Origin of the sequence: Achromobacter sp. NPDC008082 (assembly GCF_042957345.1) — a bacterium.
Taxonomy (GTDB): Bacteria; Pseudomonadota; Gammaproteobacteria; order Burkholderiales; family Burkholderiaceae_B; genus Achromobacter; species Achromobacter kerstersii_A.
In genome coordinates this window covers 745,881-800,910 of record NZ_JBIBIB010000004.1, presented here as the reverse complement: position 1 = coordinate 800,910, position 55,030 = coordinate 745,881, and the positions used below count along the sequence as shown (strand labels likewise).

At 63.9% G+C, this 55,030-nt stretch carries 58 protein-coding genes and 1 tRNA gene (1 of these 59 running past the window's edge); 34 read left to right on the top strand and 25 right to left on the bottom strand.

The features are described 5' to 3' along the window. Positions 1 to 56: 56 nt before the first annotated feature. A complete protein-coding gene (locus ACFZAI_RS19735; protein WP_391568516.1) occupies positions 57 to 1,001 on the top strand; it encodes a LysR family transcriptional regulator in 945 nt (314 codons plus the stop codon). Here the strand turns inward: ACFZAI_RS19735 and ACFZAI_RS19730 are convergent. The 6 genes from ACFZAI_RS19730 to ACFZAI_RS19705 form a co-directional block, all read right to left on the bottom strand. Next, positions 995 to 1,924 carry a 2-hydroxyacid dehydrogenase gene (locus tag ACFZAI_RS19730; RefSeq protein WP_391568543.1) on the bottom strand — a complete coding sequence of 310 codons (930 nt, stop codon included), beginning with the start codon at positions 1,922 to 1,924 and terminating at the stop codon, positions 995 to 997. The genes ACFZAI_RS19735 and ACFZAI_RS19730 overlap by 7 nt on opposite strands. 136 nt (positions 1,925 to 2,060) lie before the next feature. Continuing rightward, the gene (locus tag ACFZAI_RS19725; protein ID WP_391568515.1) at positions 2,061 to 3,590 is read right to left on the bottom strand and encodes a tripartite tricarboxylate transporter permease; all 1,530 of its coding nucleotides are present in this window, start codon (positions 3,588 to 3,590) and stop codon (positions 2,061 to 2,063) included. 6 nt (positions 3,591 to 3,596) lie between these two features. Further along, the gene (locus ACFZAI_RS19720; protein ID WP_391568514.1) at positions 3,597 to 4,076 is read right to left on the bottom strand and encodes a tripartite tricarboxylate transporter TctB family protein; all 480 of its coding nucleotides are present in this window, start codon (positions 4,074 to 4,076) and stop codon (positions 3,597 to 3,599) included. A gap of 356 nt (positions 4,077 to 4,432) precedes the next feature. Next, on the bottom strand, positions 4,433 to 5,965 hold the full coding sequence (locus ACFZAI_RS19715) for a sensor histidine kinase (protein WP_391568513.1): 1,533 nt from the start codon (positions 5,963 to 5,965) through the stop codon (positions 4,433 to 4,435). Next, positions 5,966 to 6,658, bottom strand: coding sequence for a response regulator (locus ACFZAI_RS19710; RefSeq protein WP_054427356.1), 693 nt, complete (start codon positions 6,656 to 6,658; stop codon positions 5,966 to 5,968). It lies immediately after the preceding gene. Continuing rightward, positions 6,639 to 7,211, bottom strand: a complete 573-nt coding sequence (locus ACFZAI_RS19705) for an RNA pyrophosphohydrolase (RefSeq protein ID WP_006217428.1) — start codon at positions 7,209 to 7,211, stop codon at positions 6,639 to 6,641. The genes ACFZAI_RS19710 and ACFZAI_RS19705 overlap by 20 nt, the downstream gene beginning before the upstream one ends. A 65-nt stretch (positions 7,212 to 7,276) precedes the next feature. On the opposite strand from ACFZAI_RS19705, the gene ACFZAI_RS19700 reads away from it, so the two are divergent. The 10 genes from ACFZAI_RS19700 (at position 7,277) to ACFZAI_RS19655 (ending at position 16,287) form a co-directional block, all read left to right on the top strand. After that, positions 7,277 to 9,007: a proline--tRNA ligase gene (locus tag ACFZAI_RS19700; RefSeq protein ID WP_391568512.1), complete on the top strand. Its 1,731-nt coding sequence runs from the start codon at positions 7,277 to 7,279 to the stop codon at positions 9,005 to 9,007. A 59-nt stretch (positions 9,008 to 9,066) separates the two neighbouring features. Continuing rightward, a complete protein-coding gene (gene ybgC / locus ACFZAI_RS19695) occupies positions 9,067 to 9,489 on the top strand; it encodes a tol-pal system-associated acyl-CoA thioesterase (protein WP_054427354.1) in 423 nt (140 codons plus the stop codon). A gap of 2 nt (positions 9,490 to 9,491) precedes the next feature. Then, the gene (gene tolQ / locus ACFZAI_RS19690) at positions 9,492 to 10,172 is read left to right on the top strand and encodes a protein TolQ (protein WP_046807611.1); all 681 of its coding nucleotides are present in this window, start codon (positions 9,492 to 9,494) and stop codon (positions 10,170 to 10,172) included. Next, positions 10,172 to 10,633 carry an ExbD/TolR family protein gene (locus ACFZAI_RS19685; protein ID WP_391568511.1) on the top strand — a complete coding sequence of 154 codons (462 nt, stop codon included), beginning with the start codon at positions 10,172 to 10,174 and terminating at the stop codon, positions 10,631 to 10,633. Before tolQ ends, ACFZAI_RS19685 begins: the two co-directional genes overlap by 1 nt. 39 nt (positions 10,634 to 10,672) lie before the next feature. Further along, a complete protein-coding gene (gene tolA / locus ACFZAI_RS19680; protein WP_391568510.1) occupies positions 10,673 to 11,809 on the top strand; it encodes a cell envelope integrity protein TolA in 1,137 nt (378 codons plus the stop codon). A gap of 16 nt (positions 11,810 to 11,825) precedes the next feature. Next, positions 11,826 to 13,145 (top strand): Tol-Pal system beta propeller repeat protein TolB, encoded by a 1,320-nt coding sequence (gene tolB, locus ACFZAI_RS19675; protein ID WP_391568542.1) that lies wholly within the window; start codon positions 11,826 to 11,828, stop codon positions 13,143 to 13,145. Positions 13,146 to 13,176: 31 nt separating this feature from the next. Next, positions 13,177 to 13,677, top strand: a complete 501-nt coding sequence (gene pal, locus ACFZAI_RS19670; protein ID WP_006217420.1) for a peptidoglycan-associated lipoprotein Pal — start codon at positions 13,177 to 13,179, stop codon at positions 13,675 to 13,677. 86 nt (positions 13,678 to 13,763) lie between these two features. Continuing rightward, positions 13,764 to 14,450 (top strand): tol-pal system protein YbgF, encoded by a 687-nt coding sequence (gene ybgF / locus ACFZAI_RS19665; protein WP_054427350.1) that lies wholly within the window; start codon positions 13,764 to 13,766, stop codon positions 14,448 to 14,450. Further along, positions 14,450 to 15,493, top strand: a complete 1,044-nt coding sequence (locus tag ACFZAI_RS19660; protein WP_391568509.1) for a FecCD family ABC transporter permease — start codon at positions 14,450 to 14,452, stop codon at positions 15,491 to 15,493. Before ybgF ends, ACFZAI_RS19660 begins: the two co-directional genes overlap by 1 nt. Beyond that, the gene (locus ACFZAI_RS19655) at positions 15,490 to 16,287 is read left to right on the top strand and encodes an ABC transporter ATP-binding protein (RefSeq protein ID WP_391568508.1); all 798 of its coding nucleotides are present in this window, start codon (positions 15,490 to 15,492) and stop codon (positions 16,285 to 16,287) included. The genes ACFZAI_RS19660 and ACFZAI_RS19655 overlap by 4 nt, the downstream gene beginning before the upstream one ends. 93 nt (positions 16,288 to 16,380) lie before the next feature. On the opposite strand, the gene ACFZAI_RS19650 is transcribed toward ACFZAI_RS19655, so the two are convergent. Then, entirely contained in the window at positions 16,381 to 16,878 is a 498-nt protein-coding gene (locus tag ACFZAI_RS19650; RefSeq protein ID WP_054427380.1) for a YbaK/EbsC family protein, read from the bottom strand. 110 nt (positions 16,879 to 16,988) lie between these two features. On the opposite strand from ACFZAI_RS19650, the gene ACFZAI_RS19645 reads away from it, so the two are divergent. Beyond that, positions 16,989 to 17,798 carry an alpha/beta fold hydrolase gene (locus ACFZAI_RS19645; protein WP_054427347.1) on the top strand — a complete coding sequence of 270 codons (810 nt, stop codon included), beginning with the start codon at positions 16,989 to 16,991 and terminating at the stop codon, positions 17,796 to 17,798. Between the two features lie 12 nt (positions 17,799 to 17,810). Here ACFZAI_RS19645 and ACFZAI_RS19640 read toward each other — a convergent pair whose 3' ends face one another. Further along, on the bottom strand, positions 17,811 to 18,281 hold the full coding sequence (locus tag ACFZAI_RS19640; protein WP_175171626.1) for an Lrp/AsnC family transcriptional regulator: 471 nt from the start codon (positions 18,279 to 18,281) through the stop codon (positions 17,811 to 17,813). Between the two features lie 302 nt (positions 18,282 to 18,583). Between ACFZAI_RS19640 and ACFZAI_RS19635 the strand changes: the two genes are divergently transcribed. Continuing rightward, positions 18,584 to 19,513, top strand: a complete 930-nt coding sequence (locus tag ACFZAI_RS19635; protein WP_391568507.1) for a DMT family transporter — start codon at positions 18,584 to 18,586, stop codon at positions 19,511 to 19,513. 10 nt (positions 19,514 to 19,523) lie between these two features. Here the strand turns inward: ACFZAI_RS19635 and fusA are convergent, their stop codons facing one another. The 4 genes from fusA to ACFZAI_RS19615 form a co-directional block, all read right to left on the bottom strand. Continuing rightward, positions 19,524 to 21,635, bottom strand: coding sequence for an elongation factor G (gene fusA, locus ACFZAI_RS19630; protein ID WP_391568506.1), 2,112 nt, complete (start codon positions 21,633 to 21,635; stop codon positions 19,524 to 19,526). Between the two features lie 289 nt (positions 21,636 to 21,924). Then, positions 21,925 to 22,389: a universal stress protein gene (locus tag ACFZAI_RS19625; RefSeq protein WP_054427343.1), complete on the bottom strand. Its 465-nt coding sequence runs from the start codon at positions 22,387 to 22,389 to the stop codon at positions 21,925 to 21,927. A gap of 99 nt (positions 22,390 to 22,488) precedes the next feature. Beyond that, positions 22,489 to 22,833 carry a TIGR01244 family sulfur transferase gene (locus tag ACFZAI_RS19620; RefSeq protein WP_054427342.1) on the bottom strand — a complete coding sequence of 115 codons (345 nt, stop codon included), beginning with the start codon at positions 22,831 to 22,833 and terminating at the stop codon, positions 22,489 to 22,491. 29 nt (positions 22,834 to 22,862) lie between these two features. Further along, positions 22,863 to 24,278, bottom strand: a complete 1,416-nt coding sequence (locus ACFZAI_RS19615) for a PLP-dependent aminotransferase family protein (RefSeq protein WP_391568541.1) — start codon at positions 24,276 to 24,278, stop codon at positions 22,863 to 22,865. A gap of 249 nt (positions 24,279 to 24,527) precedes the next feature. Here ACFZAI_RS19615 and ACFZAI_RS19610 point away from each other — a divergent pair, with 249 nt between their 5' ends. Beyond that, positions 24,528 to 25,448, top strand: coding sequence for a DMT family transporter (locus ACFZAI_RS19610; RefSeq protein ID WP_391568505.1), 921 nt, complete (start codon positions 24,528 to 24,530; stop codon positions 25,446 to 25,448). Further along, positions 25,445 to 26,089, top strand: a complete 645-nt coding sequence (locus ACFZAI_RS19605; protein ID WP_391568504.1) for a LysE family translocator — start codon at positions 25,445 to 25,447, stop codon at positions 26,087 to 26,089. Before ACFZAI_RS19610 ends, ACFZAI_RS19605 begins: the two co-directional genes overlap by 4 nt. Positions 26,090 to 26,110: 21 nt before the next feature. On the opposite strand, the gene ACFZAI_RS19600 is transcribed toward ACFZAI_RS19605, so the two are convergent. Both ACFZAI_RS19600 and ACFZAI_RS19595 read right to left on the bottom strand, forming a co-directional pair. Next, complete coding sequence (locus ACFZAI_RS19600) at positions 26,111 to 26,803, bottom strand: LrgB family protein (RefSeq protein WP_391568503.1); 693 nt, start codon at positions 26,801 to 26,803, stop codon at positions 26,111 to 26,113. Beyond that, positions 26,793 to 27,206, bottom strand: coding sequence for a CidA/LrgA family protein (locus ACFZAI_RS19595; RefSeq protein ID WP_391568502.1), 414 nt, complete (start codon positions 27,204 to 27,206; stop codon positions 26,793 to 26,795). Before ACFZAI_RS19595 ends, ACFZAI_RS19600 begins: the two co-directional genes overlap by 11 nt. Before the next feature lie 101 nt (positions 27,207 to 27,307). Here ACFZAI_RS19595 and ACFZAI_RS19590 point away from each other — a divergent pair, with 101 nt between their 5' ends. The 9 genes from ACFZAI_RS19590 to ACFZAI_RS19550 all read left to right on the top strand — a co-directional run bounded on the left by ACFZAI_RS19590 (position 27,308) and on the right by ACFZAI_RS19550 (position 35,604). After that, the gene (locus tag ACFZAI_RS19590; protein WP_391568501.1) at positions 27,308 to 28,195 is read left to right on the top strand and encodes a LysR family transcriptional regulator; all 888 of its coding nucleotides are present in this window, start codon (positions 27,308 to 27,310) and stop codon (positions 28,193 to 28,195) included. Positions 28,196 to 28,232: 37 nt separating this feature from the next. After that, on the top strand, positions 28,233 to 29,150 hold the full coding sequence (locus ACFZAI_RS19585; RefSeq protein WP_391568500.1) for an alpha/beta hydrolase: 918 nt from the start codon (positions 28,233 to 28,235) through the stop codon (positions 29,148 to 29,150). A 163-nt stretch (positions 29,151 to 29,313) separates the two neighbouring features. Further along, positions 29,314 to 30,225, top strand: a complete 912-nt coding sequence (locus ACFZAI_RS19580; protein WP_054427334.1) for a dihydrodipicolinate synthase family protein — start codon at positions 29,314 to 29,316, stop codon at positions 30,223 to 30,225. Between the two features lie 99 nt (positions 30,226 to 30,324). Further along, positions 30,325 to 31,080, top strand: a complete 756-nt coding sequence (locus ACFZAI_RS19575; protein ID WP_391568499.1) for an ABC transporter ATP-binding protein — start codon at positions 30,325 to 30,327, stop codon at positions 31,078 to 31,080. Next, complete coding sequence (locus tag ACFZAI_RS19570) at positions 31,073 to 31,798, top strand: ABC transporter ATP-binding protein (protein WP_391568498.1); 726 nt, start codon at positions 31,073 to 31,075, stop codon at positions 31,796 to 31,798. Before ACFZAI_RS19575 ends, ACFZAI_RS19570 begins: the two co-directional genes overlap by 8 nt. 58 nt (positions 31,799 to 31,856) lie before the next feature. Next, positions 31,857 to 33,077, top strand: a complete 1,221-nt coding sequence (locus ACFZAI_RS19565; RefSeq protein ID WP_391568497.1) for an ABC transporter substrate-binding protein — start codon at positions 31,857 to 31,859, stop codon at positions 33,075 to 33,077. A gap of 7 nt (positions 33,078 to 33,084) precedes the next feature. After that, positions 33,085 to 33,987 (top strand): branched-chain amino acid ABC transporter permease, encoded by a 903-nt coding sequence (locus ACFZAI_RS19560; RefSeq protein ID WP_054427331.1) that lies wholly within the window; start codon positions 33,085 to 33,087, stop codon positions 33,985 to 33,987. 1 nt (position 33,988) lies between these two features. After that, positions 33,989 to 34,954 (top strand): branched-chain amino acid ABC transporter permease, encoded by a 966-nt coding sequence (locus tag ACFZAI_RS19555; RefSeq protein WP_391568496.1) that lies wholly within the window; start codon positions 33,989 to 33,991, stop codon positions 34,952 to 34,954. After that, entirely contained in the window at positions 34,954 to 35,604 is a 651-nt protein-coding gene (locus tag ACFZAI_RS19550; RefSeq protein ID WP_391568495.1) for a GntR family transcriptional regulator, read from the top strand. The genes ACFZAI_RS19555 and ACFZAI_RS19550 overlap by 1 nt, the downstream gene beginning before the upstream one ends. On the opposite strand, the gene ACFZAI_RS19545 is transcribed toward ACFZAI_RS19550, so the two are convergent. Beyond that, positions 35,579 to 36,100, bottom strand: a complete 522-nt coding sequence (locus ACFZAI_RS19545) for a multidrug/biocide efflux PACE transporter (RefSeq protein WP_391568494.1) — start codon at positions 36,098 to 36,100, stop codon at positions 35,579 to 35,581. The two genes, ACFZAI_RS19550 and ACFZAI_RS19545, sit on opposite strands and share 26 nt — an antisense overlap. Positions 36,101 to 36,192: 92 nt before the next feature. Between ACFZAI_RS19545 and ACFZAI_RS19540 the strand changes: the two genes are divergently transcribed. Next, positions 36,193 to 37,056: a LysR family transcriptional regulator gene (locus tag ACFZAI_RS19540; RefSeq protein WP_391568493.1), complete on the top strand. Its 864-nt coding sequence runs from the start codon at positions 36,193 to 36,195 to the stop codon at positions 37,054 to 37,056. A 34-nt stretch (positions 37,057 to 37,090) separates the two neighbouring features. Here ACFZAI_RS19540 and ACFZAI_RS19535 read toward each other — a convergent pair whose 3' ends face one another. Beyond that, positions 37,091 to 37,906 (bottom strand): ChbG/HpnK family deacetylase, encoded by an 816-nt coding sequence (locus ACFZAI_RS19535; RefSeq protein WP_391568492.1) that lies wholly within the window; start codon positions 37,904 to 37,906, stop codon positions 37,091 to 37,093. 36 nt (positions 37,907 to 37,942) lie between these two features. On the opposite strand from ACFZAI_RS19535, the gene ACFZAI_RS19530 reads away from it, so the two are divergent. Further along, a complete protein-coding gene (locus ACFZAI_RS19530) occupies positions 37,943 to 38,338 on the top strand; it encodes a GtrA family protein (RefSeq protein ID WP_391568491.1) in 396 nt (131 codons plus the stop codon). On the opposite strand, the gene ACFZAI_RS19525 is transcribed toward ACFZAI_RS19530, so the two are convergent. Beyond that, positions 38,298 to 39,887: an ArnT family glycosyltransferase gene (locus ACFZAI_RS19525; RefSeq protein WP_391568490.1), complete on the bottom strand. Its 1,590-nt coding sequence runs from the start codon at positions 39,885 to 39,887 to the stop codon at positions 38,298 to 38,300. The genes ACFZAI_RS19530 and ACFZAI_RS19525 overlap by 41 nt on opposite strands. Before the next feature lie 2 nt (positions 39,888 to 39,889). After that, positions 39,890 to 40,942, bottom strand: coding sequence for a glycosyltransferase family 2 protein (locus tag ACFZAI_RS19520; protein WP_391568489.1), 1,053 nt, complete (start codon positions 40,940 to 40,942; stop codon positions 39,890 to 39,892). Positions 40,943 to 41,222: 280 nt separating this feature from the next. Between ACFZAI_RS19520 and ACFZAI_RS19515 the strand changes: the two genes are divergently transcribed. The 5 genes from ACFZAI_RS19515 (at position 41,223) to ACFZAI_RS19495 (ending at position 45,385) form a co-directional block, all read left to right on the top strand. Beyond that, entirely contained in the window at positions 41,223 to 41,729 is a 507-nt protein-coding gene (locus tag ACFZAI_RS19515) for a GNAT family N-acetyltransferase (protein ID WP_391568488.1), read from the top strand. Between the two features lie 166 nt (positions 41,730 to 41,895). Then, complete coding sequence (gene gltS / locus ACFZAI_RS19510) at positions 41,896 to 43,113, top strand: sodium/glutamate symporter (RefSeq protein WP_391568487.1); 1,218 nt, start codon at positions 41,896 to 41,898, stop codon at positions 43,111 to 43,113. Between the two features lie 2 nt (positions 43,114 to 43,115). Beyond that, a complete protein-coding gene (locus ACFZAI_RS19505) occupies positions 43,116 to 44,618 on the top strand; it encodes a TAXI family TRAP transporter solute-binding subunit (RefSeq protein ID WP_391568486.1) in 1,503 nt (500 codons plus the stop codon). Positions 44,619 to 44,660: 42 nt separating this feature from the next. After that, entirely contained in the window at positions 44,661 to 44,927 is a 267-nt protein-coding gene (locus ACFZAI_RS19500; protein WP_391568485.1) for a hypothetical protein, read from the top strand. Between the two features lie 5 nt (positions 44,928 to 44,932). Next, complete coding sequence (locus ACFZAI_RS19495; protein ID WP_175171639.1) at positions 44,933 to 45,385, top strand: YaiI/YqxD family protein; 453 nt, start codon at positions 44,933 to 44,935, stop codon at positions 45,383 to 45,385. Here ACFZAI_RS19495 and ACFZAI_RS19490 read toward each other — a convergent pair. The 7 genes from ACFZAI_RS19490 to ACFZAI_RS19460 all read right to left on the bottom strand — a co-directional run bounded on the left by ACFZAI_RS19490 (position 45,372) and on the right by ACFZAI_RS19460 (position 52,553). Beyond that, positions 45,372 to 45,539, bottom strand: a complete 168-nt coding sequence (locus ACFZAI_RS19490; protein WP_391568484.1) for a hypothetical protein — start codon at positions 45,537 to 45,539, stop codon at positions 45,372 to 45,374. The genes ACFZAI_RS19495 and ACFZAI_RS19490 overlap by 14 nt on opposite strands. Before the next feature lie 397 nt (positions 45,540 to 45,936). Then, positions 45,937 to 46,011, bottom strand: a tRNA-Val gene (locus ACFZAI_RS19485). 61 nt (positions 46,012 to 46,072) lie between these two features. After that, positions 46,073 to 46,795: a DNA polymerase III subunit epsilon gene (dnaQ, locus tag ACFZAI_RS19480; protein WP_391568483.1), complete on the bottom strand. Its 723-nt coding sequence runs from the start codon at positions 46,793 to 46,795 to the stop codon at positions 46,073 to 46,075. Between the two features lie 3 nt (positions 46,796 to 46,798). After that, on the bottom strand, positions 46,799 to 49,915 hold the full coding sequence (locus ACFZAI_RS19475) for an efflux RND transporter permease subunit (protein WP_391568482.1): 3,117 nt from the start codon (positions 49,913 to 49,915) through the stop codon (positions 46,799 to 46,801). A 33-nt stretch (positions 49,916 to 49,948) separates the two neighbouring features. Then, positions 49,949 to 51,031 (bottom strand): efflux RND transporter periplasmic adaptor subunit, encoded by a 1,083-nt coding sequence (locus tag ACFZAI_RS19470; RefSeq protein WP_391568481.1) that lies wholly within the window; start codon positions 51,029 to 51,031, stop codon positions 49,949 to 49,951. A 178-nt stretch (positions 51,032 to 51,209) separates the two neighbouring features. After that, positions 51,210 to 51,671 (bottom strand): ribonuclease HI, encoded by a 462-nt coding sequence (gene rnhA, locus ACFZAI_RS19465; protein ID WP_391568480.1) that lies wholly within the window; start codon positions 51,669 to 51,671, stop codon positions 51,210 to 51,212. Between the two features lie 102 nt (positions 51,672 to 51,773). Continuing rightward, a complete protein-coding gene (locus ACFZAI_RS19460; RefSeq protein ID WP_391568479.1) occupies positions 51,774 to 52,553 on the bottom strand; it encodes a class I SAM-dependent methyltransferase in 780 nt (259 codons plus the stop codon). 20 nt (positions 52,554 to 52,573) lie between these two features. Between ACFZAI_RS19460 and gloB the strand changes: the two genes are divergently transcribed. The 3 genes from gloB to fabI form a co-directional block, all read left to right on the top strand. Then, positions 52,574 to 53,395: a hydroxyacylglutathione hydrolase gene (gene gloB / locus ACFZAI_RS19455; protein ID WP_391568478.1), complete on the top strand. Its 822-nt coding sequence runs from the start codon at positions 52,574 to 52,576 to the stop codon at positions 53,393 to 53,395. A gap of 7 nt (positions 53,396 to 53,402) precedes the next feature. Next, positions 53,403 to 54,821, top strand: a complete 1,419-nt coding sequence (locus ACFZAI_RS19450) for a transglycosylase SLT domain-containing protein (protein WP_391568477.1) — start codon at positions 53,403 to 53,405, stop codon at positions 54,819 to 54,821. Positions 54,822 to 54,982: 161 nt separating this feature from the next. Further along, on the top strand, positions 54,983 to 55,030 hold the beginning of the coding sequence (gene fabI, locus ACFZAI_RS19445; protein WP_175171643.1) for an enoyl-ACP reductase FabI. Its footprint extends 738 nt past the window's final position; the window shows 48 of its 786 coding nt (coding positions 1-48); it begins with the start codon at positions 54,983 to 54,985; its stop codon lies off the right edge, out of view.

Genomic DNA, 55,030 nt, shown 5'->3' with positions numbered 1-55,030 from the left:
CATTGTTCGCATAAACCCGGGTATGATGAACTGTTCGTTCCAGGAATAGAACAATCATGCAAGATCTAAACGACCTCTACTATTTCTCTCAAGTCGTCGAGCAAGGCGGCTTCAGCGCTGCGGCCCGCGCGCTGGATATTCCCAAATCCCGATTGTCACGCCGGATTTCCCATCTGGAGGAAAGCCTGGGCGTGCGCCTCTTGCAACGCACGACACGCCGGCTGCGCCTGACCTCCGCGGGGGAACGCTATCTGCATTACTGCCGCGAGATGGCGGCTTCCGCGCGAGCCGCGGACGACGCCATGCGGCAATTGCAGTCAGAGCCTGCCGGCCCGGTCATCGTGAGTTGCCCGGTATCCATTGCGCAGGACGTGCTAGCGCCGCTGCTGCCGGAATTCCTGGATGCGTGGCCGGCGATATCGGTGCAGTTGCTGGTGACAAACCGGCGCGTGGACCTGATCCGCGAAGGCGTCGACCTGGCGCTGCGCGTGCGAACCAAGCTGGATACCGACGCAGAACTGGTCGTGCGTCATCTTGGCACCGCGCGTGGCACGCTCGTTGCCAGCCCCGGTTATCTGCAACGCCACGGCACGCCCGACACGCCGCAGGATCTGGCGTCGCACACGACGTTAAGCTTTTCCGATCCGCAAAACGAGGTGCGTTGGCCGTTGCGCAACGACAAGGGCGAAGAGGTGCAGATTGAGCTCAAGCCGCAGCTGTCCTGCAATGACTTCATCGTGCTGACGGAAGCAGCGGTACGCGGCCGCGGCATTGCGCTGCTGCCGTCGATTGCCACACAAGAGGAATTGCGCCGCGGCCAGTTGGTGCCGGTGCTGCCCCAATGGCAATCACCGGAGGGCATCGTGCATTGCATTTATCCGTCGCGGCGGGGCATGATGCCCGCCGTCCGGACCTTGCTGGATTTTCTGTCGCAACGGCTGCCATCGATGTACCAACGGCTGGAAAAGGCCGTCGCGCCCGTTGCCGCCGCAGCTCAATAACCGCGTGAGCGTTCGACGACACCGGTGATGGTTTCACCGCGCATCAGCTGCGCAACCTTGCCCGCGATTTGCGCGATGCTTTCATCACGCAAGGTGCGCGCCGCGATATGCGGCGTGACATGAACGCGCGGGTCGCGCCAGAACGGGTGGTCTTGAGGCAAGGGTTCAGTATGGAATACGTCGAGCGTGGCGCCCGCGATCTCGCCCTCTTCCAGCATCGTTACCAGATCGTCTTCCACCAGATGCTCGCCGCGGCCGACGTTGACCAGGTGCGCATTGGGCAGCAGCTGAGACAGCGTGTCGCGGTTCAGAATGCCGCGCGTATCGGGCGTTAGCGGCAGCACGTTCACCAGGAAGCGCGTACGAGCCAGGAACGCCGGCAGCGCGGCTTCGCCAGCAAAGGATTCGACGCCGGGAATATCGCGCGGCGAACGCGACCACCCTGCAACCGGATAACCAAATTCAGCCAGCGTCTGCGCCACGCGCGCGCCAACCTGACCCAGCCCCAGCACGCCCACGGGCCAATCCGATTGCGCCGTGCCTTCACGCGTATCCCAATGCTGACGGGCCTGCGCCTGATCGAACGCTTCAAAATCGCGAGACACACGCAACAACGCATACAAGGCGTACTCGGCCATCTGCACCGACATGCCCGCGTCTTCCAGGCGCACGATGCGCACGTGCTCAGGGATTTCCGGCATCTTCAACAACGCATCAACGCCCGCACCAAGGTTGAACAGGGTCGTGATGCCCGTCTCGTGCTTGAACAGCTCCGCCGGCGGCCGCCAGACCAGGGCGACTTCCGCGCCCGAAGGCGGGCCGTCAGGGTTCCATACCGAAATACGGCAACCGGGCATGGAGGCTTCCAGGCGCGGCACCCAGACGTCGGGATCGTGGTGGGGGCAGGCAAAGAGAATGTGCATGGTGTCGGGTTCAGGGCTTTCGGAAACCTCAAGCATGCAGGATGGCGACCCACAAATCAAACGGCCCGGCATGAAGCCGGGCCGTTGTCACGCAAGCATGAGTGCCGCGTGGGAAGTACCGCGTGGCAGGCGCCGCTTAAACCGTTTGCGGAACTTCAGGCTTGTTCTTACCTTTGCCCTTGCCGCGGCGCAGGAACGCCCACACTTGCAGCCCGATCAGCAAGGCGCTGGCGCCGATGAACCACGCGCTGATCGGACGTTGCACGAACACCGCCAGATCACCGCGCGACAACAGCAGCGCGCGGCGGAAGTTTTCTTCCACCATCGGCCCCAGCACGAAACCAAGCAGGATGGGGGCCACCGAAAACTCCAGCGTCATCAAGACGGCGCCGATCACACCGAAGGCCAGCACTTCCCAAATCTGGAAGAGGCTGTTCTGCGTGCTGTACACGCCCACCGCGATGAAGAACAACGCAGACGGGAACAGATAGCGGTACGGCACTTGCAGCAGCTTGACCCACACACCGATCAGCGGCACGTTCAGCACCATCAGCAGCACGTTACCCACCCAGAAGCTGGCGATCAGGCCCCAGAAGATGTCCGGATGCTCGGTGATCAGCTGCGGGCCAGGCTGAATGCCCTGGATCAAGAGCGCCCCCAGAATCAGCGCCATCACCGCGTCGCCGGGAATGCCCAGGCTCATCGTGGGGATGAAGTCGACCTGCGTCTTCGAGTGCGACGACGCTTCCGGCGAGGCCACGCCTGCGATCATGCCGGTGCCGAATTTTTCGGGCGTCTTCGAGATCTTGCGTTCCAGCGCGTAGGCCACGAACGTGGTGATGGTCGGGCCGGTGCCGGGCATGGCGCCGAACAACGTGCCCACGGCGGTGCCGCGCACCATGGGCCAGAACGCCGTCTTCAATTCCTGCTTCGTCGGCCGCATGTCGCGAATGCGCAGCTTGGCGCCGCTGCCGATGATGGTCATGCGGTTCACGCTCATCAGGAAGTCGGCCACGCCGAACAGACCCATCGAGATCGCCACCAGCTCCAGGCCGTCGGACAAGTCCAGCAAGCCGAACGAGAAACGGATGGTGCCGGTGTTCACGTCCGTGCCCACCACGCCGCACATCAGGCCAAAGAGCGTCATCGCCACGCCCTTGAGCGGCGAGCCGCGCGACATCGTTGCGCCCGCCAGCAAGCCCAGCAACATGATCGAGAAGATCTCGGTCGGGCCGAACTTGAACGCCACTTCGACCAGCAAAGGCGACGCGAAGATCATGACGATGATGCCGACCGATGCCGCGAAGAACGAGCAGATCATCGTGATGCCCAGCGCCGTTCCTCCCTTGCCTTGTTTGGTCAATGGATAACCATCCAGGCAGGTGACCGCGTGCGGCGGATGCGAAGGCAAGTTGAGCAGAATCGCGCCGATGGCGCCGCCGTATTGCGAACCGTAGAAAATACCGGCGAGCATCAGAATGGCAGGCACGGGCTGCATGACGTAGGTCAGCGGCAGCAGAATCGAAATGGCCGACAAGGCGCCCATGCCGGGCAGCACGCCAATGAGGTTACCCACCAGCACGCCAAAGAACGACCACATCAGGTTGTGCCACTGGAACGCGACACCGAAGCCGTACCAAAGGTCCATCAAAGATTGAGAGATCATGGCGCTTCAACCCCAACGAAACAGCGGCAGCTGCAGTTGCAGCGCCCACCAGAACACGACGACTGCAATCGCGGACATCGCGATCGACAGCAGAATGGCTTGCTTGATGGTGTTCTTGCGATCACCCAATGCCGAGATGAAGACGATGGCGAACGTCGCCGGCAGCAGGCCGCCGTAATGGCCCAGCAGCAAGAAGGCCAGAATGCCCAGCAAGATGCAGATGCTGCCGCGCATGTCCGGCATGCCGTGCGGATGGCCTTCAGCCGGTGCGGGCGTGGACGGTTCGGCCGACCGCGCAGAGATCGCGATCAGTACGCCCGTCAGCGCCAGCAAGCCGCCTAGTGCGGCGGGAAAAAACCCTGGGCCCATGTGGCTCAGCGACCCGATGTGATAGTCGGTGCCGCCGTATATCGCCCCCAACCCGATCAGGACCATCAGCGCGCCGCCGTAATAGTCCTTTCTGTTGATATTTTTTTGCACTTCCATCCTCCTTCCTGGTGCAGGACCGTGCCGGCCCTTGATGCGGCGCTCGACACGAGCCTCGCCCGGCCCTTTCACAACGAGCCGGAGCGCAGATTAAGGAGGAAAGCTGCTAATCCGCTTTCTATGCGCTGTCGCATTCCTGAATTCAGGGGTTATCCCTGAGTGGATACGGCATAAGAAAGGGGGAAAAGAGAAAAAAATTTGAAAGCCGAGGGCTGAAAGCGGCAAGGTTGCCTGCTTTGATGGGTGGCTTATTGACTGCTTTGATGCCTGGCTTATTGACTGGTTTGATGGCTGCTTTGATGCCTGCTTCGAGACTCGCTTCGAAGCCTGCCTTGATGCTCGCTCTACTACTCGCTTTACTGCTCGCCTTTCAGCTCGACATCAAGCGGCCGCGGGTACTGCGACACCGTCGGCGCCAGCGGCAGCCACAGCACCGACGCCAGGCCGACGCCGCCTTGCGCATTGGGTTCGCCATCGCGCAGTTCAATGTCGCCATCATTTCGGCGCGCATAGGCGCGCGCGATGGCCAAGCCCAGCCCAGACCCGCTGGACGCAACCGGTTTATCCGTACCCACGCGTTCGAAACGGGCAAATGCCCGGCCGCGCAACTCGGGGTCCAGACCCGGGCCGTTGTCAGACACCGATACCTCGGCGCGGCTTTCCAGCCGGCTGACCGACACGGTGATGCGCGCCCCAACCGGCGCGTAGTGAATGGCGTTGTGCACCAGATTAGACAGGGCCTCGTGCAGCTCGGCCTCGTTGCCCGATACCGGCGCGGCCACTTCCAGCCCCGCTTCCGACACCGCCTGCACCCAGCCCAGATCCTGTTGTTTCTCGTGCGCCAGCGGCAAGTACTGAAGCACGACTTCGCGCGACACGGCATTCATGTCGAGCAATTGGCGCGGCAACTGATCCGCCTGATTGGCGTGCGCCAAGGACAGCAGCTGTTCGGTCAGGCGGCGCGTGCGGCCCAGCTGGTCCACAATGGCGCGCAGCCCTTCGCGGGTACGCGCCGGGTCGCGCTCACGCAGCGCGTACTGCGCCTGCGTCAACATGATGGCCAGCGGCGTGCGCAGCTGATGCGATGCGTCGGCCAGAAAATGCGACTGCTCGTCCAGCACGCGGCGGTAGCGGGCAATGTGGTGATTGACGGCGTCGACCAGCGGCGACACCTCGCTAGGCACGCGCGACGCGTCCAGCGGCGTCAGGTCGTCAGGACGGCGATTGCGAATATCGGCACGCAAACGGCGCAATGGCTTCAACGCCCACGACACCCCCCACCAGACCAGTAAGACTACCAGCGCCAGCATGCGCGCATCACGCAGAATTTCCTGGCGCCGCGCATTGTTCTCGGCTTCGATCCGCTTACCCGTGCTTTCCGCCACTACGACCAGCACCTGACGATGCTGGCCCTGGTAATAGAGATCGCGCACCACCGACACGACGCGCACCGGATCGTTGCGATAGACGCCGTCGTAGAAGATGGGCTGGCCGTTGGAACGCGGCCAGGTCGGCGGGCGTGGCATTTCGGGCATGCCCAAGAGTGTCTTGCCCTGGTCCGCCGGCACGGGCGAACCGTCCGGCAGCGGGGGATCAATCTGTTCAATGCGGAAATACTTGCGCAGGCCCGCGCGAGATTCCAGCATCACCTGCGCATACAGCGGCGTGGCCACTTGCAGATTGCCGTCGGGCGTGAATTCCAGACTGCTTTCCAGCACGCGCGCAGGTTCCACCAAGGCGCTGTCATACGCCTCGTTGGTGATCTCGGACAGGGTGCGGTAGTCGTTCAGGCTGTCGATGACCAGCAATACCACCACGCCGGGCAGCAGCAGGATGATCAGCAGCGCGCGGATGCCGACACGCGGCAGCCCCGGAATCCGCAAGCTCACTTAGGATTCCGATTCCGCGGATTCGCTGGCCACGCTTTCCAGCATGTAGCCCAACCCGCGCACGGTCACGATGCGCACATCGCTGCCGGCGAGCTTCTTGCGCAGACGGTGCAGCACAACCTCGATGGCATCGGGGTTGGCTTCGCTGTCATGCGTGAAGACCTTGCCGAACAATTGCGACTTGTCCACGGGGTAGCCACTGCGGGTCAGCAACGCTGCCAGCGCCGCATGCTCGCGGGGCGTCAGGAACAGCAAGGAGCCGTCCAGCGTGAAGGCGCGGCTTTCGCTGTCGTACGAGAGCGAGCCGCATTGCAGGCGCGGATGCTGGCGGCCGCGGCTGCGGCGCACCAAGGCGGTCAACCGGGCTTCCAGTTCTTCCAATGCGAAAGGCTTGGTCAGGAAATCGTCCGCGCCCAGATTCAAGCCACGGACCCGATCCTGCAATGCGCCCTGGGCCGTCAGCAACAGCACGGGCGTGCGGTCGTCGCGGTTGCGCATTTCGCGCAAGACGACCAGCCCGTGCTTGTCGGGCAGGCGCAGGTCCATGACGATGGCGTCATATTCCGTGCCTGCCATAAATGCCTCGGCCGTGCGGGCGTCTGCCGCATGGTCCGGCACAAACCCGCTCTGAGCGAGCGCGCGCATCAACCAGGACGCCATGTCCCGTTCGTCTTCAACCAACAATATGCGCATGACCGTCCGTTCCTTCGGGCAAATTCTCTGCTGCCCGCTGCCCATGCACGCGCTGGCGCAGGTAGCGGGTTTCGTGATGACGCCGAAAGAGGATCGCCGACAACTCGTTCAACGCCTGGGTATAGACGTCACGCTTGAACTCGATTACGGCGTCCAGGGGCACCCAATACTGGCTCCAGCGCCAGGCATCGAATTCCGGATGCTGCGTCGCGCGCAAGCACACATCACTGTCACGTCCTACCAGGCGCAACAAGAACCAAATCTGTTTTTGTCCTTTATAGTGGCCACGCCACTCACGCCGGACGAAGTGATCGGGCACGTTATAACGTAACCAATCGCGTGTACGCCCCAAAATACGGACATGCTCGGGCTTCAAGCCCACCTCTTCATGGAGTTCGCGATACATGGCCTGCACCGGGCTTTCGCCATATTTGATGCCGCCCTGAGGGAACTGCCATGCATGTTCCCTGATACGCTTGCCCCAAAAGACCTCGTTTCGACTGTTGACGAGAATGATGCCGACATTGGGGCGGTAGCCTTCGCGGTCAAGCATGGGCCACCCCCACCGAATTCAATACAATTACGGTCGATTATACGTATCTGCTGCCACCTTTAAACATGCGCGCATCCAACTACCACATCAACACCCTCAAAGAAGCCCCTTCCGAAGCCGAAGTCGCCAGCCATCAGCTGATGACCCGGGCCGGGATGATCCGCAAACTCGCGGGCGGCATCTACACCTACATGCCCCTGGGCTTGAAGATCATCCGCAAGGTCGAGGCTATCGTCCGCGAGGAAATGAACGCCTCGGGCGCCATCGAGCTGCTGATGCCGGTGGTGCAACCCGCCGAACTCTGGCAGGAATCGGGCCGCTGGGAGCAGTACGGCGCTGAACTCTTGCGCATCAAAGACCGTCATCAGCGCGACTTCGTTCTGCAGCCCACGTCCGAAGAAGTCATCACGGACATCGCGCGCAACGAAATCCACAGCTACCGCCAGCTGCCGCTGAACTTCTATCACATTCAGACCAAGTTCCGCGACGAACGCCGTCCGCGCTTCGGCCTGATGCGCGGCCGCGAATTCACCATGAAGGATGCCTACTCCTTCGACCGTGACGAAGCCGGCGCGCTCAAGAGCTACGACAACATGTACGCCGCGTACATGCGGATTTTCGGTCGTCTGGGCCTGGAATTCCGCGCCGTGGCGGCCGATACGGGTTCCATTGGCGGCACGCGCAGCCATGAATTCCAGGTTATCGCCGACACCGGCGAAGACCTGCTGGTCTATAACGCCGACACCGACTACGCCGCCAACATCGAGCTGGCCGAAGCCGTGGCGCTGTACCCCACCCGCGCCGAACCCGCCCAAGCCATGGCCGACGTCGCCACCCCCGGCGCGGCCAAGTGCGAAGACGTGGCCAAGCTGCTGGGCCTGCCGCTGGAAAAGACCATCAAGTCGATCGTCCTGGCCACCGACGGCGACAAGGGCAAAGTCGACATCTGGCTGCTGCTCTTGCGCGGCGACCACGAACTGAACGAGATCAAGACGGGCAAGCTGCCGGGCCTGGCGGGCTTCCGCTTCGCCACCGAAAGCGAGATCGTCGAGTATTTCGGTTGCAAGCCTGGCTACCTGGGCCCGGTCAAAACGGCCAAGCCGGTGCACGTGATTGCCGACCGCACGGTCGCCAACATGGCTGATTTCGTCTGCGGCGCGAACAAGGAAGATTTCCACATCCAGGGCGTGAACTGGGGCCGCGACCTGCCCGAGCCCGAGCTCGTGGCCGATCTGCGCAACGTGGTCGCGGGCGACCCGTCGCCGGATGGCAAGGGCACGCTTTCCATTCAACGCGGTATCGAAGTGGGCCACGTTTTCTACCTGGGCAAGAAGTACTCCGAAGCCCTGAAAGCCACCTTCCTGGACGAAACCGGCAAGCCGGCGACGCTGGAAATGGGCTGCTACGGTATTGGCGTGACCCGTATCGTGGGCGCCGCCATCGAGCAGAACCACGACGCCCGCGGCATCATCTGGCCCCGCGCCATTGCCCCGTTCGAAGTGGTGATTTGCCCGGTGGGCTGGGGCAAAAGTGAAACGGTGCGTGACACCGCTCAGAAGCTCTATGAATCGCTGCTGGCGCGCGGCGTGGACGTCATCCTGGACGACCGCGATGCCCGCCCCGGGGTCATGTTCGCCGAGTGGGAATTGATTGGCGCCCCGCTGCGTGTAACAGTTGGAGAACGCGGCCTGAACGATGGTGTGGTGGAATTGCAAGCGCGTCGGGAAACCGAAGCGGCCAAGATTCCGGTAGAGTCCGCGCTTGAAGCGGTGCTGACGAAACTCGACACCCTCTAAACCCTAAAGTAGCTACGGACTTCCCGCGTCCCGACCCCGCTTCATTGCCTATCCGTACCGTGACCGATCCGAAGTCTGCCGAATCCCTCCTGCAAGTCCGTGTCTATTACGAAGACACGGATGCGGGCGGGGTGGTTTTCTACGCTAACTACTTGAAATTCCTGGAACGCGCACGCACCGAGTGGCTGCGCAACCTGGGAGTCAACCAGTCCAGCCTGGCCGCCAGCGAACAACGCTTATTTGTTGTCCGCTCCTTGGACATGTCCTACCGGAAACCGGCCAAGCTAGACGATTTGCTTACCATACGCAGCCGAATCACCAAACTCGGCCGCGCTTCGATACACTTCGCGCAGCGCGCGGAACGCGACGGGGAACTGCTTGCCGAAGGCAACATCCAAGTCTGCTGTGTCGACGCCATTCACATGCGGCCGGCGGAGTTGCCGGCTGACGTTCGCGCAAAACTGGAATTCATTCAGGAATAACCATGCAAGTCACCAACGACATGTCGTTGCTTTCGCTGATTTCGCACGCCAGCGTGCCGGTCCAGCTGATCATGCTGATGCTGTTGGGCATCTCGATCATGTCCTGGACCTACATTTTCGCCAAACGCCTGGCCATCAAGCGCGCGCATACCCAGACGCGCCGCTTTGAAGACGACTTCTGGTCGGGCGGCGACCTGTCCATGCTGCAACAGGCCGTGGCCTCGCGCCGTGATGAACAAGGCGCGCTCGCCCGCATCTTCGATGCCGGCATGACCGAATTCCTGAAGGCCCGCCGCGGCAACTCCGCCGGTGACGCCACTGCGCTGCTCGACGGCCCGCGCCGCGCCATGCGCGCCGCTTACCAGCGCGAAATGGATGCGCTGGAATCGCACCTGAACTTTCTGGCTTCGGCCGGTTCGGTGTCGCCGTACATCGGCCTGCTGGGTACGGTCTGGGGCATCATGCACGCCTTCATCGGCCTGTCGAACATGCAGCAAGCCACGCTGGCTTCGGTGGCGCCCGGTATCGCGGAAGCGCTGATCGCTACCGCCATTGGCCTGTTCGCCGCCATTCCTGCCGTGGTCGCCTATAACCGCTTCACGAATGACATCGACCGTATCTCGATCCGTTTCGACAGCTTCGTCGATGAGTTCCTGAACATTCTGCAACGGCAGGTGCGCTAATGCCCTCGGTAAGCTCACGCGGCAGGTCCGGCCGCCGCATGAAGGCCGACATCAACGTGGTGCCGTACATCGACGTGATGCTGGTGCTGCTGGTCATCTTCATGGTGACCGCGCCCCTGATCACGCCGGGCCTGATCCAGCTGCCCTCGGTTGGGGCGGCTTCGGACGTGCCCGTGAAGCCGCTGGAAGTCCAGATTTCGGAAGACGGCAAGATCGCCCTGCGCATGCGCGAACCCGGCGCAACCATGCAGGACATCGCGCGCCCCGAACTGGTGGCGCAAGTGCGTTCGCGCATTACCGCGGAAACGCCGGTGGTCATCGCCGCCGACGGCAAGGTGCCCTACGAGACGGTCGTGAAGGTGATGGACGAACTGCGCACCAACGGCATCACCCGCCTGGGCCTGCTGGTGGATCAGTCCGCCGCCGGCTCCTCCCAGCCCGCATCCGCGAAAAAACGCTAACGTGCCGCCTTCCGCCGGCATGTCCGGCACGCAACGCCCATGACGCCACCCATAATTCGACACCGCAGCGGCCCGCCAGCCACCCCGCCCAACAACGACAACCGGAATGCGCTCATTCTGGCTGTGGCGGTGCACTTGCTGCTGCTGGTCGCCTTGATCTTTGGTGTGAACTGGCGCACGGAGGCCCCCGGCCCCGTCGAGGTCCAACTCTGGGCCGACGGCAATTCGCCCGTCGCCCCGCCGCCCACGCCCCAGCCCGAACAACCCAAGCCGCAACCCAAGCCCGAGCCGAAGCCGGAGCCTGAAAAGACGCCCGAGCCGCCGCCACCGCCGCCGCCTCCCCCTCCTCCGCCCAAGCCGGAACCCCAGGTTCAGCCGAAGACCGAGGAAGTAGACCCTGAAATCGCCATTCAGGAAGCCAAGAAAAAGCGCGAGCAGGAAGAGAAGGCTCGCCAGGCGGCGGAAGCCAAGGAAAAGGCGCGCCTGGAAGAAGAACGCAAGCAGGCTGAACTGAAAGAGAAGAAGCGCCTGGAGCAAGAACGCCAGGCGGCGGAAAAGGCTGCCGCCGAGAAAGCGGCCGAGAAGGCTGCGGCTGAAAAGGCCGCTGCGGACAAAGCTGCCGCCGAGAAGGCCGCTGCCGACAAGGCCGCTGCTGAAAAGAAGGCCAAGGACGACGCCGCCAAGAAGGCTGCCGCTGAAAAGGCGGCTGCCGAAAAGGCTGCGGCAGAGAAGGCCGCCGCAGACAAGGCGGCGGCTGAAAAAGCCGCTGCCGAGAAGGCCGCTGCCGCGAAGAAGGCGGCTGCCGACAAGGCCTTGAAGGACGCTTTCCGCAATGACGCCCTGGGCGCCGCCGGCATCCCCGGTGGCACCGCCGACCGCAATCAGGCAGGCGGTGGACGCGATAACGGTTACGCCGCAAAGGTGCGCGCCTGCATCCTTCCGGGCGTGGCATATCAGCCTCCGCCGCGCGCCGGCAGCGCCAATCCGACGGCACAATACCGGGTACAGTTAGGCACTGACGGGAAGGTGAACGGCGTGTCGCTGACCGAATCGTCGGGCAATCCGGCATTCGACCGCGCGGTCGAAACCGGTATCCGCCGTTGCAACCCGTTCCCGAAGCCCTCCACGGGCGGCTACGACAAGTTCATTGACGTAGTGCACAAAATGTATGATTGACAGGAGATTGATGAATATGACTCCCGCTTATAGCCGACGAGGTTCGCTCCTCGCTCTCTGGCGATCGTATGGGCTCGGCTTGCTGATGCTCGCGCTCTGCCTGATGGCAGTGAAACCCGCCCATGCGCAATTGCGTGTTGATATTTCTGGCACTGGCGCGACGCAATATCCCGTCGCCATCGCCGATTTTGCCGTTGATGACACCCACGGCCGCGCCCTGGCAGAAGTGATCCGCGCCGACCTGACCCGCACGGGCCAGTTCCGCCTGATCAACGCCGCCGGCTCCGGCCTGAATGTCGACTCCCCCATCGCCCATGACGATTGGCGCGGTAAAGGCGCCGACTTCCTGGCTTATGGCAGCATCACCCGTGGCGCGGATGGCCGCTACGACGTGCGCTACCGCCTGGCCGACACGGTCAAGAAGGGCCAGCTCGATGGCGTGGCGTTCTCCGGCACCGAGCAGGAACTGCGCCGCGTCGCCCACCAGATCGCCGACCGCATCTACGAGAAGATCACCGGCGTTCGCGGCGTGTTCTCGACGCGCATCGCCTACGTGCTGAAGAAGGGCGCCACCTACGAACTGCAAGTGGCCGACGCTGACGGGCAAAACCCGCAAGTGGCCCTGCGTTCGCGTGAACCCATCATTTCGCCGTCCTGGTCGCCCGACGGCGCCAAGCTGGCCTATGTGAGCTTCGAGTCCGGCAAGCCGGTTGTCTACGTGCACACATTGGCGACCAGCGCCCGCGTTCCCGTCGCCAACTTCAAGGGCAACAACAGCGCCCCCGCCTGGTCGCCCGATGGCTCCAAGCTTGCCGTGGCGTTGACGCGTGATGGTTTGTCGCAAATTTACATCGTTGGCGCGTCCGACGGGTCGAATCCCAGCCGAGTTACGCGTTCTCCCGGGATTGACACCGAACCGACCTTTACGCCAGACGGTGCTTCCATTATCTTTACGAGTGACCGCAGCGGCGGGCCGCAAATCTACCAGACCGGCTCGACAGGTGGCGAAGCACGCCGCCTCACGTTTAATGGTGGTTACAACATATCACCCCGAATTTCCCCCGATGGATCGACGCTGCTGTACGTTGCAAGACGCGACGGCGCGTTTCGAATCGCGTCGTTGAACCTGTCCTCAGGCTCCGAATCCTTGATCACTGATGGTCGTGACGATCAGTCGCCAAGTTTCGCGCCGAATGGCATGCAAGTCCTTTACGCCGCTATCCAAAATGGCCGTAGCGTACTTGCGGGTGTCTCGAGCGATGGCCGCGTACGGCAGACGCTTTCGGTACTGAACGGGGAAATACGTGAACCGACTTGGGGCCCATTTACCCGATAACACGTGTGACTCTCTTTGCAAAGGAACTATCATGAAGTCGCGCATTGCCAAAAGCCTGACCATTGCCGCTCTGGCTGCCACTCTGGCAGCTTGCAGCTCCGTCCCTCTCGACGATAAAGCGGGTCAGGGCGGAGGCGCTGGCCAAGGATCTTCGGCCTCTGGCCAAATCCTTGATCCCTTTAACCCCCAAAGCATCCTGGCGCAACAGCGCTCGGTGTACTTTGATTTCGACAGCTACACCGTGTCGGACCAGTACCGCGGCTTGGTCGAAACCCACGCCCGCTACCTGGCTTCGCACCAGCAGCAGAAGGTCAAGATCGAAGGCAACACCGACGAACGCGGCGGTGCTGAGTACAACCTGGCCCTGGGCCAGCGTCGTGCAGACGCCGTGCGTCGCATGATGACCCTGCTGGGCGTCAGCGACAACCAGATCGAAACCATCAGCTTCGGTAAAGAAAAGCCGAAGTCGACGGGTACGTCGGAAGCCGACTTTGCTGAAAACCGCCGCGCCGATATCAACTATCTGCGTTAAGCTTTTCGCTTAGTCCAAGAGCCCTACCACGCGTCGGGACGGTCAGCCGGCCGTCCCGACGTTTGTTTTTATACCCGGGAATATTCATGCGCGATAACGTTCTGTCTCTGCGTCCTCTGATGGTGGCCACTGGCCTGGTGCTTGCGGCCCTGACGGCGCCCGCTCACGCTTTTTCCGATGACGAGGCTCGTAAGGCCATACTGGATTTGCGTCAGCAGGTTCAGCAGCAGAACGAGCAAAGCCAGCGCGCCAAGCTGCAATTGGCCGACCAGATTCAATCCCTGCAACAGGAAGTCGCCCAATTGCGCGACCAGCTGGAACTGGTGTCCCGCCAACAGCCCAGCGCCAAGCCGGGCGCACCCAGCGGCACGAACCCGCCGGGCACCGCTGCCGGCGACCCGCAAGAACAAGCCGCCTATGACGGCGCCATGGACCTGTTCCGCAAAGGCCAGTACAAGGACGCCGCCGAATCGCTGGCCGCCTTTACCGCGCTCTACCCGAACAGCCAACTGGCCCCCAGCGCACAGTTCTACCTGGGCAGCAGCCGCTACGGCATGAAGGACTTCAAGGGCGCCATCGAACAACTGACCGCCATGGTGCAGAAGTCGCCCGACAACGCGCGCGCACCCGACGCGCTGCTGATCATCGCCGGTGGCCAGATCGAACTGAACAACCGCGCCGGCGCCAAGGCGTCGTTGCAGCGCATCGTTCGCGACTACCCGAACTCGCCCGCGGCAAGCACGGCCAAGAGCCGCCTGCAACTGCTGCAGTAATGCGCCAAGCCGCTAGCGCGGTCAGCGCGTACCGGCACATCCTGCGCCGCCGCGCAGGGCTTATCGCCCTGCTGCTGGCGGCGATTTTCATGGCGCTGCTGATCGACTTCACCATCGGCCCAACGGGCCTGCCTTGGCGCGAGCTGTGGCGAACGTTGAGCGCGCCGGAAGCCGCGGACGCAACCTACCGCGTGATCGTGTGGGACATCCGCCTGCCTTCCGCCTTGATGGCCGCGCTGGTCGGCATGGCGTTGGGGCTGGCGGGCGCCGAAATGCAGACCATCCTGAACAACCCGCTGGCCAGCCCCTACACGCTGGGCGTGTCATCCGCCGCGGCCTTGGGCGCGTCGCTGGCGATTGTCTTGCAATTCGGCATTCCAGGCGTGCCCACCGGTTGGCTGATCGGGGGCAACGCCTTCGTGTTTGCGATCGTGGCGGCCTTGCTGCTGGACACCGTGGCCCGATGGAGCGGCATGAACACGTCGGGCGTCGTGCTGTTCGGCATTGCCATGGTGTTCACATTCAACGCGCTGGTGTCGCTGGTGCAGTTCCTGGCCAGCGCGGAAGCGTTGCAGAGCCTGGTGTTCTGGACCATGGGCAGCCTGGCGCGATCCAGCTGGACAAGCGTGGGCGTGATGGTTACGGCCATCGTGCTGACGCTGCCGGTGGCGATGCGCCAATCCTGGAAGCTTACCGCGCTGCGCTTGGGCGAAGACCGCGCCGCCAGTTTCGGCGTGGACGTGCGCCGGGTGCGCGTCGCGGCGCTGGCGCGCGTCAGCCTGCTATCGGCGCTGGCCGTGGCTTTTGTGGGCACGATCGGTTTCATCGGCTTGGTGGCGCCGCACATCGCACGCCGTCTGTTCGGTGAAGACCATCGCTTTTATCTGCCAGGCAGCGCGCTCGTGGGCGCGCTGATTTTGTCACTGGCTTCCGTCGTGTCGAAAAACATGGTGCCCGACGTGGTCGTGCCAGTGGGCATCGTGACGGCGTTGGTCGGCATACCCTTTTTCGTGGCGGTAGTGCTGCGCCGGCAACTGCCATGACGCACGGAGCCCCCCTGGATATCGACCAACTGAGCGCGGGCTATGGCCGCGAGGACGTGTTGCACGCGCTATCGATTCCGGCGTTGGCGGCGGGGGAAGTCACCGCCCTGCTCGGCCCGAATGGCAGCGGCAAATCCACCTTGCTCAAGGCGTTGGCGGGGCTCGTTCGTACCCGCCACGGCCGCGTCTTGTTAAACGGCCAGGACTTGAACCGGCTGGGCGTGGGTGAACGCGCCCAGCACATGGTTTATCTGCCGCAGAGCCTGCCGGCCGCCGTGCACCTGCGCGTCTTTGAATCGGTGCTGGTTGCGGCCAATGCCAGCCACAACGCGCTGGCGCCCCCCGCGGACATGGCCGCTATCGAGCGGCTGCTGGATCGGCTGGGCATCGCGCACCTGGCGATGCACTACCTGGATGCGCTGTCTGGCGGACAGAAGCAGCTGGTCGGGCTCGCGCAAGCGCTGATCCGCCATCCGCGGGTGCTGCTGCTGGACGAACCCCTGTCTGCCCTGGACTTGAATTACCAATTCCACGTGATGCGCCTGCTGAAACACGAAACGCAGGAACACGGGCTGATCAGCATCATCGTGCTGCACGACTTGAACGTGGCCTTACAGCACGCCGACCGCGCCGTGATGATTCAGGCAGGCCGGTTGCACGCGCAAGGCAAGCCGGCGGACGTCATCACGCCCGCGTCGCTTGCGGCCGTGTATGGGGTGCAAGCGCGGGTCGAGGCCTGCTCGCGCGGCTTGCGGCAAGTGCTGATCGACGGGCTGGACGAGCACCCGCGCTGAAGCAGGCGCCCCGCAGGCGCGGGGACTTGCGTGCTGGCTCAGTGGCAAAGACTCAGCCGCAGAGATTCCGCTGCTCAAACTCAAGGGGTGGCTTCAGGCGCGCTGGGCGACATCCACCACCGGCGCGCCGGTCATGTCCGCCAACTGCTGGGGGGTCAGATTGAACACGGCGTGCGGATGGCCGGCAGCGGCCCACAGGCTGTCGTAATTGAACAAGTCGGCGTCCAGCAACATCACCGGTTTGACGGCATGGCCGATGGGGCAGACGCCGCCAATCGCGTAACCCGTGTTGTCGCGCACGAACTTGGCGTCGGCCTTGGCCAGCGCGCCCACCTGCTCGGCCACCTTGGCCTCGTCCACGCGATTGGCGCCGCTGGCGATGACGAGCACCGGCGCATTGTCGGCGGCACGCCGGAAGATGATGGACTTCGCAATCTGCGCCACCTCACACCCTAGCCCCGCCGCGGCTTCCGCCGATGTCTTGCCGGTTTGCGGCAGGACCACGACAGGTTTGTCGTGGCCAATTTCCAGCAACAGGCGGGCCACGCGTTGGGCCGATTCGGGCAAGGCGGCAAGAGACTCTGGGGACATCGTGATGGACTCCGTGTAAGACTGCGAACGAGTTTATCAGCGGCGGCGCGCGCTGGCCTCACGCCGCGCCGGGCTAGAATGCGGACCTGGCTTTCCCCTTCCTGCCCCTCATGCGTTCCGAACCCGTCCTGCCCCTGCAAACCGCCCTGATCGGCGGCTACGCCATGTCCTACACCGAATACGGCAGCGGCGCGCCCATGGTGCTGGTGCACGGTTCCCTGTCTGACTGCCGCTACTGGAAGTCGCAGATGGCGCCGCTGGGCAAATCGTTCCGCGTGCTGGCGGTGTGCCTGCGCCGGTACTGGCCGGAATCCTGGGACGGCGAAGGCGATGGGTTTTCCATCGACCAGCACGCAGACGATGTGTTGGAATTCATCGATACGGTTGCAGGCGGCCCCGCCCATCTGGTGGGCCATTCGCGCGGCGGCCGCGTGGCCCTGGAAGTGGCCTTGCGCCAGCCCGATGCGCTGCGCAGCCTGACGCTGGCCGATCCCGGCCTGCCCTTGCCCGGTGGCGATGATGCGCGGGGCGGCTTTCGTCAGCGCGCCTTGGCGTTGATCCGGCAAGGCGAAATCGAGGAAGGCCTCGCGCTGTTCGTGGATACGGTGACAGGGCCCGACACCTGGCAGCGCATGGTGCCGTGGTTCAAAGAGATGGTGCGTGACAACGTTGGCACACTCTTTGGGCAGGCCGACGAAAAGCCGGAAACGTTGACGCCGCAACAGATCGCCACGCTGAAGCTGCCCACGTTGCTGATCGGCGGCGCGCTCAGCCCCGCGCCCTATCCTGCTGTGCTGGATGCGTTGTCGCAATGGCTGCCGCATGCGCACCGGGTGACGGTGGTGGGGTCGTCGCACGGCATGAACCTGGGCAATCCGCGCGCCTTCAATGGCGCGATCCAGGAATTCCTGGGGGGCTGAACGCCCCGGCGCTCACGGTTCGACCGAGGGCGTGTGCTTCAAGCGGCGCAGCACGAACGTTGACCGGCTGTGGCGCACGCCGCGCAATTTGTACAGGCGCTTGCGCAGGAATTCTTCGTAGCCTTCGGTGCCGGCCACGGCCACCTTGATCAGATAGTCATATTCGCCCGTGACGAGAAAGGCTTCGACCACTTCGGGCAGCCGGGTGATCTCTTCGCCGAACCGCGCCAGCGTCTCGTCGTCGTGATGCTCCAGCGTCACTTCGATCATCACCGTATCCGGCAAGCCCAGCGCTTTCTGGTTCAGCAGGGCCGCGTAGCCCTCAATCACCCCCGCCTCTTCCAACGCCTTCACGCGGTTCCAGCAGGGTGTGGGCGACAAGCCCACCTGCTCGGCCAGCTTCAGGTTCGTCAGCCGGCCATCCGAGCGCAGCGCGCGCAGGATCTTGCGGTCGGTATCGTCGATTTTTGGAGGCGTAGACATGGGCGGCGCACCTTCAAAGAGAATATCTCTGTAAAAATCAATTCTACAAGATAGATATTTTCCGGAAAGCGCCAAACTGGCGTGAATCAGGAAACCTATTTTGTTTCCCTGGTCGTAGACTTTCCAGCAAGACGGGCCTCTATCCCGCCCGTCAGATTTCGGCGCTTTCGCTGCGGCACAACCCGGCAGAAGCGCCGGCAGTTCCCACGCAGCAACCCGCGCGCCGATCCGCGCGGCTGGAAACCATGTCGCACGCAGCAGCAGTCCCCGCAAGAACCGGCCTGGGCCTATCCGGCGCCGCCATGCTTTTGACCGCCCCGGCGCTATTCGCCTCGAATATGGTCGCCGCCCGCTGGGCGCACGACGCCAGCCTTCCCCCTGTGTTCCTTGCCTTTGGCCGTTGGCTGCTGGCCTTGCTGATTCTGTTGCCCTTGGCCGCCCCCGCCTTGCGCACGCATCGCCGCGCGTTGTGGCGCGGCTTGCCTGCCCTGCTGCCGCTGGCCGTGCTGGGCATGGGCGTAGCCGTGGCGCCGCAATACATCGGCGCGCAGACCACCAGCGCCACCAATATCGCCCTGATCTTTTCGTGCAGCCCCATCCTGGTGGCGCTGCTGGAGGCGCTGATCTGGCGCAAGCCGCTGTCGGCCTTGCGTGCGGCCGGCCTGGCGTTGGCCTTGGGCGGCGTGCTGGTCGTGCTGTCGCGCGGAGATGCCCAGGCGTTGGCCCGCTTGGCGTTTGGTCAGGGCGACTTGTGGGTGCTGCTGGCCGCCACCGGCTGGGCGTTCTACACCGTGCTGCAAAAGCGGCTGCCCATGCCGGCCGTGCCGGCTAGCGCCCGGCTGGCGGTGATGATGCTGGGGGGTGTGCTGGCGCTGGCGCCCTTTGCTGGCATCGAAGCCGCGGCGGGCGCGACGCCCCCGTGGACCGATCCGCGGCTGGCGGCCGTGCTGCTGTTCCTGGCGGTGGTGCCCAGCCTGGGCGCGTACTACGTCTACGGGCGGCTGATCAGCCAGGCGGGGCCGGCCACGGCCGGGCTATCGATGTTTCTGGTGCCGGTGTACGCCGCGCTGCTCGCGTGGCCGTTGCTGGGCGAAGCCCCGCAGTTGTTCCACGCGTATGGCTTCGTGATGATCTTGATCGGCGTAAAACTGGCCTCGTCGCGCATGCGCGCAAACGAGGCCATGGTAGCGGCAACGGCTGCGGCGGCGGCCCCCACGGCCGCCCGCGCCTGACGCTGCCCGATCAGCGGCCCGAGCCTTGGGCCGCGATCACTTCCTGCGCCACTTGCCGCGGCGCTTCGGCGTAGTGCTTGAACTCCATCGTGTAGGTCGCACGCCCTTGGGTCAGCGACCGCAGCGATGTCGAATAGCCAAACATCTCGGCCAGCGGCACTTCGGCGCGTACTACCTTGCCGCCCCCGCCCGCAATGTCTTCCATGCCCTGCACCATGCCGCGCCGTGACGACAAGTCGCCCATGACGTTGCCTGTGAAGTCTTCCGGCGTTTCCACCTCGACCTGCATCATCGGCTCAAGCAGCACCGGGTCCGCGCGCCGCATGCCTTCCTTGAACGCCATCGAGCCCGCCATCTTGAAGGCGTTTTCGTTGGAGTCCACGTCGTGGTACGAACCGAAGAACAAGGTCGCCTTGATATCCACCACGGGATAGCCCGCCAGCACGCCATTGTTCAGCGATTCGCGGATGCCCTTGTCGACCGCCGGAATAAATTCGCGCGGCACCACGCCGCCCTTGATGGCGTCAACAAATTCATAGCCCTTGCCCGGCTCTTGCGGCTCAAGCTTCAGCACCACGTGGCCGTACTGGCCGCGCCCGCCCGACTGCTTGACGAACTTGCCTTCAACCTCGTTGCAGGCCTTGCGGATGGTTTCGCGATACGCCACTTGCGGCTTGCCCACCGTGGCTTCGACGTTGAACTCGCGCTTCATGCGGTCAACCAGAATTTCCAGGTGCAGCTCGCCCATGCCCGAGATGATGGTCTGGCCCGATTCCTCGTCGGTACGCACGCGGAATGACGGGTCTTCCTGCGCCAGCCGGTTCAAGGCGATGCCCATCTTTTCCTGGTCGGCCTTGGTCTTGGGTTCCACCGCCTGCGAGATCACGGGTTCGGGGAAGACCATGCGTTCAAGAATGATGATGTGCGCCGGATCAGATAGCGTGTCGCCGGTGGTGACGTCCTTGATGCCGACGGCCGCGGCGATATCACCCGCATACACCTCGGTGATCTCGCGCCGCTCGTTGGCGTGCATCTGCAGGATGCGGCCCAGCCGTTCCTTCTTGCCCTTGATCGGGTTGTAGACCGAGTCGCCGGATTTCACCACGCCGGAGTACACGCGGAAGAACACCAGTTGCCCGACAAACGGGTCCGTCATGATCTTGAACGCCAGCGCCGAGAACGGTTCGTTGTCGGTCGGATGACGTTCAATCTCGCGGTCGCGTTCGTCGTGGCCCTTGATGGCCGGCACATCCACCGGCGACGGCATGTAATCGATGACGGCGTCCAGCATCGCCTGCACGCCCTTGTTCTTGAACGCGCTGCCGCACAGCATGGGCACGATCTCGTTGGCGATGGTGCGCGTGCGCAAACCCAGCTTGATCTCGTCTTCCGTCAGGGTTTCGCCAGACAGGTATTTTTCAAGCAGGGTCTCGTTGGCTTCGGCCGCTTTCTCGACCATCTTGTCATGCCATTTCTGCGCTTCAGCCTGCAATTTTTCAGGGATGTCCACATACGTGAACTTCACGCCCTGGCTGGCGTCGTCCCACAAAATGGCCTTCATCTTGACCAGGTCGATCACGCCTTCGAAATGATCTTCGGCGCCGACCGGCAACTGGATCGGCACGGCGTCGCCCTTCAGGCGTTCGGCGATCTGGCGTTGCACGCGCAAGAAATCGGCGCCAACGCGGTCCATCTTGTTCACGAAGGCCAGGCGCGGCACCTTGTACTTGTTGGCCTGGCGCCAGACGGTTTCAGACTGCGGCTGCACGCCGCCCACGGCGTCATACACCATGACGGCGCCATCCAGCACGCGCATGGACCGTTCGACTTCAATGGTGAAGTCCACGTGGCCCGGGGTGTCGATGATGTTGATGCGGTGTTCGGGGTAGTTGCCCGCCATGCCTTTCCAGAAGGCGGTGGTGGCGGCCGACGTGATGGTGATGCCGCGTTCCTGCTCTTGCTCCATCCAGTCCATCACGGCGGCGCCGTCATGGACTTCGCCGATTTTGTGGGTGATGCCGGTGTAGAAGAGGATGCGTTCGGTGGTCGTCGTTTTGCCCGCGTCGATATGGGCGCTGATGCCAATATTGCGGTAAAGCTCGATACGCGTCTTGCGGGTCATGGCCTCTTCCTTGCAGTGAACCACTATGCAAAACGGCAAGCCCGACCGGGCGTTGCCGCGGCGGGCGCCATGCCGCGTGTCGTGATGGGGTGAAGCGTCACTGCGCCCGCACTGATGCGTAAATATTACGCGCCGCGCGTCAAGATACAAGCTTTGCCACTACCTTCGACAAGGGAACCTGCGCATCATTGGTTTGCCCCGGTCATACCGGCGTATGCCCAGCCCGGCGCGCGGCAAAAAAAAAAGCCCCTCCGAAGAGGGGCTGCTGCGTTGGCCTGCGGCCGCACGCTTACTTCTTTTCTTCCTTCACGCGATACACCAGCACGGCGGTGGTGGCCAGCGACAGCACCTTGGCGGTGACGCTGCCCAGCAGCAGGCGCGACAGGCCGCTACGGCCGTGGCTGCCGATGAAGATCAGGTCGCAGCCGGAGTCGGCCGCGGCTTGCACGATACCGTCGGCCACGTTGAAGTTCGACACGGCGCGCGCTTCGGATTTGACTCCGCCGGTGTCGGCGCGGTCGGTAATCTGTTTCAGGTACTTGTCGGCTTGTTCGGCCGATGCCTTTTCGTAGTCTTCGTCGGTGATGGCGTAGGCGGCAGCCATGCCGTCAAAACCGATCGTGGCCGCAAACGGTTGCGTCACGTAAAGGGCCACGACTTCGGCGCCAACCGAGCGTGCAAAGGAAATGCCCGCGTTGGCGGCTTGGGCCGACAGCGGCGAACCGTCGGTGGGAATCAGGATCTTCTTGAACATCTTGCCTGCTCCTGTTTGAGAGGAATCTTTATGCTACTGGAAACCCGTCAGGTTCACATCAAGCGAACCCTGCGGGCTTGATGCGCGTCAAACGCCGCGTCAGCCCAATTGCTGGGCGGCGGCGAACAAATTGGTGCAGCGGGTGCCAGTGCGGCAATAGGCCAGCACGGGGCCAGGCAGGGTCTTGAGCAGTTCGGCGAAGCGCACCACGTCGGAAACCGTCATGGCGCTGCCCACCACGGGCTGGTATTCGATCTTCAGGCCAGCGGCTTCGGCCGCCTTGGACACGTCGGCGGCGGTGGGCTGATCGGGGCCGCCTTCGAAGTCGGGGCGGTTGATGATGACGCTCTTGTAGCCGGCGGCGGCCACATCGGCCATGTCGTCAGGGCCCAGTTGCGGCGCGACGGCGAAGTTTTCGGTCAGGGGTTTGATCGGTGCGGACATGGCGGTTCCTTCAAATATTCAGCTGCGTATTATTGATTGTAGGAGCCGTTTTGCGCGAAGAGTTTTTCCAATTGGCTCCAGATTCCACGGTCATCCGCAATGGAAACCGAAAAGCGCAGCATCGTCGACGGCGCCTGCGACGGTGAAAACAGGGTGCCCGGGGCCAGCAGCAACCCCTGGTCAGCCGCTGCGCGCGCCAGCACTTCGGTGTCGCGGCCACAATCGGCCCAGACGAACATGCCCGCGTTCGGCTCGTGCGGCACGGTCAGGCCCAGCTTCAGCAGCCCTTTCAGGCACCGCTCCCGCGCGGCGTCCACCCGCGTCCGGACGCGTTCGATGTGGCGCCGGTACTGCCCTTCCATCAGCACCCGGTGGACGACGCGTTCGCCCAGTTCGGGCGAGGTCAGCCCGGCCAGCATTTTCAGGTCGGCCAGCTTTTGCAGGATCTCGGGGTTGGCGGCCACATAGCCCACACGCAGGCTCGCGGCCAGCATCTTGGAATAGCCGCTGACCAGGATGACGCGATTCAAGCGGTCGAGCACCGCCAGTTTCATGGCGCCGCCGGGGTGCAGTTCGCCGTAGGTATCGTCTTCGACCACCATGAAATCGTGGCGCTCGGCGATGCGCAGGATGTCGTAGGCGACACCCGCCGACAGCGTATGGCCCGTGGGGTTGTGCACGGCGCTGTTGATGATGAAAAGCTTGGGCTTGTGCTGCGCCGCCAGCTGTTCCAACAGGGCGATGTCGGGGCCATCCGGCCCACGCGGCACGCCGATCAGGCGCGCGCCGAACGCCGCCAGCCGGCCAAAGATCACGAACCACGCCGGGTCTTCCACCAGCACCGTGTCGCCGGGCTTCACCAAGTAACGGGCGACCAGGTCCAGGCCGTGGGTGACGCCATTGGTGGTCAACAGATTCAGTTCGGGGTGGGCCGGCACGCCGTCATTCTGCAAGGACGCGGCGATCTGCTGGCGTAGCGGCGCGAAGCCTTGGGGATGGCCATAGCTGACCAGGTTCGCCCGCACCGAGCGCCCCACCGCGCGCACGGCGGCCGCCACCATGTCGGGGTCCAGCCAATCGGCCGGCAGCAAGCCCGCGCCGCCCGGCATGCCCGGACCGGTGGTTTCGCGGAACATGCTGCGCAGCAGCCAGGCGATGTCTACGCGTGCGTTCGGCGACAAGGGGGAAGACGGAGCCGTCGCGACCGCCGCCAGCGGACCGCTGCGCGCGCGGACGAAAAAGCCTGCCCCGCGGCGGGACTGCACCAGCCCCCGGGCCACCAGCCGGTCATACGCCTCAACCACCGTGAAGCGGCTGACGCCAGACTGTTCGGCCATTTTGCGAATGGACGGCAGGCGGGTGCCGGGCCGCAACCCTTGTTCGTCGATGCGGCGCGCCAGGCCGTCGGCCAGTTGGCTGACAAGCGAGGCGTCGGCCTGGCGCACGGGCATCCAGGGCAAGGACGCTGCGGAAGAAGCGGTGGGAGAAGCGGCGGGAGAAGTGGCGGGATAAGACCCGGGGGAAGGAGCAACTGTCATGGGGAATCGACCAGGCCAGTGATTAAAGTGACATGTGAAAGTGTATCGGTACTGTACCGATAACTATGCGTAGAGTGACAGCAATACCGCAAGCCCGCAATAGCAGACGCTTCCGCCCCGCCTCTTTTCTCCGCAGCCTTCTCTTCCGCAGCCATCATGACGCGCTCATCGCTTTACCCTTCGGCCCAGACCGCACCGGCCACGCCGCCGTCCGTATGGGAGGGCTACGGCTATGGTCTTCTGGGAGTGCTGGTCTTTTCGCTGACGCTGCCCATGACGCGCCTGGCCGTCGCTGAACTGGCCCCATTGCTGGTGGGCCTGGGACGCGCCCTGGTGGCGGCGGTACCCGCGGTGGCGTTATTGTGGATCACACGCAGCCGGCTGCCGACGCGCGCTGAGTGGCCTGGCGTGATCCTGGCTGCGCTGGGCATTGTGGTGGGCTGGCCGCTGGCGTCGTCATTGGCCATGCAGACCGTGCCGTCCGCCAACGGCGCGGTGTTCAACGGGCTGCTGCCGCTATCGACGGCCGCGTTCGCAGCCCTGCGTAGCGGTGAACGGCCGTCCGCCGCATTCTGGGGATGGGCCGTGGTTGGCGCCGCGCTGGTGACGGCCTATGCGCTGCGGCAAGGCGACGGCGTATTGACCACCGGCTATCTCTGGCTGCTGGTGGCGGTCGTGTTGGGCGGCATGGGCTATGCCGAAGGCGCCCGCGCCGCACGCACGCTGGGCGGATCGCGCACCATTTGCTGGGCGCTGGCGATCAGTGCCCCGGTTGTTGTGGCGCCCGTCGGCTGGATGGCCGCGCACGCCCACTGGCCCAGCGCCGCCGTCGTTTCAGCCTGCGCCTATCTGGCTTTCGGCTCCATGTTTCTGGGCTTCTTTGCCTGGTACCGCGGCCTGGCCGTGGGCGGAATCGCCCGGGTGGGACAGGTGCAGTTGTTGCAGCCTTTCCTGACTGTCGTGGCGGCCGCATTGTTATTTGGCGAATCCGTGGAGCCGGCAACATTCGTGTTCGCCGTCGCCGTGATCGCCGTTATTGCCGGCGGACGCCGTGCCATCGTGAGGACCAAAAAATGAATCTGTTCCCGACTAACTGGGCCGACGTGCCCCTGGCTTCCGCCTCGCTGCTGGGCCCGCTGGCCCTGTTCGCGCTGGTGAGCTCGATTACGCCGGGACCCAACAACGTGATGCTGGCGTCCTCTGGCCTGAACTTCGGCTTTCGCCGCAGCATGCCGCACCTGCTGGGCGTGAACCTGGGCTTTACGCTGATGATTTTTTTGGTGGGCATCGGGCTGGGCTCGGTGTTCCAGCAAGTGCCACAGCTCTACACCATCCTGAAATACGCCGGCGCCGCCTACCTGCTGTATCTGGCCTGGAAGATCGCCAACTCCGGCGGCATGGAAGATGGCGAAGCGCGCGGCAAACCGTTCACTTTCCTGCAAGCGGCGGCCTTTCAGTGGGTCAACCCGAAAGCGTGGGTGATGGCGGTGGGGGTGGTGGCCACCTACACGCCGCAGAACGGCTTCTTCGCCAACCTGGTCATCGCGACCATTGTCTGCGGCGTGGTCAACCTGCCCAGCATTGGCGTGTGGGTGACGTTCGGCACCGCGTTGCGCCGCGTGCTGCACAAGCCCTGGGCGATCCGCGCCTTCAATGTGGGCATGGCGTTGCTGTTGGTGGCGTCGCTGTACCCCGTGGCGCTGGACCTGGCGCATTGACCGCCAGCCTCAGGCCAACCCTCAGGCCAACAAGCCCACAACGACGGCAGGCGTCACCAGGACGTTGAACAGCCCCGCCATCACCATCACCAGGCCCGCCACCGCGCCCTCATCGGCCGCGAGTTCGCGGGCCTTTGCTGTGCCGGCGCCGTGTGCGCCCATGCCAAACAAGGCGCCGCGCGCAAGCGCCGAACGCAGCGGCAGCCAGCGGCGCATCAACTGGCCAATGGCCGCGCCGAACACGCCGGTCACGATCACGAACACGGCGGTCAGGTCGGGCACCCCGCCCACGTGCGACGACACCGCCACCGCGAACGGCGTGGCGACCGAACGCGGCAATAAGCTCAGGCGCAAGCCGGGCGGCAAGTCCAGCAGGCTGCCCAGCATCCAGGCGCTGACGCCCGCAATCAAACTGCCCACGGCCACGCCCGCCACCAGCACCGGCCAGTAACGCCTGATCAGCGCGCGCTGCTCGTAGAGCGGCAACGCAAACGCCACGATCACCGGCCCCAGCATGGCCATCAGCCAGTGCGAGCCCGACATGTAGTCGCGATAACCGGTGTGCAGCGAAATTGCCAAGCCCAGCAGCAAGGCCGGCGCTACGACCAGCGTCGACGTCCACCAATACGCATAGCGGCGATAGAACAGGCGCGCGCACACGTAGGCCAGCACCGTCGCCACCGGCCAGAACACCAGGTTGAATTCAAACGGCACGGCGGTTCATCCAGCGATAGCAAAGGTCGATCGTCAGCGCCGTGCCGGTCATGACCAGGGCCGTGCCAAGCAGGATGACGGCCAGCAGCTTCAAGCCCAGCACCCCCAGGAATTCGCGGTGGTCCAACAGGGACATCACCGCCGGCACAAAGAACAGCAGCATCTCGCCCAGCAGCCAGCTCGCGCCGCGATGGACGTTGCGCACGCGCAGCCAGCGGGTGGCCAGCAGCAACAACACCATCGCCATGCCGATAACGCCACCCGGCACGGGCAGGCCCAGCGCGTCGGCCACGGCTTGGCCCAGCAAAGAAAACACGACGATCAGCGCAATTTGCAGCACGCGGCTGCGGCGCAGGGCAATGCGCAGCATGCGGACGGGAGTAAGGAGACGAGGGCGAGACATGGGGGCAGACAGGTTCCAGCGGCAAGCTGATGTTTTACGCCCGCGCCGCCCATAGATAAAATGAATTCGATGCATACTCCCCATTCCAGATAGGCATACCCATGGACCTGCGCCCCTTGCGCGCCCTGGTGGAAGTGGTCCGCCAGGGCGGCTTTTCCCAGGCGGCCAAAGTGATCTACGCAACGCAACCCACCATCAGCAAGGCGGTTCGCCAGCTAGAGGATGAGCTGGGCATGCCGCTCCTGGACCGCCACGCACAGCCCCTGCGGCTGACCGCGGCGGGCGAAATTGTGTACCGGCGGGCGCTGACGATGTTGGCCGAACGCGACGATCTCTACGCCGAGCTGGACGAACTCAAGGGCCTGAAGCGCGGAGTGCTGCGGCTGGGGCTGCCGCCGCTGGGCAGCAGTTCGCTTTTCGCGCCGATGTTTGCGCGGTTCCGCAGCCGGTATCCGCACATTGAAATCAGCCTGGTGGAACACGGCAGCCGCCGGCTGGAAGAGATGGTGATGGCGGGTGAGATCGAATTGGCGGCCTCGTTGAAACCCGTGCCGGAGCATGTGGACTGGCAACCAGTGGCGCGCGAACCCCTGGTGGCGCTGATGCCCGCCGACCATCCGCACGCGCACGCGGCATCGGTCGGCCTGCATGAGCTGCGCGAATCGCCGTTCATCCTGTTCGAATCGGGCTTTGCGCTGAACCGCATCATCCACGAAGCCTGCCAGCGTGCGGGCTTTGCGCCCACCATCGCCGCCCGCAGCGGCCAGATCGATTTCATCGTGGCGCTGGTGGCGGCCGGCTTGGGGGTGGCGTTCCTGCCGCGCATCACGGCTCGCGAGGAACTGCACGCCGGCGTGTGCCGCGTGCCGCTACGCGACCCGGGCACGGACTGGGAGATGGTGCTCGTCTGGCGGCGCGGCGGCTATCTGTCGCACGCGGCGCAGGCCTGGCTGGCATTGACGCGCGAGGTGCATCCCGGAGTATTCTGATGCGGAACCCAGCCGGCCCGATCGGGTCATATTTTTCATGCCCGCCCTGCCCCGTCCTTCCCCCCGCCGCCTTTCCGCCCGGCGTCTCCCCATCCGCCGGCTCGTTGCCGTAGGCGTCATCACCGCCGCCAGCGTCGTCGGCTGCTCGCACCTGGACTCCTGGCAGCGCCAGACCATCTTTTCCCCCCAATCCGAACCGCAAACCTGGTGGCGCGAACCCGCCGCCGGCACCGAGGTCTACGACCTGTCGCTCGCCAACGGCGATAAGGTCCGCGCCTGGTACTGGCAAAGCCCCCAGGCCGACGCCCCCACGGTGCTGTACCTGCATGGCGCGCGCTGGAACCTGAACGGCAGCGCCTTCCGCATCGACGGCTGGACCCGCATGGGTTATTCGGTGCTGGCCATCGATTACCGCGGCTTTGGCGCATCCACTCCGCGCCTGCCGTCGGAAGAAAGCGCGCTGGAAGACGCGATGGCCGGGTTGAAGGAACTGGCCCGCCTGCAACCCGACCCGGCACGCCGCTTCGTCTACGGCCACAGCCTGGGCGGGGCCATCGCCATCGATCTTGCCGCCCGGCCTGAACAGCCGGAATTCGCGGGCTTGATCGTGGAATCCAGCTTCACCAGCATCGGCGCCATGCTTGGCACCCTGCGCTGGGGCAAGGTGCCGGGCGCCAGCCTGCTCGTGACGCAGCCGTTTGCATCCGTCGACAAACTGGCCCAGATGCACACCCCCATGTTGATCATGCACGGCACCGCTGACCGCGTGGTGCCGCACACCATGAGCGATGAACTCTTCGCCGCCGCCCGCAACGTGGCGCCGGATCTGAAGCGGCTGGTGAAGATCGAAGGCGCGTCGCACTCGGGCGCATTCCGCAGCGGGCCGCAATACGACACCGCCGTGAAGACCTTCATGCAAGACGCCTCACGCGCCTACAAACGCAAGTCTGGATAGCGCCGGCGCGGCCTACTCCCCCTGCTTGTTCTGACCGCCGGGAAAACCCGTTCTCGGGAAACTCCTATATAAAAATATCTACTAAATATATTTACCGAATATTAGACTTTGCTCCTGCTCGCCGCGCCGCTTTGGCAGCGACGGAATCTTCAGGAGAAGCCAGTTGAGTAACGTGCGTTGGCAGGGTGTATTTCCTGCCGTAACCAGTAAGTTCCATGCCGACGAAACCCTCGACTTCGAAGCGATGCGCAAGCACTTCGCCTTCCTGATCGACAACGGCGTTCACGGCTTTGTCACCTGCGGCTCGCTGGGCGAAGCCAGCACCCTGACGTTGGAAGAAAAGCTCGAGGTCACGCGCTGCGCCATCGAAGTCAGCGCCGGCCGTATTCCCGTGCTGGCCAACGTGTCCGAAACCAGCACCCGCGAAGCGCTGCGCTTCATCAAGGGCGCGGTCGAGCTGGGCGTGGACGGCTTCATGCTGATGCCATCGCTGATCTACGTGGCCGACGCGCGCGAAGCCATGCAAAGCATCCGCACCATGGCGGAAGCGGCGCAAAAGCCCTGCATGATCTACAACAATCCGGTCGCTTACCGCGTCGACCTGAAGCCCGAGCACATGGTCGAACTGGCCGACTGCCCGTGGCTTGTCGCCATCAAGGAAAGCAGCGACGACATCCGCCGCGTGACCGATCTGCGCAATGCGCTGGGCACGCGCTATCAGCTGTTCATCGGCGTGGACGACCTGTCGTTCGAAGCGCTGGCGCTGGGCGCAGACGGCCTGCTGGCGGGCCTGGTTACCGCCTTCCCGCGCGAAACCGTGGCGCTGTACGACCTGATGAAAGCCGGCAAGTGGCAAGAAGCGCTGGCGCTGTATCAGTGGTTCACGCCGCTCTTGCACCTGGATGTTTCCACCAAGCTGGTGCAGAACATCAAGCTGGCCGAAACGCTGGCGGGAGTGGGCAACGAACACGTGCGCCGTCCGCGTCTGCCGCTCGTAGGCGCCGAACGCGAGCGTTGCACGGCCATCATCCAGGCCGCCATCGCCAAGCGCCCCAAGCAATACCAATCGACGTAAGCGGCCAGCTCCAGCTGAGCCAAACGCAGCAAGAACGCGTTGGCGCGCGGCTTAGCCGTCGCGCGCCAGGCCCTGTCCCACGCACGCCTATCGGACACCATGCAAAGCGACATCATCCTTCAGACACGTGGCCTGACCAAGGAATTCCGGGGATTCGTGGCGGTCAACAACGTCGACCTGAGCGTGCGGCGCGGCGCCATCCATGCGCTGATCGGCCCCAATGGCGCGGGCAAGACGACGTTCTTCAATCTGCTGACCAAGTTCCATATTCCGACGCGCGGCGAAATCCTGTACGACGGCGTGGACATCACGCAAGAACGCCCCGCGCAAACCGCGCGCCGCGGCATCGTGCGGTCGTTCCAGATTTCGGCGGTGTTCCCGCAACTGTCCGTGCGCGAAAACGTGCGCGTGGCCTTGCAGCGCAAACTGGGCGTGGACTATTGCTTCTGGCGGTCCGAACGCACGCTGGAAAGCCTGCATCACCGCGTGGAAGAACTGCTGGACCAGGTAGGCCTGCGCACGCATCTGGACGTGGCGGCGGGCGACCTGCCCTATGGCCGCAAACGCACCTTGGAAATCGCCACCACGCTGGCGCTGGAGCCCGAGCTGCTGCTGCTGGATGAGCCCACGCAGGGCATGGGCCACGAGGACGTGGACCGCGTCAAACATCTGATCAAACAGGTGTCGGCGGGGCGCACCATCCTGATGGTGGAACACAACATGAAAGTGGTGGCGGACATCTCCGACACCATCACCGTCTTGCAGCGGGGCGAGATCCTGGCCGAAGGCCCCTACGCCACCGTGTCCGAAAACCCGGCGGTGCGTGAAGCCTACATGGGAGCCGACGATGAATGACGCCCTGGCCGGCGCGCCCGGCAGCATGCTTGAAATCCGCAACTTGCACGCCTGGTATGGCGAATCGCACATCCTGCATGGCATCGATCTGGACGTGAAGCCCGGTGAATGCGTGACGCTGCTGGGCCGCAATGGCGCGGGCCGCAGTTCCACACTGAAATCCATCCTGGGTCTAGTCGGCCGCCGCAGCGGCTCCATCAAGGTCGAAGGACAGGAAACGGTGGGCATGCCCACTCACAAGATCGCGCGCCGGGGCATCGGTTACTGCCCGGAAGAGCGCGGCATCTACGCGTCGCTGACCGCGGAGGAAAACCTCATGCTGCTGCCCTCGGTAGGGCCAGGCGGCATGTCGGTGGAAGAGATCTACACGATGTTCCCCAACCTGAAAGAGCGTGCGCATAGCCCCGGCACGCGGCTATCGGGCGGTGAACAGCAGATGCTGGCAATGGCGCGCATCCTGCGCACCGGCGCCCGCTTGCTGTTGCTGGATGAAATTACCGAAGGCCTGGCGCCCGTCATCGTGCAATCGCTGGGCCGCGTGATCCGGCAACTGAAAGAGCGCGGCTACACCACCGTGCTGGTCGAACAAAACTTCCGCTTCGCCCAGCACCTGGCCGACCGCCATTACGTCATTGAGCACGGCCAGGTAGTCGCCGTGATCGACCGCGCCGAGGTCCAGCAATCGCAAGACAAGCTGAACGCCTTGCTCGGCATTTGAGCTTTCCGCCGTACTCCTTCCGACCGCAGTCCCCCATTCCTACACGGAGCGTAGTCAGATGAAATTGAATCGAATCGCAGCAGCGTTGTGCGTCCTGGGCTTTACCGGCGCGGTGCCTGCCGGCGCGGCGCACGCGCAAGCCAAGATCAGCGACGACGTCGTCAAAGTCGGCGTGCTGACCGACTTGTCCGGCGTGTATTCCGATCTGGCCGGCAACGGCTCGGTGATTGCCGCGCGCCTGGCCGCCGAAGAGATGGGCAACAAGGTGCTGGGCAAGCCGGTTGAAGTGGTTGCCGCCGACCACCAGAACAAGCCCGACGTCGCCGCCAACCTGGCGCGCGAATGGTTCGACCAGGGCAAGGTCGACATGATCACCGACTTCCCCACCGCGTCCACCGCGCTGGCCGTGATGGAAATTGCCAAGCAGAAGAACCGCGTGACGATGCCGTCGGCGGGCTTGTCCACCGCAATCCTGGGCGAAAAATGTTCGCCGCTGAATGCGCAATGGACGACCAACACCTATGCGCTGGCCGCCGGCACAGCGCGCGCGCTGGTCAAAGAAGGCAAGAAGACCTGGTACTTCATCACCGCCGACTACACCTTTGGCCACTCGCTGGAAAAGGATGCCACCGAAGTCATCCAGGAAAACGGCGGCACCGTGGTGGGCGTATCGCGCCACCCGTTCCCCGGCAATGATTTCTCGTCGTTCCTGCTGAAGGCGCAGGCGTCGAAGGCGGACGTGATTGCGCTGGCCAACGCCGGCAACGACACCGTCAACGCCGTGAAGCAAGCCAACGAATTCGGCATCAACAAGAAGCAGATCGTTGCGCCGCTGTTGACCTATATCTCGGACGTGCACAGCATGGGCCTGCCCAAGGCGCAGGGCATGTACCTGACCGAAGCGTTCTACTGGGACTATGACGACGCCTCGCGCGCCTGGGCCAAGAAGTTCTTCGAGAAAGCCAAGAAGATGCCAACGGCGTCGCAAGCCGGCGTGTATTCGGCCACGCTGTCCTACCTGAAGGCGATTGAAGCGGCCGGCACTGACGACGCGCCCGCCGTGATGGCCAAGCTGCGTGAAATGACCATCAACGACGCCGTGATCCGCAACGGCAAGCTGCGCGCCGACGGCGCCCTGGTGCACGACATGCTGCTGTTGCAGGTGAAGATGCCCGCCGAATCCAAGGCCCCGTGGGACTACTACAACGTGAAATCCGTGCTCAAGGGCGACGAGGTATTCCCCAAGCCCCAGGCCGCCTGCCCGCTGAACAAGTCGTAAGCCCATCATGTTCGACATCTCGCTTCCCGCGCTGCTGGCCCAACTGTTGGTGGGGCTGATCAACGGCTGCTTCTACGCCATCCTGAGCATGGGCCTGGCCATCATTTTCGGCCTGCTCAACATCGTCAACTTCACGCATGGTGCGCAGTTCATGATGGCGGCGTTCCTGGCGTGGATCGGCTTCACCCAGCTGCCGCAATTGTTGGGCCCCGGCGTGCAGATCAACTTCTGGGCGGCGCTGATCCTGGCGCCGCTGGTCGTGGGCGCGGTGGGCGTCGTGATCGAAAAGACGCTGCTCAAACGGCTGTATCACCTGGACCACCTGTACGGGCTGCTGCTGACGTTCGGCATTGCGCTGATGATGGAAGGCGGCTTTCGCTACTTCTACGGCATATCCGGCGTGGGGTACGAGCCGCCCGAGATCCTGCAAGGGGGTTTCGATCTGGGCTTCATGTTCCTGCCCGCCTATCGGGGCTTCGTGGTGGTGGCGTCGCTGACGCTATGCATCGCCACCTGGTATCTGTTCGAGCGCACCCGGCTGGGCGCGATGCTGCGCGCAGGCACCGAGAATCCCAAGCTGCTGCAAGCGTTTGGCGTGAACGTGCCGGTGATGATCACGCTGACTTATGGCTTCGGCGTGGCGCTGGCCGGCGTGGCGGGCGTGTTGGCCGCGCCCGTCATGCAGATCAATCCGCTGATGGGGTCGAACCTGTTGAACATCGTGTTTGCGGTGGTGGTGATTGGCGGACTGGGCTCCATCATGGGCGCCATCGTCACGGGCTTGGCGCTGGGCCTGCTGGAAGGGCTGACCAAGGTGTTCTACCCGGAAGCGTCCACCGTTGTCGTGTTCATCGTGATGGCCGTCGTGCTGCTGATGCGCCCCGCGGGCTTGTTCGGCAAGGAGAAATAAGGTGTCGCGCATTCCATTTTCCATCCGCATCCTGGCCGTGCTGCTGGTGCCTGCCCTGCTGGTGCCGTTCTTTCCCCAGATCGTCTACCCCGTGTTCGTGATGAAGGTGCTGTGCTTCGCGTTGTTTGCGCTGGCCTTCAACCTGCTCACCGGCTTCACCGGCCTGGTGTCCTTCGGCCACGCCGCGTTTTTCGGCTGGGCAGGCTATGCCGCGGGCGAAATGATGATCTTGTTCGGCGCGCGCGGCCTGCCGCCCGAGATCGCCATCGTCTGCGGCGTGGCGATGGCGGCCGCCATTGGCTATGCCATCGGCTGGCTGGCCATCCGGCGCACGGGCATCTATTTCGCGATGATCACGCTGGCGCTGTCGCAGGTGGCGTACTTCATGGCGGTGCAGGTGGGCTGGACGCGCGGCGAAGACGGCATGCAGGGCATTCCGCGCGGCAAGTTCCTGGGGCTGGTGGACCTGAGCATCGACACCAACATGTATTACTTCGCGCTGGGCGTCTTCGTGCTGGGCTTTCTGTTCGTCTACCGGGTGATCCATTCGCCGTTCGGCCAGGTGCTCAAGACCATCCGGGACAACGCGCCGCGTGCGATTTCGCTAGGTTACGATACGGATCGGTGCAAGCTGCTGGCCTTCGTGCTGTCAGCCTCGGTCGCCGGTCTTGCCGGCTCGCTGAAGGCGCTGGTGCTGCAACTGGTAGCGCTGAATGATGTGTCCCTTGCTACCTCCACCGAAGTGCTGCTGATGACCCTGCTGGGCGGCATCGGCACCGTGTGGGGCCCGGTGGTCGGCGCGACGCTGGTCGTCAGCTTGCAGAACTACCTTGCCACCCTGGGCGATGTCGTCACCATCGTCATCGGGCTGATATTCGTGTTGTGCGTGTCGTTCTTCCGACGCGGGTTCGTCGGCGAATGGCTGGCCTACACGCAGTGGCGCAAAACGAAGGAAAACAATAATTGATGGCAGGAGCAGAACCCAAACGACGCGCCGCGGATGTCGCGTACGACCAGATCGAAAGCATGATCGCCACGTTGCAATTGCAGCCTGGCAGCGCGGTCGTGGAAGCGGATCTGGTGGAGAAAACCGGCCTGGGGCGCACGCCCCTGCGGGAGGCGCTGCTGCGCATGGTCGCGGCCGGCTTGATCCGCCAGGAACCCCGGCGCGGCCTGCGTGTATCGATGATCCAGCTGGCGGACCACATGGACTTGATCCAGACCCGCCGCGCGCTGGAGCAGCTGATTGCCGCCAGCGCCGCGCGCCGCGCCACGCCCGCCCAACGCGCCCAGATCGTGGATTGCGCGGCGCAGATGATTCGGGCGTCCGAAGGCGGCAACCTGGACGACTACATGCATGCCGACCAGCTGCTTGACTACGTCTGTCATGAAGCCAGCCGCAATGTGTCGGCCGTGAATGCGGTGGAACCGCTGATCATTCAGTGCCGGCGCTTTTGGTACGCCTACCAGCACGAGGGCGATATTGCCGAAGGCGCCCGCCGCCACATGCTGATGGCGCAGGGCATCGCCACAGGCAACGAATCCGCGGCCATCAAGGGCGCGGATTCGTTAATGGACTACCTGGAGATGTTTACGCGCAAGGTGATTGACGCGTAGCGGCCGGTGCGACCTCTGGCGTGCCAAGGGTGGCGGCGGCAGGCGCAACGGCGTCCGCCCGGCCCCGCTTCAGCCACGCCATCACGCGTGGGCGTGAACGGTCGTAGGCCAGGTTGTACAGGAAGGCGTAGGGCAGATAGAACAGCACCAGCGCGATGTCCAGCACAAAGGCTTCCCACAGGCTGATGCTGAGCCACCACGCCGCCAGCGGAATCACGATCAGGATCAGGCCAAGCTCAAAACCAAAGGCGTGAACCACGCGCACACCCATCGTGCGCTTGAAGCCGAAACGGTTTTCAACGCGGTCAAAGCCGGCGTTGTAGATCATGTTCCAGACGAGCGCGATCCAGGCGATCACGGCCGTGAGGACACCCATTTCAAACAGGGATTTGCCCATGGCCCAGGCTGCGGCGGGTGCGCAGAGGCCGATGGCGAGAATTTCAAACAAAAAGGCGTGGAAAAAGCGTTCTTTCAGGGATTTCGTAGCTTGCGTCATGACCCACCGAGGTCGTTTCAATAAAGTGGGAACGATTTTCGTCGATATTTCCGGTACGATAAAGTTACTATCCATCGGAAAATCCGATAACCATGCGCCACTCGCTTGAATCCCTGGCGGCCTTTGCCCAGGTCGCTTCTGAAGGCTCGTTTTCAGCCGCCGCCCGCAAGCTGGGCAAAAGCCAGTCCACCATCAGCGAAACCATCGCCAACCTGGAAGTGGACCTGAACGTGGCGCTGTTTGACCGCAGCCAGCGCCAGCCGTCATTGACCGAAGCCGGCCAGGTCTTGCTGGGCCAGGCGTTGCAGGTGCTGGCGGCCAACGACCGCTTCAACCGTAGCGCCAACCAGTTGGCCGAAGGCCTGGAGCCCCGCCTGACCGTGGTGCTGTCGGACACCTTCCAGTCAAAAACGTTTGAGAACATGCTCAGCCAGATCGACCAGCGCTACCCCGCGCTGCGCTTCGAATGCCTGATCGCCGAGTACGAAGACGTGGTGGCGCTGGTGCAGCAAGGCCGCGCGCATCTGGGCCTGATGGCCGCGCAAGACGCCTACCCGCCCGATGTGGGATACGCGACGCTGGCCGAGCGGTCCGAAATCGTGCTGTGCGTGGGCCGCAGCCATCCGCTGGCGGACCGCCCGTGCGTCACCACCGATGCGCTTCGAACTGAACGCGAATTGCGCCTGAGCACCTTTGAACTCAACGACAAAGACACGGCGCCGCCGCACGCAACGTGGTCGGCGCCGGGTTATCTGATGCTGCTGGAAATGGCCAGCCTGGGTTTTGGCTGGACGGAATTGCCACGTTGGATGATCCAACGTTTCGGGCGCGACCAATTGGTCGAGCTGACGGTGCCGGGCTGGCCTCGCCACATTCGCGTTGACGCCGTGTGGTCCACGCGCCGCGCGTTGGGTCCTGCGGGCGCGTGGCTGCTTGAGAGCCTGGCTCGCGGCTAACGCGCCCGGCTGTCTACCGTATCAATAGGCCGTATCAACGCGCCGTGGCGGGCAAGCGCGAGATGCGTACGCCGTTGGCGTTTATCCACTCACCCAGCTTGGGGCTGGCCAGCACGTCGAACTCGGCGCGGCGCTGGCGCGACATGGGGCTGCCGTCCTTGCAATCCATGGCGGGGTGGCACATCAACAAGTCCCCGTCGCGCGCGTTGAACAGCCAGTTCTGCAACAGGTCAGCATAACGGCGCTTGCCGCCTTCGAATCCATACACGCCCAGCAGCCGGCGGTTGGTGCGCAACCCATCCTTTTGCGCTTGGCGGGCCAACGCGCCTGAACCCAAGGCGCCGATGATGCGCGCCTTGATCGATTCTTTCAGCGGAATGCCGGACAACGCGCCCGGCGCGGTCTGGCGCAGCCACGGCATGGCGTCGCCATAACGGCGCTTCAACTGCGCCAGCACCTGTTCACGGATGCCGGGCAATTGATGCACGTGTTGGTGGCCATCCACGTAATCGGGCGCGCGGCCAAACGCAGCTTCGAAAGCGTCAAACTGAAGATTCAGTTGCGCATCGATCCACGCCGGATCAAGCCGGCCGGCGTAGGCGCTGAAGATCAGCTTGCGCAGCGACGGCATCGGTTCCGCGTCCGCGGTCAGGTTTTCCGAGAAATTCACATGCAGGCCGATGTCCACGTTCTGCGCGGCCAGACGGCGTGCATTCTGCGCAAACGTGGGACCCAACGACAAGCCGCTTACCGCGCTGATGCGGCCCATGGCGGCCAGCGCGATCATGCCTTCATCGATGTCGGCATTCATGCCAAAATCGTCACCGCAGACCACGATACGTTTGCTCATCGCTACCCCTCGCATTTCCTTTTCAACACGGCATCCATGCGCGCCTTTCTTCAGCAGATCAGCCTTTTCATTGCAGTGGGTTGCGCCGCCGCCGCCACCCATTGGGCGGTTGCCGTGGGCTGCGTCGAACTGCTTGGCCTTGTACCACTGGCTGCCAACCTGGTCGGCTGGCTGATCGCCTTCGTCGTTTCTTTTACCGGACACTACCAGCTTACGTTCAGACATTCCCAAACACCCTGGACGATAGCCGCCCGTCGTTTCTTTCTGATTTCAGCCGCGGGCTTCGCCATCAATGAATCCGCCTACGCGCTGTTGCTGCACACCACCGACATTCCCTACGACCTGTTGCTGGGCCTGATCCTGATCGGACTGGCGTTCGCAACCTTCATCGCTAGCCGGCTTTGGGCGTTCCGCCACAAGCCCGCTGTCTGAACGCGTCGTCAACGTCCACGCGCCACATCACGTACTTCACACTGAGCACAACGGGGTCCAGTCCGCGCAATGGCGCGTAAACCGGGCCGTCCGAACGGGTGCCCCAGACCCAGTAACGCGCTCCGTCCGGCGCGGCACACAGCCGCGCGCTGAATTCCGCGGAGCTGACCAGCAGCTCTTTGCCCGTTGCGGGGTCAAACTTGGCGGCGTCGTAGAGTTCCTTGCGCCAGTTGTCGCGCACCGGCACATCCTGATCCAGCCAGTCGTCCACCACCCATGTTGGCCGCGGCGCCTGGGCGTAGAGCGCCAGGTCAAAGGGATACGTATGCAGGGCCACAAAGGTATCGTCCGGCCGGGCGTGCTCGCGCACCACCTTGGCCAGCGGCCCCGCGCTGCCCCGTGCGTTGTGGGCGGCCACCCCGACGGCGACCACGCAGATCGCAGCCGCCACGCCCGCGCTAATCTTGACCAGGCGCGGCGCGGTGGCGTCGCCGCCATCCTCGCGCCAGACACCCAGGATGACTTCGGCCAGCAAGAACGCCAGCGGCGCCAAGGCCGGCAACACATAGCCGACGAGCTTGGATTGCGGCACGGAAAAAAAGGCGATCACCACCGCAAACCAAACCAACGCCAAGCGCCGCAGGTCACGCGTGGCGTCGTCCTGCCAAAACACCTTGCGCATGATGCCGCCGCCCCACAGCGACCACGGCAGGCTCAAGCCCGCCACGACCGGCAGGTAGAACCAGAACGGCTGCGCATTGTTGAAGCCGCCCGCCGCAAAGCGCTGAAAATGCTGATAGACAAAAAAGTAGTGGTAAAAGCCCGGAAAGCGCAGCTGCATCAGCGCGAACCAAGGCACTGCCACCACGGCGAACAGCAACAGCGCGGGTGGCCACAACACCGCAGCCAGGCCACGCCAACGGCGCCGCCATGCCAGCCAGATCAACAAAATAACGCCGGGCAAAAGCAATCCGATCAAGCCCTTGGCCAGCACCGCCAACGCGGCCAGTGCAGCGGCGGCCAACGACATGGCGCGATACGGCTGCCCACGCTCTTGCCGCAAAATGGTGTCCACCGAGGCCAGCACGCACAGCGTGATCATGCCGGCGACAAGCATGTCCAGGTTTGCAAACTGCGCGCCGCCGTAGAAGAACGGAATTGTGCACAGAATCAGGACGGTCAGCGTGGCCGCCGCGTGGTCGCGATAGCGGCGCACAAAGGCATACAGCGCCGCCGCCGCCGCCCAGGCCGCCAGCCACGACGGCACCCGCGCCACCCAGGGATGCGCGCCGAATACCGTGAATGACAGCTCGGTCAACCAGTAATAGAGCGGGGGCTTGTGAAAATACGGCATGCCGTCCAGCAACGGCACTGCGTGCGAACCGCTGCGCAGCATGTCCCAGGCCACGCCTGCGTACCGGCCTTCGTCAGGCAGCGTCAACGGCCGAATCCAGGCCAGCAACGCCAGCCACACGCCAACGATAAGCAGGAATCGGCCCGCGGGCGGGGTCCATTCGGAGCGCGCCGCGGACACGGGGCCGCCCGCCATGATCAGCCGGGGGCCGAGCCCGCGTTCGACGCCTTGCCTTGACGGCGGCGCACGACGTACAACGGACGACCCTTCACTTCATCAAAAATGCGCGCCACGTATTCGCCGACAACGCCCAGCGAGATCAGGTTCACGCCCGCGAAGAACAACACGGCGGTAACGATGGTGGTCCAGCCGGAAACGGGGTTGCCCGACATCAGGTAGTCACCCACCAGGTAGGCGGCATACGACATCGCCACCAAGGCGAAGGCCACGCCCACCAGGCTGACCAGGCGCAACGGCCACGTCGTGAATGCCGTCAAACCGTCCAGCGCCAACCGGAACAGGCGCATCCCGCTAAAGCGGCTATTGCCGTGCATGCGATCGTCGGGCGTATAGGGCAACGCTTCGCCCTTGAAGCCGACCCATGCGTACAGGCCTTTCATGAAGCGGGTACGTTCGGGCAGCGCAATCAGCGCATCGACGACATTGCGGTCCATCAGACGGAAGTCACCGGCGTGCGCGGGTACATCGACGCCACGCGCGCTGCTCAGCAGCTTGTAAAACCAGCGGGCGCCGGAACGCTTCAACCACGACTCATCGTCACGGGTTTCGCGCACGGCATAGACCATTTCGGCGCCCGCAGCCCAGCGGGCAAGCATTTGTTCGATCAGGGCGGGCGGATGCTGCAAGTCGGCGTCCAGGCAGATCACGGCGTTGCCGGTGGCCGCTTCCAGGCCGGCGCTAAGCGCCGCTTCCTTGCCGAAATTGCGCGACAACTGCACGTAGCGGAAACCGTCGTGCTGCGTCCATTCCGCCATCAGCGCTTCCGTACCGTCCGTGCTGCCATCATCGGCCACAATGATTTCCCAGCTGGTGCACAACGCCGACAGACGCACGCGCAGCAAAGGCAGCAAGACGCGCAGGTTCTCGGCTTCGTTCAGGCAGGGGATGACGCACGTCACGCAGGTGTCATACGGCACGGCCGCAACGCGAGATGACCAAAGCGACTCCAGGGGATACGCTTTGGTCAACACTTGCTGAGGAATCGGGTCGGACCGGAATTGGATGTGCATAGGACGCTTTGATCGAAATACAGGACGCTATGCCGAGCAGTATGCGCAGGGCCTCGTCGAATTTTCATGAAATGCGGCACACGCTTGCACGCACGATGCCGCCAAAGAATTCTAGGCAGCGGCTCGCTGAAAATGATGAAGCTGCGTAAACGCCGCGTGAATCTATGTCCCTAATTTGTGAAGCTGCGTATAGCGGCGTCCCGCGGCGCCAGGGCCAACATCAGTAAAATGCGGCCAGATTTCGTTTACACAGGTTGTCATGCAATACCGAGTCCGCCCTATGCTGGCCAGCGACGTGGACGGCATTTTGGATGCCCAGACCCTGGCCTACCCCGACTTTCTGCTGGAAAGCGCGGCCTTCTTCATGAACCGCCTGGCGCTGGCGCCTGCTTATTGCTGGGTGGCTGGAACACAGGACGACGACACCCTGCTGGGTTATCTGATTTCCTACCCCTGGGATGCCGGCCTGCCGCCCGCGTTGGACGTGGCGTTGACCACGTTGCCCGCGCCGGCCGACCACTGGTTTCTGCATGACTGCGCCGTGGTGCCAGCGGCGCAAGGCCTGGGCGTGGGCCAGGCTTTACTGCGGACCGCGGCGGCGGCAGCGATGGATCACGGCTTGCATCGCGCAAGCCTCGTGTCGCTGGAATCCGCCGTGAGCTATTGGCTACGCCATGGTTACCACCCGGTCGCAGAACAAGACGAGCACTTGGCCGCCAAGCTGGCCGACAAGCTGGCGGGCTACGGTCCGCAGGCCCGCTACATGGCCCGGGCCATTCCGCTTTAACCCCTTTGATTACGCGGCTCCCGCCACGCCGGAGCATGCGCGTTGCCCCGTTCCTATACATTGCGGCCCGCGTGGCCGTAAGATAGGCGCACATTTCCAGTGGTGTGGCGGCAACGGTTCCGATAGTCAGAATTGCGGCGCCCTGTCTTGGGGCGCGAAGGTCCATATGATTTCGCTTTCGCCCGTTCAATCCCTCTTGGCTTGCTGCCTGGTGCTCGTCGTGGGACGCGTGCTGACCGCCAAGATCGGCATCCTCGCCCGCTACAGCATTCCCGACCCCATCGTGGGCGGGCTGCTATTCGCCGTTATCGCGTATCTGCTGTCGAAATGGGGCGGCGTGTCGGTCTCGCTCGAGACCAGCATCCGTCCGACGCTGTTGCTGCTGTTCTTCGGCTGCATCGGGCTGACCGCCAACCTGAAGCTGCTTGCCAAAGGCGGCCCGCGCCTGATCGCATTCCTGCTGGCGTTGATTCCCTTTCTTGTCTTGCAGAACGCCGTGGGGCTGGGCATGGCCTGGCTGCTGGACATGCATCCGCTGATGGGCTTGCTGGGCGGCACGATCACCTTGGTGGGCGGACATGGCACGGGCGCCGCCTATGCCACGCGCTTTGCCGACTTCAACAATATCCAGGATGTGATGGCGCTGGCGATGACGTCCGCCACGCTGGGGCTGGTGCTGGGCGGCGTTGTCGGCGGCCCGGTGGCGGAATGGCTGATGCGCCGGCACAGGCTGGCGGGCAGCCTGGACCATCAAGCGCAAGCGGCCAAGGCGGGCCAAGCCTCCGTCGACCTGGCCGAGGAAGCCGCGCCGTCCAGCGCCGGCTCGTTCATCGTGTCGATGACGGCGGCGTTCGTGTGCCTGGTCGTGGGCGGTTATCTTGCAATGTTGGTCGAAGACGCTCCCGTCAGCCTGCCGAACTTCTTGTGGTGCCTGGCCACCGGCGTGATCATCCGCAACGGCGGCGCGCGCCTGGGGCTGAAACTGGATGACCGCGCAACCGAAATCATCGGCACGATTTCACTGTCGCTATTCCTGGGCATGACGATGATGACGCTGGACTTATCCAGCGTGGCCCGCCTGGCAGGGCCGCTGGCACTGATGCTGTTCGTACAGACCTTGTTCTGCGCGCTATACGCAGCGTGGGTGGTGTTCCGCATTCTCAAGAGCGATTACGAAGCGGCCATCATGTCGGCGGCCTTCTGCGGCTTTGGGCTGGGCGCCACCGCCACCGCCATTGCCAACATGCAGGCGCTGACGCGCCGTCACGGTCCCGCGCCGGAAGCGTTCATCGTGGTGCCCGTCACGGGCGCATTCCTTGTCGACATCCTGAACGTGATCGTGCTGACGTCCTTGATCTCTTTGCCGTTCGTGGGAGGGATGTAAGCATGGCCAACCTCAAACGCTATCTGCTGATTGCGCTGTGCCTGCTGCTGGCCGCCTGCGGCCGCGCACCAGACACGGATGCGTTGCGCGCCGATGTCGAGCGCGTGCTTGCCTCTACTTACGGCGAAGGCCTGTTCCGCATCACCGAACTCAAACGCATGGGCTCGGCTTCCGACAGCACCGCGCCCGCTGGCGAAACGCGCCGCGTGGTCTATTACGACGTCGAGCTTGGCCTGGGCCGGGATATCGCGTTGGGCGCCTGGGACCAGCCGGGTGCGGCGTCTCTGGTGACCTTGCTGGGCGCAGGCCCGCGCAGCATCAGCGGCGTGAAGTCCGGCGGCAATCAGGCGGGTGACCGTATCGTTGCGCACGCCAGCGCCATCTATCGGCAGGAAGGCGATGACTGGAAGCTGGTGACGCCGGCCGGCTTCAAGGCGGCCGAAGCCCCGTCGCTGGATACGGGCGCGCCCCCGCCCGTCACCAAGCAACTGCTGGACACGCTGGATCAGATCACTCATTCCGTCGCCTACAGCGCATCCAGCACCGCGCAACACGTGGTCCAGCAGGAGCTGGAACGCTCGGTGTCGCGCATCAATGGCCGGCTGGCCCGATTGCAACAGGGCTACCCGCTGGCGGGCGGACCGGACCGGGGCGAGTACGTGGCCTTTGCCCGCGCATTGAGCGCCGTGGCGCGCGCCCGTCAGATCCGAGTAACGCCCTTGATTACCGGCGGCGGCGCAGAGAACATTGCTCTTCTGCGCAGCGGCGACGCCGTGGTTGGGCTGGCCCAAGCCGACACCGCGCGCCTGGCTTATGAAGGCCGTGGCCCCTTCGCGTCGCAAGGCCCGTTCGCCGGACTGCGTGCGCTGGGCAGCCTGTATCCCGAACTCGTCCACGTCGTGGTGCGCGATGACCCCGCGCTGCGCACCATCCACGATCTGAAGGGCAAGACCATTGCGCTGGGGCCGGAAGGGTCCGCCGTGCGCGCTACGCTGGAACACGTGCTGGCGGCCCATGGCCTGCAAGCGGGGCGCGACTACAAGGTCGCCGACACGCCGTTTGCGGAGTCGCTGCCCGCCTTGCAAGCCGGCACCGTGGATGCCGCCGCGCAGGTCATCGGCGTCCCCGCCACGCCGCTGCGCGACGCGCTGACCCAGGCGAAATTGAAGCTGCTGCCGCTGGACCCGGCCGCGATCAAGTCGCTGACGGCGGCCGACGCGGACCTGATGGCGCTGGAAATCGCCGCGGGTACGTATCCCAATCAGCCCGTACCGGTTCCCACCATCGGCACCGCGGCGCTGCTGCTGACCACGGCAAACCTGACCCGCGATGAAGCGCTGATGGTCGTGCGCGCCGTCTACCAGACCGGCCAGGACCTGCTGGCCGCCGGGTCGCCGCAAGGCGCACAGGTCTCGGTGGCCAATGCGCGGCGCGGGCTGACCGTGCCGTTGCACGATGGCGCCGAGGAAGGTTTGGCCGCGCTGGAGCACGCCAAACCGCGTTGATCCCGGATGCGCTTATGATTGCGCTCCTAATCAGGAATTCCCATGAATAAATTTGATCTCCAAAAGAACCAGGCCCTGAAGCTGGCCAGCCAGCTGAAGCAATCCGCCACGCCCGACCGCTTCGGCACCGCTTCGCAAGCGCCCGACCGCCGCGAGCAGCGCAAGCTGGATCAAGCCGCCGGCCTGGTGCCGTTTCCGCTGAAAGTGTCGCAGGCCCATGCCGACAAGCTGCGCGCCCTGGCCGCCGAACGCGGTGTGTCCACCAACGACATCGTGGCCGAGCTGCTGCAGAAGTCGCTGGGCGAATAAACGCAATGCACATCTGGGTCGATGCCGACGCCTGCCCCGGGGTCATCAAAGACATCCTGTTTCGCGCCTCGCAGCGCTGGCAGGTGCCGCTGACCCTGGTCGCCAACCAGATGCTCTTCACGCCGCCTTCCCCGCTCATTCGCGCTGTGCAGGTGCCACGCGGCTTTGATGTCGCCGATGCGCATATTGTCGAGCGCGCGGAGCCGGGCGATCTCGTGATCACCGGCGATATTCCGCTGGCAGCTGAAGTGCTGGAAAAAGGCGCGATGGCGCTTAACCCGCGCGGCGAACGCTATTCGCCAGAGACCATCCGGGAACGGCTGGCGGTGCGGGACATGATGGAAGAATTGCGCGCAAGCGGCGTGGACACGGGCGGCCCGCCGTCATTCAGCCAGGCCGACCGCAAGGCGTTCGCCAATCAGCTGGATTCGCTGCTCGCGCGGCTCAATAAAAAGTGATGTAGGCCTTGTACAAGATGGTGCCGATGGCCGTGATCAGGCCTACGCCCATCAGGCCCATTCCCAGATTGCGGTCTCGAAGCCCGAAACCGACCAGCATCAGCGCCACGCCCGTGACAATGATGATCAACATGGTATTGGTGTGGGCATCCATGGATGTCTCCTGTTGGCCTTTGGTTTTTGGCCATGTGCAATCGGCAATTGGCAATCGGCAATTGGCAATTGGCCATTGGCCATTGGCCATTGGCAATTAGCAATTAGCCATGCACCGTAGTCGTTATCACCATGATAAGCAGGGTGATCGTCCAATGACATGCGCTGCGACGCAATCGCGAAAGCTCGGTTTGCGCCACATCAAGAGATCAATCCAAAGCCGGCTCCGGAAAACAAAAAAGCCAACCGATTAAGGTTGGCTTGATTGCTTTGCACCCCCGGTGCGGCTTGTCGACAACCCATGGCGCTCGTTTCAGTTCATTCATACAACCCGCGCTCTTGCGAACACGCTTATACAAACTCAACTTCACTACACCTGCGTCGTCTTCAAGGGTCTTTGGTGGGTGGTACAAGTTTCGAACTTGTGACCCCTGCCGTGTGAAGGCAGTGCTCTACCACTGAGCTAACCACCCTGAAAGAGGCGAAATAATAGCATGTTTTTTAAAACGTGCGCAAGTCGCCTAAGAAAATTATTTATGCGGCCGTGACCGGCGCATCCAGCTTGCGCCACACGCACTCGCCGCCCACCGATTTGTCCAACGCCGCCAGATAGGCCTCGTGCTCGGCAAGCTCGTCATCGCTGGCCTTCAGCACGACCAGGCCCGACGCATCGAACTTGGCCAGCACAATGCCGTTGCTGCCTGCGCCGTCGTTGTCGTCCACATCGATCAGCAGCGCATCTTGCCCGCGCGTCATGGCCAGCCAGACTTCCGCCAGCAACTGCGAGTCAAGCAATGCGCCGTGCAGCGTGCGGTGCGCGTTGGAAATGCCGAAGCGGTCGCACAGCGCGTCCAGCGAATTGCGCTTGCCCGGGAACAGCGAACGGGCGTGCAGCAGCGAATCGGTGACCGTCTCGCAATAGTCGGTGATGGGGCCGCGGCCCGTCTTCGCCAATTCGGCGTTGAAGAACTTCACGTCGAACGCGGCGTTGTGCGCGATGAGTTCCGCGCCCTGGATGAACTTGACGAATTCGTCCGCCACATCGGCGAAGCGGGGCTTGTCGGACAGGAATTCCGTCGTCAGCCCGTGCACCGCCAAGGCCTCGGGGTCGCTGTCGCGGTCCGGGTTCAGGTAGATGTGCAGGTTGTTGCCCGTGGACATCCGGTTGACCATTTCCACACAACCGATCTCAACGATGCGATGACCCTGGGCAGGGTCCAGTCCGGTGGTTTCCGTGTCAAAGATGATCTGGCGCATGACTTATTCCGACGCTGCATTGGCCGAAGCCGGCGGCGTGTGGGCGCCCGGCGTGGGGGCCGGGGGATGCTCTGCGCTGCCGGCATGGCCGGGTTTCTTGCGTGCGGTGGCAATCAGCGTGTAAGCCACCGGCACGACGAACAAGGTCAGTAGTGTACCCAGCATCAGCCCGCCGACCAGAACCCAGCCGATCTGCTGGCGCGATTCCGCCCCCGCGCCCGTGGACAGCGCCAGCGGCACCGTACCCAGCACCATGGCGCCCGTCGTCATCAGGATCGGGCGCAGGCGCAGCACGCTGGCCTCGGTGACGGCGGCGAACAGTTCGCGGCCCTCGTCGCGCAATTGGTTCGTGAATTCCACGATCAGAATGCCGTGCTTGGTGATCAGCCCCACCAGCGTGATGAGCCCGATCTGGCTGTAGATGGACAGCGTGCCGCCCGTGAGCCACAGCGCCAGCAGCGCGCCCGTCATGGACAGCGGCACCGACAGCATGATGATGAACGGGTTGCGCCAGCTTTCGAACTGCGCGGCCAGCACCAGATAGATGAAGGCCAGCGCCATGCCGAAGACCAGATAGATGCTGCCGGATGAATCGCGGAATTCGCGCGACTGCCCGTCCAGGTCGGTAACGATGGTGTTGGGCAAGACATCACGCGCCACCTGATGCATGTGCGTCAGCACTTCGCCCAGCGCGTAGCCCGGCGCAACCGCGGCGTCGATCTTCACGGCGCGCAGGCGGTTGAAGTGGTTCAGCGATTGCGGCGACACGCCTTCATGCACGCCCAGCAGGTTATCCAGCTGCACCATGCTGCCATCACGCGCCCGCACGTAGATGCCCGAAATATCGGTAGGGTTGGCGCGGTCGCGCGGCGTCACCTGCACGATCACGTCGTACTGCTCGCCCTCGTCTTTGTAGCGCGTGACCTGACGGCCGCCCAGCATCGATTCCAGCGTGCGGCCCACGGTATCCACATTGGCGCCCACGTCGGCCATCTTGTCGCGGTCCACCCGCACGCGCAGCTCGGGCGTGTTCAAGCGCAGGTCGGTGTCCAGGTTGAGCAAGCCGGGATACTTGCGCAGCTCGGTCAGGAACACTTCGGTCAGGCGCGACAGTTCCGCATACGAGGCCTGGCTCATGATGATGAATTCCACCGGCTTGGATCGCGCGGACTGCCCCAGCGACGGCGGGTTCGTCGGAAAGGCGCGCACCCCCGGCAGCGACGCGAATTGCGGCTGGAGTTGCTGGGTGATGGCCTGTTGCTTGCGGTCGCGCTCTTCCCACGGCTTCAAGCGAAGGATGGCGGTGCCGTCCGTCACCGTCGGAAAGCCCACGGTGACCTGGCTGCCGCTGGCTTCCGAGATTTCGGAATAGAACTTCTCGATGCCCAGCATGCTGTCCAGCGTGTAGTTCAAGGTGGCGCCTTCGGGCGAGCTGACTATGCCGAACACCACACCGCGGTCTTCGATGGGCGCGAGTTCGCTCTTGACCACCTTGAACAGCACGCCGCTGCCGGCCGCCACGGCCACGCCGATCACCACCACCAGCCAGCGATGCCGCAACGACGCGCCCAGCAGGCGGCGGTAGCCGTTGCTTAACCCATTCAGCCAGCCTTCGATCAGGTTGTACCAGCGGCTATGGCTGCTTTGATGGCGCAGCAGCACCGAACACATCATGGGCGTCAGCGTCAGCGCCACAAAGCCCGACACCAGCACAGCGCCTGCCAGCGCCAGCGCGAATTCGATGAACAGCCGCCCCGTGCGCCCGGTGGCGAACGCCAGCGGGGCGTACACAGTGACTAGCGTCATCGTCATGGCGACCACCGCGAAGCCGATTTCTTTGGACCCGCGCAGCGCCGCTTCCTTGCGCGGCATGCCCTCTTCGATGTGCCGGTAGATGTTCTCCAGCACCACGATGGCGTCATCCACCACCAGGCCAATGGCCAGCACCATCGCCAGCAGGGTCAACGTGTTGATCGAAAAACCGAAGAAGTACATCAGCGCGCACGCCCCCACCAGCGACACCGGAATCGTGACGATGGGGATGATGCTGGCGCGCAGGTTGCGCAGGAAAAAGAAGATCACCAGCACCACCAGGATGATGGCTTCGCCGATGGTGTGGAAAACGGAATCAATGGAACGTTCGATGAACACCGACGAGTCATACGCAATGGTCAGCTTCATGCCGGCCGGCAGCGTTTCGTTCAAGCGCTCGACTTCCTGGCGCGCGGCCTTGGACAACTCCAGCGGGTTGGCGGTGGACTGCCGCGTCACGCCGATGTTGATGGCGGGCTTGCCGTTAAAGCGCGACAGCACGCGGTCGCTGGCGGCGGCGATTTCCACTTTGGACACGTCACGCAGCCGGACCGGATAGCCCTTCACGTTGGCCACGATCACGTCTTCGAATTGCGCGGGCGTTTGCAGGTCGGTGGACGACACCACCGAGAATTCGCGCGCGCGCGATTCGATGCGGCCCGCCGGAATTTCCACGTTCTGGCTGCGCAGCGCGGCTTCCACGTCCTGCACGGTCAGGCCGTAAGCAGCCAGCTTGTCGCGGTCGACATAGATGCGCATGGACGGCAGGCGCTCGCCAAACACGCGCACTTCCGCCGCGCCCGGCAACACGGACAGCCGGGTCTTGATGTAGCGGTTGATGTAGTCGGACGTCTGGATGGCCGAGAACGATCCCGATTCCACCGCGATGTAGATGATGGGCTGGGAATCGGCTTCGACCTTGCCGATGATGGGCTCGTCGATTTCGTCCGGCAGGAAGCGCCTGGCGCGCGACACCTTGTCGCGCACTTCGGCGGCCGCCGCGTCCGGGTTGCGCGACAGGTTGAACTTGATGTTGATCAGGCTGCGTTCGGAACGGCTGCGGGACGTCATCACGTCCACGCCCTCGATGCCCGCCAGCTGGTCTTCCAGCGGCTTGGTCACCTGGGACTCAATCACCTCGGGCGAGGCGCCCTTGTAGGTGGTGTCCACCGACACGATGGGCTCGTCGATCTTCGGATATTCGCGCACGGTCAGCCGCGAATACGAGATCAAACCGATCAGCACGATGATCAGCGATAGCACCGACGCAAACACCGGCCGCTTGATGCAAGTTTCCGAGATACGCATTGCGTCACCGCCAAGAAAAAATGTGAGCCGGCCTCACGTGCCGCTGCCGACGACGTTCACGGCCGCGCCGTCCGTCACGCGCTGTATGCCCGCCACCACCAGCTGATCGCCCGCCGCCACGCCCGTCAGGATTTCAACGCGGCCCTCGCGGCGCTCGCCGATGGTGACTTCGCGCCGTTCTGCGCGGCCGTCCTTGACCCGGTACACGTACTGGGTCTCGCCCGACGGCGACAACGCCGCCTCCGGCACCACCAGCGCCTTGTCCTGATTGAACAGCAATTGCACACGCGCGAACATGCCCGGGCGCAGCACCGAATCCTTGTTGGCGACGGTGGCGCGCAGCAGGATCGAGCGGCCGCCCGCATCCACCAGCGGGCTGACGGCGTACACCAGACCCTGGCGTTCCTGGCCCGGCAGCGCGTCCAGGCGCAGCGTCAGCTGCTGGCCCACGCCCACCTTGCTCAAATACATTTCCGGCACGCGGAAGTCCACTTTCAGCGGGTCGATGGCTTCCAACGGCGCAAGATCCTGCCCTTGGTTCACGTAATCGCCCACGGACACGCTGCGCAGCCCGGCGATGCCGCCAAACGGCGCCGAAATCGTCATCTTGTCCAGCCGCGCCTGCGCCAGCGCCACGGCGGCTTCCTGGACTTTCAGCGTGCTGGCGGATTCGTCGCGGGCCTGCTGGCTGACGAATCCCTTGCCCTGCAATTCCACGGCGCGCCGGTAATGGCTCTGCGCCAGCGTCAGGTTGGCGCGCGCCTGCGCCAATTCGGCGCGCGGCACGGAGTCGTCCAGCCGGATCAGCGTCTGCCCGCGCGTGACGGGCTGGCCTTCCTTGAATTCAATCGACTGGATGCGTCCCGCCACTTCCGGCCGCAACACGACGGACTCGTCGGAACGCAGGCTGCCCACAGCCGACAGGCCGCGCGCAAAAGGAATTTCTTTGACTGAAGCCACTTCGACCCTGACGGGCGCGGCGGGGGTGGGCTGGGTTTTGGCGGCGGTCTGGGCAGGAGCGGCCCCGGGCGCGAGCCATCGCGGCACAAAAACGCCCAATGCGGCCCCCGCGGCCAACCCGGCCGCAACGGCGGCCAGCAGTACAGCTTTTTTCATGCGCGAATGTGGCGGTGATGCGGCGCGGACCGGATTTCCCCACTAGGACGACGCCGCAGGAACTGGAATGAGGGATGGCACTGTAGCACCCGAATTTACATACTGGAACAATCCAGAAGCCGGATGAAAGAACTAAATCCGCCTCGCAAGGCGGATTTCAGGGTATATCCCGATGCCGTCAGGCCCGCCGGGCCACTTCCACGCCCATATTGGCCAGCTGATCCGCGCGTTCGTTGCCGGGGTCGCCAGTATGGCCGCGCACCCAGCGCCAGGACACTTGATGACGTTGCACCTGCTCGTCCAGCGCCTGCCAAAGCTCGGCATTCTTGACCGGCTTTTTATCGGCCGTCATCCAGCCGCGGCGCTTCCAGTTGGCCAGCCATTCCATCATGCCCTTCATGACGTACTGGGAGTCAGTGTGAATGGTGACGACGCAGGGGCGCTTGAGCGCGCGCAGGCCTTCGATGACCGCCAGCAGCTCCATGCGGTTGTTGGTGGTCTGGAGTTCGCCGCCATGCAGGGTTTTCTCGTGGCCGCCGGCACGCAGCAGCACGCCCCAACCGCCCGGACCCGGGTTGCCCTTGCAGGCCCCGTCGGTCCACATTTCCACTTTCTGGTCGTTCGGTTTGTTGTCCTGCATGGTGCTGCTTTGTAATCCTTGTTCGTGCAAAGTAAACATCCGGGCGCAACGCCCTTCAGGGAAATGCCGGACCCGCCCGCAAGCGGGCGACTGGCCCGCCCTTCATGACGGGTCGACGGCGTCATCCGCCTGGCGGTTGACCACCACCGAAGCGGCGCGCGCCCGTTTGGGCTTGGTCTTCCAGGCGGGGCCGATGATACGCATGCCGGCCACACGCTTGACGGCCGACACCATATAGACCGCCCCGCCCAGGCTCCACCAGCGCGCGCCGGCCGACTCCAGAAAGCCCCAGCGCTGCAACCATTTTTCGCTGCGGCAGGCGGGCGCGTAGCAGCCGAAACTGCTTTCCTTGACTTCCAGCGACAGCAGCTTGAACCAGTCTTTCAGGCGCGCCAGCGACACCTGGGATGACGGCGGCTGGGGCAGCCAGGGTTCCATGCCGGGCATGCGCGTGCGCGCACCCCACATGCTCCAGGGGTTGAAACCCGAAATCACCACCCGCCCTTCGGGCACCAGCACGCGTTCCACTTCGCGCAGCACGTTGTGCGGGTCCTGCGTGCATTCAAAGGCATGCGGCAGAATCAGCAGGTCGACGCTTTGGGATTCGAACGGCAGCGCTTCGGGTTCGGCCAGCACCACGCGAGACTGCCAGTTGGCGATGCTTTCCGCCGTCGGGGTCTCGGTGCCGACGTAGCCCTTGAACGGCATGCGGTTGGCGCGCAGCAGGTTCATATCGGCCAGCCCGACCTGCCAGGCGTAATATCCGAAGACATCCGCGACAGCCGCGTCAAACTGCGCCCGTTCCCAGGCCAGGGCGTACTGCCCCGGTGGCGTCTGGAACCATTCGGCCAGTTCTACAATCGGCGGTGTTTCTTCTGCCACGTTCTATTCCTTCGAATCTCATGCAAGCCTTGACCGCCCCCGCAGGCGGCCGCGAACGCAATGCCGCGGTCTTGCCTCTACCCGCTTTCTCCGACAACTACATCTGGGCCATCGTCCACGGTGACAACGCCGCCGTGGTGGACCCGGGCGAAGCCGGTCCGGTACTGAAATGGCTCGAGCAAGAAGGCTTGAGGCTGCGCGCCATTCTACTCACGCACCATCACGGCGACCATGTGGGCGGTGTGCTTGAATTGTCACGCATCGCGGACCTTACCGTATACGGTCCGGCGCGTGAAAGGCTGCCACGTTGCGACGTGCCGCTCTCGGAAGGCGACCGTGTGGTGCTGCCCGAACTGGATCTGGACTTGCGTGTGCTGGACGTGCCGGGCCACACCGCCGGCCACATCGCGTACACCGGCCGGGCGGCCGGAATAGAACCCGTTTTATTCTGTGGCGACACCCTGTTTGCGGGCGGCTGCGGCCGGCTTTTCGAGGGGACTCCCGCGCAAATGCATGATTCCTTGGAAAAATTTTCCGTTTTACCGCCAGATACACAGGTTTTTTGCGCACACGAGTACACTCTAGCGAACTTGCGCTGGGCATTGGCTGTGGACCCCGCCAACCGCACCCTGCAACAGTGGTATCAGCGAGCCCAGCAACTTCGAGCAGAAAGTCTTCCCACGCTTCCGTCGACCATCGGTCAGGAACGCGCGACGAACCCGTTTTTGCGCACGCAGCAAGTCGACGTCGTCCGTGCCGCAGCCAGCTGGGCCGGACGCAACCAACCTACGCCGGTAGAGGTCTTCGCCTCCCTGCGTGAATGGAAGAACGATTTCAAGTGACCGCCTGATGAATCTATCCCGACTCCTTCTGCCACTCATGCTGGCAGTCCTCGCCGGTTGCGCAGGAACCAAAGCCCCCGATAGCAAGAACCTCACCACCAATTCCCAAGGGCGTTACATCGCCCGGGATACGTCCCGAACGGTTGATCTGACCAACCCGCCGAGCGACGCCTGGGACCGCATCCGCCGCGGTTTCGCCATTCCCAACCTGAACACCGAGCTCTCGCAGCAGTGGACCGACTATTACGCGTCCCACCCCGAGGCCGTTCAGCGCATGGCCGAACGTGCAGGCAAGTACCTGTACTTCATCGTTGACGAAATCAACCGCCGCGGCCTGCCGACGGAACTGGCGCTGCTGCCCTTTGTGGAAAGCGCCTATAACCCGACTGCGCTGTCGCGCGCCCAGGCTTCCGGCCTGTGGCAGTTCGTGCCGGCCACCGGCACGCACTTCAATCTGAAGCAAGACTGGTGGCGCGACGAGCGCCGCGATCCCATCGCGTCGACCAACGCCGCGCTGGACTATCTGGAAAAGCTGTTCGAGATGCAGGGCGACTGGTATCTGGCGCTGGCGTCCTACAACTGGGGCGAAGGCTCGGTGCAGCGCGCCATGGCCAAGAACGAAGCGGCCGGCCAGAACACCGACTACCTGTCGCTGAACATGCCGGATGAAACCCGCAACTACGTGCCCAAGTTGCAGGCCATCAAGAACATCATTGCCGACCCGCAGCGTTATGCGGTGGCGCTGCCCCCGGTGGGCAACACGCCGTACTTCGTGACGGTGCAAAAGAACAGCGACATCGACCTGGAAATTGCCGCCAAGCTGGCCGAAATGCCGCTGGACGAATTCAAGGCGCTGAACCCCTCGTTCAACCGCCCGGTCATTCGTGGCGACCACGGCCCGACCCTGCTGCTGCCGGCCGACCGCGTCGAAATCTTCAACGCGAACCTCACGAACTACAAGGGCGACCTGAGCGCCTGGAAAATCTACCATTCGCGCCGTGGAGAATCCTACGCGTCGATCGCCAAGCGTTTTGGCGTGACGGAATCCAAGCTGCGTGAAACCAATGACATCGGCTCGCGCCAGAAGGCGGCCTCGGGCCAGGCGCTGCTGGTGCCGGGCGAACCGGGCACCGGTGGCGTGCAACTGGCGTCGCTTGCCGCGCCGGTGGGCGCGCTGGAACCGGCGCCGTCCGACAACAAGGCCGTGGCCCCGCGTGGCCGCGCCGCACCGGCGCCCGCCGCCCGCGTGGCCAGCGCCCGCCCGAACGTGCGCACCCACAAGGTCCGCCAGGGTGACACGCTGTTCTCGCTGGCCAAGCAGTACGGCACCACGGTTGACGCGTTGCGCTCGTTGAACAACCTGAAGGGCAGCGCGCTGAAGGTCGGCACGGCCTTGCGCGTGCCGGGCACCAACGCCCGCGGCTAATGGGCGCGACTGAAAGGCCCGACTGAAAAGCGCGACTCACCGCCGCCGCCAGCACGAACCCGACGGCGCCCCACCCGGGCGCCGTTTTTCCAAGCACGCGAAGCCGCCAAACTCCTTAAAATAGGCGGTCTTTCCGCAGGAAAAAAATCAAAGGAATAAACATGGGCTTTCTCGCCGGCAAGCGCATCCTGGTCACCGGGGTGCTTTCG

Bases quoted from the DNA above. Each gene is read 5' to 3' on its own strand.
- ACFZAI_RS19470 (WP_391568481.1), bottom strand. From the start codon at position 51,031: ATGAAAAAAGCTGTACTGCTGGCCGCCGTTGCGGCCGGGTTGGCCGCG.
- rnhA (WP_391568480.1), bottom strand. From the start codon at position 51,671: ATGCAGGACAACAAACCGAACGACCAGAAAGTGGAAATGTGGACCGAC.
- ACFZAI_RS19725 (WP_391568515.1), bottom strand. From the start codon at position 3,590: ATGATCTCTCAATCTTTGATGGACCTTTGGTACGGCTTCGGTGTCGCG.
- ACFZAI_RS19535 (WP_391568492.1), bottom strand. From the start codon at position 37,906: ATGAGCAAACGTATCGTGGTCTGCGGTGACGATTTTGGCATGAATGCC.
- ACFZAI_RS19610 (WP_391568505.1), top strand. From the start codon at position 24,528: ATGACGCGCTCATCGCTTTACCCTTCGGCCCAGACCGCACCGGCCACG.
- tolA (WP_391568510.1), top strand. From the start codon at position 10,673: ATGACGCCACCCATAATTCGACACCGCAGCGGCCCGCCAGCCACCCCG.
- ACFZAI_RS19720 (WP_391568514.1), bottom strand. From the start codon at position 4,076: ATGGAAGTGCAAAAAAATATCAACAGAAAGGACTATTACGGCGGCGCG.
- ACFZAI_RS19575 (WP_391568499.1), top strand. From the start codon at position 30,325: ATGCAAAGCGACATCATCCTTCAGACACGTGGCCTGACCAAGGAATTC.
- ACFZAI_RS19550 (WP_391568495.1), top strand. From the start codon at position 34,954: ATGGCAGGAGCAGAACCCAAACGACGCGCCGCGGATGTCGCGTACGAC.
- ACFZAI_RS19620 (WP_054427342.1), bottom strand. From the start codon at position 22,833: ATGTCCGCACCGATCAAACCCCTGACCGAAAACTTCGCCGTCGCGCCG.
- ACFZAI_RS19650 (WP_054427380.1), bottom strand. From the start codon at position 16,878: ATGTCCCCAGAGTCTCTTGCCGCCTTGCCCGAATCGGCCCAACGCGTG.
- ACFZAI_RS19585 (WP_391568500.1), top strand. From the start codon at position 28,233: ATGCCCGCCCTGCCCCGTCCTTCCCCCCGCCGCCTTTCCGCCCGGCGT.
- ACFZAI_RS19520 (WP_391568489.1), bottom strand. From the start codon at position 40,942: ATGCACATCCAATTCCGGTCCGACCCGATTCCTCAGCAAGTGTTGACC.
- ACFZAI_RS19660 (WP_391568509.1), top strand. From the start codon at position 14,450: ATGCGCCAAGCCGCTAGCGCGGTCAGCGCGTACCGGCACATCCTGCGC.
- ACFZAI_RS19730 (WP_391568543.1), bottom strand. From the start codon at position 1,924: ATGCACATTCTCTTTGCCTGCCCCCACCACGATCCCGACGTCTGGGTG.
- ACFZAI_RS19735 (WP_391568516.1), top strand. From the start codon at position 57: ATGCAAGATCTAAACGACCTCTACTATTTCTCTCAAGTCGTCGAGCAA.
- ACFZAI_RS19500 (WP_391568485.1), top strand. From the start codon at position 44,661: ATGAATAAATTTGATCTCCAAAAGAACCAGGCCCTGAAGCTGGCCAGC.
- ACFZAI_RS19705 (WP_006217428.1), bottom strand. From the start codon at position 7,211: ATGCTTGACCGCGAAGGCTACCGCCCCAATGTCGGCATCATTCTCGTC.
- fusA (WP_391568506.1), bottom strand. From the start codon at position 21,635: ATGACCCGCAAGACGCGTATCGAGCTTTACCGCAATATTGGCATCAGC.
- ACFZAI_RS19560 (WP_054427331.1), top strand. From the start codon at position 33,085: ATGTTCGACATCTCGCTTCCCGCGCTGCTGGCCCAACTGTTGGTGGGG.
- ACFZAI_RS19540 (WP_391568493.1), top strand. From the start codon at position 36,193: ATGCGCCACTCGCTTGAATCCCTGGCGGCCTTTGCCCAGGTCGCTTCT.
- ACFZAI_RS19655 (WP_391568508.1), top strand. From the start codon at position 15,490: ATGACGCACGGAGCCCCCCTGGATATCGACCAACTGAGCGCGGGCTAT.
- ACFZAI_RS19530 (WP_391568491.1), top strand. From the start codon at position 37,943: ATGCGCGCCTTTCTTCAGCAGATCAGCCTTTTCATTGCAGTGGGTTGC.
- gltS (WP_391568487.1), top strand. From the start codon at position 41,896: ATGATTTCGCTTTCGCCCGTTCAATCCCTCTTGGCTTGCTGCCTGGTG.
- ACFZAI_RS19515 (WP_391568488.1), top strand. From the start codon at position 41,223: ATGCTGGCCAGCGACGTGGACGGCATTTTGGATGCCCAGACCCTGGCC.
- ACFZAI_RS19545 (WP_391568494.1), bottom strand. From the start codon at position 36,100: ATGACGCAAGCTACGAAATCCCTGAAAGAACGCTTTTTCCACGCCTTT.
- ACFZAI_RS19605 (WP_391568504.1), top strand. From the start codon at position 25,445: ATGAATCTGTTCCCGACTAACTGGGCCGACGTGCCCCTGGCTTCCGCC.
- ACFZAI_RS19710 (WP_054427356.1), bottom strand. From the start codon at position 6,658: ATGCGCATATTGTTGGTTGAAGACGAACGGGACATGGCGTCCTGGTTG.
- ACFZAI_RS19505 (WP_391568486.1), top strand. From the start codon at position 43,116: ATGGCCAACCTCAAACGCTATCTGCTGATTGCGCTGTGCCTGCTGCTG.
- ACFZAI_RS19570 (WP_391568498.1), top strand. From the start codon at position 31,073: ATGAATGACGCCCTGGCCGGCGCGCCCGGCAGCATGCTTGAAATCCGC.
- ACFZAI_RS19590 (WP_391568501.1), top strand. From the start codon at position 27,308: ATGGACCTGCGCCCCTTGCGCGCCCTGGTGGAAGTGGTCCGCCAGGGC.
- ACFZAI_RS19450 (WP_391568477.1), top strand. From the start codon at position 53,403: ATGAATCTATCCCGACTCCTTCTGCCACTCATGCTGGCAGTCCTCGCC.
- ybgF (WP_054427350.1), top strand. From the start codon at position 13,764: ATGCGCGATAACGTTCTGTCTCTGCGTCCTCTGATGGTGGCCACTGGC.
- ACFZAI_RS19700 (WP_391568512.1), top strand. From the start codon at position 7,277: ATGCGCGCATCCAACTACCACATCAACACCCTCAAAGAAGCCCCTTCC.
- ACFZAI_RS19635 (WP_391568507.1), top strand. From the start codon at position 18,584: ATGCTTTTGACCGCCCCGGCGCTATTCGCCTCGAATATGGTCGCCGCC.
- ACFZAI_RS19490 (WP_391568484.1), bottom strand. From the start codon at position 45,539: ATGGATGCCCACACCAATACCATGTTGATCATCATTGTCACGGGCGTG.
- ACFZAI_RS19595 (WP_391568502.1), bottom strand. From the start codon at position 27,206: ATGTCTCGCCCTCGTCTCCTTACTCCCGTCCGCATGCTGCGCATTGCC.
- ACFZAI_RS19525 (WP_391568490.1), bottom strand. From the start codon at position 39,887: ATGGCGGGCGGCCCCGTGTCCGCGGCGCGCTCCGAATGGACCCCGCCC.
- ACFZAI_RS19475 (WP_391568482.1), bottom strand. From the start codon at position 49,915: ATGCGTATCTCGGAAACTTGCATCAAGCGGCCGGTGTTTGCGTCGGTG.
- dnaQ (WP_391568483.1), bottom strand. From the start codon at position 46,795: ATGCGCCAGATCATCTTTGACACGGAAACCACCGGACTGGACCCTGCC.
- pal (WP_006217420.1), top strand. From the start codon at position 13,177: ATGAAGTCGCGCATTGCCAAAAGCCTGACCATTGCCGCTCTGGCTGCC.
- ACFZAI_RS19640 (WP_175171626.1), bottom strand. From the start codon at position 18,281: ATGTCTACGCCTCCAAAAATCGACGATACCGACCGCAAGATCCTGCGC.
- tolB (WP_391568542.1), top strand. From the start codon at position 11,826: ATGACTCCCGCTTATAGCCGACGAGGTTCGCTCCTCGCTCTCTGGCGA.
- ACFZAI_RS19625 (WP_054427343.1), bottom strand. From the start codon at position 22,389: ATGTTCAAGAAGATCCTGATTCCCACCGACGGTTCGCCGCTGTCGGCC.
- ACFZAI_RS19495 (WP_175171639.1), top strand. From the start codon at position 44,933: ATGCACATCTGGGTCGATGCCGACGCCTGCCCCGGGGTCATCAAAGAC.
- gloB (WP_391568478.1), top strand. From the start codon at position 52,574: ATGCAAGCCTTGACCGCCCCCGCAGGCGGCCGCGAACGCAATGCCGCG.
- ACFZAI_RS19645 (WP_054427347.1), top strand. From the start codon at position 16,989: ATGCGTTCCGAACCCGTCCTGCCCCTGCAAACCGCCCTGATCGGCGGC.
- ACFZAI_RS19565 (WP_391568497.1), top strand. From the start codon at position 31,857: ATGAAATTGAATCGAATCGCAGCAGCGTTGTGCGTCCTGGGCTTTACC.
- ACFZAI_RS19685 (WP_391568511.1), top strand. From the start codon at position 10,172: ATGCCCTCGGTAAGCTCACGCGGCAGGTCCGGCCGCCGCATGAAGGCC.
- tolQ (WP_046807611.1), top strand. From the start codon at position 9,492: ATGCAAGTCACCAACGACATGTCGTTGCTTTCGCTGATTTCGCACGCC.